This is a genomic window from Kitasatospora sp. Xyl93 (genome assembly GCF_055383135.1).
Map to the genome: position 1 here is coordinate 3,521,162 of NZ_AP029185.1, position 55,697 is coordinate 3,576,858.

Sequence of the window (55,697 nt, forward strand, 5' to 3'; positions counted from 1 at the left end):
ACCAACGGCGGTAAGCAGGCGATCTACGAGGCCTTCGCGGCGATCCTGGACCCGGGCGACGAGGTCATCATCCCGGCCCCGTACTGGACCACCTACCCGGAGTCGGTCCAGCTGGCCGGCGGCGTCCCGGTGGAGGTCGTCTCCGACGAGACCACCGGCTACAAGGTCTCGGTCGAGCAGCTGGAGGCCGCGCGCACCGAGAACACCAAGGTGGTGCTGTTCGTCTCGCCGTCCAACCCGACCGGCGCGGTGTACACCGAGGCCGAGGCCGAGGCGATCGGCCGCTGGGCGCTGGAGCACGGCCTGTGGGTGCTCACCGACGAGATCTACGAGCACCTGGTGTACGGCGACGCCACCTTCACCTCGCTGCCGGCCCTGCTGCCCGAGCTGGCCGACAAGTGCATCGTGGTCAACGGTGTCGCCAAGACCTACGCGATGACCGGCTGGCGGGTGGGCTGGGTGATCGGCCCCAAGGACGTGATCAAGGCCGCGACCAACCTCCAGTCGCACGCCACCTCGAACGTCTCCAACGTCGCCCAGCGCGCCGCCCTGGCCGCCGTGGCCGGCGACCTGGACGCGGTCGCCGAGATGCGCGAGGCCTTCGACCGCCGCCGCCGGACCATCGTGCGGATGCTCAACGAGATCGACGGCGTGTTCTGCCCCGAGCCCGAGGGCGCCTTCTACGCCTACCCGTCGGTCAAGGGCCTGCTGGGCAAGGAGATCCGCGGCAAGCGCCCGCAGACCTCCGGCGAGCTGGCCGCCCTGATCCTGGACGAGGCCGAGGTCGCGGTCGTCCCGGGCGAGGCCTTCGGCACCCCGGGCTACCTGCGGCTCTCCTACGCGCTCGGCGACGCCGACCTGATCGAGGGCGTCAGCCGGGTCCAGAAGCTGCTCGGCGAGGCCCGCGACTGACGCCGGTCCGGCACTGACGTCAATCCGACATACGGGATTCACCCGGCACACCGCCTCCTTTCACCCCTTCGGGGGATGCGAAGGAGGCGGTTCCCGTTCGGGGGCCTCATACGGCAGTATCGGTGAATGGAACGCCTGTTGAACCCGCGAGACGTCAGGGGCCTCCCGAAGGCCCACCTGCACCTGCACTTCACCGGCTCGATGCGGCCCGCCACCCTCCTGGAGCTGGCCGACAAGCACGGCGTCCGGCTGCCGGAGGCGCTCAGCTCCGGCGAGCCGCCCCGGCTGCGGGCCACCGACGAGCGGGGCTGGTTCCGCTTCCAGCGGCTGTACGACACCGCCCGCTCGGTGCTGCGGGACGAGGCGGACATCCGCCGGCTGGTCCTGGAGACCGCCGAGGACGAGAAGCGGGACGGCTCCCGCTGGCTGGAGATCCAGGTCGACCCGACCTCGTACGCGCCCCGGCTGGGCGGGCTGATCCCCGCGCTGGAGCTGATCCTGGACGCGGTGGAGCACGCCGCCGCGGCCACCGGGGTGGGCATCCGGGTCCTGGTCGCGGCCAACCGGATGAAGTCCCCGATGGACGCCCGGACGCTGGCCCGGCTGGCCGTCCGCTACGCGGACCACGGGGTGGTCGGCTTCGGCCTCTCCAACGACGAACGCCGGGGCTTGGCCCGGGACTTCGACCGGGCCTTCGCGATCGCCCGCAAGGGCGGGCTGCTGGCGGCCCCGCACGGCGGCGAGCTGTCCGGCCCGGAGTCCGTCCGGGACTGCCTGGACGACCTGGGCGCCGGCCGGATCGGCCACGGCGTGCGGGCCGCCGAGGACCCCCGGCTGATGGAGCGGCTGGCGGACCGCCAGGTCACCTGCGAGGTCTGCCCCTCCTCCAACGTCTCGCTCGGCGTCTACGAGCACCCCGAGGATGTCCCGCTGCGCCGGCTCTTCGACGCCGGGGTGCCGCTCGCGCTGGGTGCCGACGACCCGCTGCTGTTCGGCAGCCGGCTGGTCGCCCAGTACGAGCTGGTCCGGGACGTGCTGGGCTTCTCCGACACCGAACTCGCCGAGCTGGCGCGGCAGTCGGTGCGCGGCTCGGTCGCGCCGGAGGCCGTCCGCAAGGAGCTGCTGGCGGACATCGACGCCTGGCTGGCGGACGGCCGCGCCCCCGCGGACCGGGCGGCGGTGCCCGCCTAGCCGGCGGCCGTCCGGGGTCCGCCCCGGGCCCCGGCCCTGGTCAGAGCTTGACGCCCACCATCACCGGCTCGTTCACCAGCTCCACCCCGAAGGCCTCGCGGACCCCGTCCCGGATCTCCCGGGCCAGCGCCAGCAGGTCGTCGGCGGTGGCCGAGCCGCGGTTGGTGAGGGCCAGGGTGTGCTTGGTGGAGAGCGTCGCCGGGCCGCTGCCGTAGCCCTTGCCGAAGCCCGAGCGGTCGATCAGCCAGGCCGCCGAGGTCTTGGTGCAGCCCTCCGGGGCCGGGTAGGCGGGGGCGTCCTCGGCGCCGGGGCGGGTGCGGAAGGACTCGTACTGCGCGGCCGTGAGCACCGGGTTGGTGAAGAAGGAGCCGGCCGACCAGGTGTCGTGGTCCGCCGGGTCCAGCACCATGCCCTTGCCGGCGCGCAGCAGCAGCACCGCGTTCCACGCGGTGTCGACCGCCACCCGGTCGCCCTGCCCGACGCCCAGGTGCCGGGCGGTCTCGGCGTAGCGGACGGGGGTGGAGAGCCCGCCGTTGTCCTCCAGGCGGAACCGCACCCGCAGCACCACGTAGCGGTCCGGATCGGCCTTGAAGCGGCTGTGCCGGTAGGAGAAGGCGCACTCGGCGTTCGAGAGCACGACCACCTCGTCGGCGGCGCGGTCGTACGCGACCACCTCGGTGATCGCCTGCGCGACCTCCTGGCCGTACGCGCCCACGTTCTGCACCGGGGTGGCACCCGCCGAGCCGGGGATGCCGGCCAGGAACTCGATGCCCGCCAGGCGGTGGTCGAGCACGGTCCGGCGGACCACCTCGGACCAGGTCTCGCCGGCCGCGACCTCCAGGCCGGTGCCGTCCAGGGCGAAGCCCTCGGTGGCGATCCGCAGCACGGTGCCGGGGAAGCCGGCGTCGCCGATCACCAGGTTGGAGCCGCCGCCGAGGACCAGCAGCGGCTCGCCGGCCGCGTCGGCCTCGCGGACGGCGGCGATCACCTCGTCGTCGGTGTGGGCGGTCACCAGCCGGCGGGCCGGGCCGCCGAGCCGGAGCGTGGTCAGCGGGGCGAGGGGGGCGTCGTTTTCTACCAGCACGCCCACCAGCGTACGGGTGGCCGGGATGCCCCCCGGCACGCCTGCCACCCGTCGCCAGGCGTTCCGGCGCTCCGGCTCGGCCCGCGCTCCGGCGGCTCAGACCCGCGCCGGCGCGGCGCCGAACAAGGCCCGCGGCCGCGGCCGGAACTCCCGTGCGGTACGGGCTCCGGCCGCGGCCGCCGTCGGCGGGAGCGGCTCAGCCGAGCCGGACGACGGCCCGGGACATGCCGAGCACCTTCTGGCCGCCCGTGGTGGCCAGCAGGTCGACCTGCACCCTGCGGTCGTCCAGCTTCTTGGCGACCTTCGCAGAGACCTCGACCACCGCGCCGACGCCGTCGTTCGGCACCGGCACCGGGCGGGTGAAGCGCACGCCGTACTCGACCACCGCGGCCGGGTCGCCGACCCAGTCGGTGACCACCCGGATCGCCTCGGCCATGGTGAACATGCCGTGCGCGATGACGTCCGGCAGGCCGACCTCCAGGGCGAACCTCTCGTTCCAGTGGATCGGGTTGAAGTCGCCCGAGGCGCCCGCGTAGCGCACCAGTGTGTCGCGGGTCACCGGGAAGGACTGCGCTGGCAGCTCGGTGCCGACCTCGACCTCGTCGTAGCTGATCGCCATCGCGCTCACTCCCCCGCCTCGTCGGCGGCCCGGGCCACCAGGGTCATGACCGACGTCACAACGTGCTCGCCGGTCGCGTCCGTCACCTCGCCACGCACGGTGAGCACGTCGTTGCCCGCCAGTGACTTGATGTTGTCGATGGTCACCGCGACCGAGAGCCGGTCGCCGGCCCGCACCGGGCGGCTGTAGGCGAACTTCTGGTCGCCGTGCACCACCCGGGTGAAGTCCAGGCCCAGTTCCGGGTCCTCGACCACCTGGGCCGCCGCGCGGTAGGTGATCACGAACGGGAAGGTCGGCGGGGCGATCACGTCGGGGTGGCCCAGCGCCTTCGCCGCCTCCGGGTCGGTGTACGCGGGGTTGGCGTCGCCGATCGCGGTCGCGAACTCGCGGATCTTCTCCCGGCCGACCTCGTACGGCTCGGTGGGCGGGTAACTACGCCCGATGAAGGAGGGGTCGAGCGCCATGGCAGCTCCTCGGAACGCGGGTGGATACGAAAAAACTCCGGGCCGCACCCCCATGAGGGATGCGGCCCGGAGTAGCAGACCTGAATTCACACAGGCCCGGCGCCCTGCAACAGGGTCAGCGGGTCTCGCGGTGCGCGGTGTGCGAGTTGCAGCGGGGGCAGTGCTTCTTCATCTCAAGACGGTCCGGGTCGTTACGCCGGTTCTTCTTGGTGATGTAGTTCCGCTCCTTGCACTCCACGCAGGCCAGCGTGATCTTCGGGCGGACATCGGTGGCAGCCACGGGAGTGCCTTCCTTGGACAACGAATAAGAACACAACAAGAGTAGCCGACCGGGAGTGCGATCTCCCGACCGACTACGCGGGGTAGCGGTGACCGGACTTGAACCGGTGACACAGCGATTATGAGCCGCTTGCTCTACCAACTGAGCTACACCGCCACAGTGATCCGCAGCACAGCCGGAGCTGACTGCTTCTCACCCGAGCCCCCATGCGGAATCGAACCGCAGACCTTCTCCTTACCATGGAGACGCTCTACCGACTGAGCTATAGGGGCGAACGAGGAAGAGATTACACGTTTCGCGGCCGGAGGTGAAATCCGTATCCCGCGGCGAAGACCGCAGGTGGGCGAGGGGTACGGACGGACGATCCAAGGCCCGGCGTTCGATCGGCCTCCGAGCCGCACGGCCCGACCCGATACGACTATTGCCCGCCTCCCGGCGCCCCGCCCCCCGGGCCCATAGGCTCGACGCTCATTGATCGGGAGGGCTGGCCGGCTGGACGGGCCGGCCGTACGGGGCCGACCGCACGGGCCGGCCCGAGAAGGAGCCGGCGATGGACAGCGCAGCCGCCGACGGGCCGCACTCCGGGCCCGGCCCGGCGGCCAACCCGCTCGGGCACGGCCCGGTCCTCCTGCTCACCGGCGCCAGACTGGCCGACGGGCGGGTGGTGGACGTCCGGATCAGCGGCGACCGGATCCAGGCGGTCGGCACCGTCGGCAGCCTCGGCCCGCTGCCCGCCCTGCCCGGCGCGCCCACCGTCACCACCGGCGCCCGGATCGACCTGCGCGGCTACCTGCTGCTCCCGGCCCCCGCCGAGGCGCACGCCCACTACGACGCCGCCTTCTCCGCCGCCCTCTCCACCCCGCCGCCGGACACCCCGGCCGACCTCACCCGGCGGATCACCGAGGCCGCGCTGACCTCGCTCGGCTACGGCGCCACCGCCCAGCGCACCCACGTCCGGATCGGCGACGTGCACGGGCTGCGCCGGCTGGAGGCGGTGCTCACCGCCCGGCAGGCGCTGAGCGGGCTGGCCGAGCTCCAGGCGGTGGCGATGCCCCGGCTGCTCACCGGGCGGGCCGGGGCGGACAGCCGGGCGCAGCTGCGCGAGGCGCTCAAGCTGGGCGCCACGGCGGCCGGCGGCTGCCCGGAGCTGGACCCCGACCCGGCCGGGTACGTGCAGCTGCTGCTGGAGGCCGCCCGGGAGGCGGACTGCTCGGTGGACCTGCACACCAGCGCCGCCGACGCCGCCCAACTCGCCCGGATGGCCGGGGCGTTGGCGCCGCTTCGGCCGCGGGTGACGCTGGGCCCGTGCGGGGCGCTACCCCGGGGCGCGTCGACGGTGCTGGCGACCAGCGGGATCCGGGTGGTCTGCCTGCCGCAGAACGGCTGCTGCACCGGGCTGGAGGGCCGGGCGACGGGCCTGCGGCCGGGCCTGGTACGTGAGTTGGCGGCCGCCCGGGTGCCGCTGGCGGCGGGCAGCGGGGCGCTGCGCGATCCGTCCAACCCGGTCGGCCGGGCGGATCCGCTGGAGTCGGCCTATCTGCTGGCGGCCGGTGGGGAGTTGGGCCCGGAGGCGGCGTACGACGCGGTGGCGAACCAGGCCCGGGCGGCGCTCGGCCTGGCGCCGGTCCGGGTGGACGCCGGGTTCCCCGCGGAACTGCTGGCGGTGCGCGGGGACAGCCTGGCCGGGGCGCTCGCGGGCGGGCACAGCCGGCTGGTGGTGCACAGCGGCCGGGTGGTCAGCCGGACCAGCGCGGTCCGGGAGTTCGCGGACACCGTGGCGCTGGCGCTGCCCCGGCAGTGCGGGGGCGAGGACGGCTGAACCGGGGCGAAGACGGCTGGGGCCGGAGCCGGAAAGGCCTTGGGGGCGCGCGACGGGTGTCGCGCGCCCCTCCCCCACCTGCCGGCCGTCCGTGGACGGCGTCCGGAGCGGCCCCAGACCTCCCCCACACGGAGCGGGGCCCGCCCCCTCGGCACCGACACTACGTCCGCGGAGCGCCGCCGCCGGGCGGCCTTGACGCCCTCCTGTCGCCCACCGGGCCGCTCTTGACGGCACGTTGACGGGGCGCGGCGGCGGCCCGGGCAGCTCGGACGGTCACAGCGGTCACGGCACGTACCGGTACCCGATCCCCGGCTCGGTGATCAGGTGCCGCGGCCGGGCCGGGTCGCGTTCCAGCTTGCGGCGCAGCCCGGCGAAGTAGACCCGCAGGTAGTTGCCGCGCCCCTCCTGGGCCGGGCCCCACACCTCGCGCAGGATCTGCCGCCCGGGCACCAGCCGGCCGGGGTTGGCGAGCAGCAGGGTGAGGATGCGCCACTCGGTCGGGGTGAGCCGGACCGGGCCGTGCGGGCCGTTCACCGCGGTGGCCACGAGGTCCACGGTGTGGTCGCCGATCACCGGCCGGCCCGGCGGCACGCCGCCCGGCAGCACGTCACCCGGCGGTCGGCGCAGCACGGCGCGCAGCCGGGCCAGCAGCTCGTCCATCAGGAACGGCTTGGTGAGGTAGTCGTCGGCGCCCGCGTCCAGGGCGCCCACCTTGTCGGCGGCGTCCGTCCGGCCGGAGAGCACGATGACCGGCACCGCGCTGTGGGTGCGCAGGCCGCGCAGCACGTCCATCCCGTCGAGGTCGGGCAGGCCGAGGTCGAGCAGGACGGCGTCCGGGGAGGAGTGCGCGGCGCGGTCGAGCGCCTCTCCGCCGCTGGCGGCGGTGCGGACGGCGTACTGCCGGGCGCTGAGGTTGATCCGCAGGGTGCGCAGGAGGGCCGGCTCGTCGTCGACGACCAGGATCTCCCTCGCTTCGCGGGACACGGACCTCCCGGTGATCCGTTCACTCCGTTCACTCATGCGGCGGTTCCTCCCCAGGGGCGTCGGGCCCGGCGGCGGGCAGGGTGAGCAGCATGGTGGTGCCGCCGCCCGGGGTGTCCTCGACCTCCAGGCTGCCGCCCATCGCCTCGGCGAGGCCGCGGGAGAGGGCGAGTCCGAGGCCGACGCCGGTGGTGTTGTCGGTGTCGCCGAGGCGCTGGAAGGGCAGGAAGACCCGGTCGCGGTCCTCGGGGGCGATGCCGGGTCCGCGGTCGATCACCCGGATCTCGACCTGGGCGGCGTGGTGGCTGGCGGTGACCAGGACGGGCGCGCCGGGGGCGTTGTGGCGCAGCGCGTTGGTGATCACGTTGGCGAGCACCCGCTCCAGCAGCGGGGGGTCGGCGAGCACCGGCGGGGTGGTGTCGAGGTCCAGCGGCTGGATCGGCGCGTACGGGTCCGGGAGGCTGTCGAGCGCCCGGGGCAGGATCTCGTCCAGGTGGGTCTCGGTGAGGTGCAGGGTGAGCGCGCCGGCCTGGAGGCGGCTCATGTCGAGCAGGTTGTCGACCAGCCGGGTGAGCTTGACCAGCGACTCGTCGGCGGTGGCGAGGAGTTCGGCCTGGTCCTCGGAGGAGAACTCGACGTCGGGGCTGCGCAGCGAGCCGACCGAGGCGCGGGCGGCGGCCAGCGGGGTGCGCAGGTCGTGGCTGACGGCGGCGAGCAGGGCGGTGCGCATCCGGTCGGCGGCCTTGATCGGCTCGACCTCGGCGGCGACCACGGCCAACCGGTCGCGCTCCAGCGCGGCGGCGACGTGGGCGGCGAAGGCGGTCAGCACCCGCTGGTCGGCGGCGGGCAGCCGGCGGCCGGTGAGCACCAGCACGGCGTCCGGGCCGACCGGGACCTCGGTGGTCTCGTACGGTCCCTCGCCGTCGCCCTGGTGGTCCCCCTCGCAGTGCGCGAGCACCTCGCCGTCGACCCGGGAGAGCAGGGCGACGGCCCGCATGCCGAAGGCCGTCCGGGACTTCTCCAGCAGGGCGGGCAGCGCGTCGGCGCCGCGCAGCACGCTGCCGGCCAGGGTGGAGAGGGTCTCGGCCTCGGCGGTGGCGCGGGCGGCCCGGCTGGTGAGCCGGCCGGCGTGGTCGACCACGGTGGAGACGGTGAGCGCGATGGCGGCGAACACCACCAGGGCGACGATGTTGTTGGTCTCGCCGATGGTCAGGCTGTGGATCGGCGGGATGAAGTAGTAGTTGAGCAGCACCGAGGCGACGACCGAGGCCAGCAGGGCCGACACCGCGCCGCCGAGCAGGGCGACGACGACCACGCCCAACTGGAAGATCAGCGCGTCGGTGGTCAGGTTGATGCCGTGGTCCGCCCGCGGCAGCAGCACGGTGAGCAGCCAGGGCAGCACCAGGCCGGCCAGGTAGCCGGCGACGGTGCGGCGCCGGGAGTGGCGGCGGCCGAGCGAGGGCAGCCGGCCGCGGCCGGTGAACTCGTGGGTGACCATGTGGACGTCGATGTCCTCGGAGGCGTCCACGGTGGTCTGTCCGGTGCCGGGGCCGGTGAGGAAGCGGTTGATCCGGCCGCGGCGGCTGGTGCCGAGCACCAGCTGGGTGGCGTCGTGGGCGCGGGCGAAGCTGAGCAGCGCGGTGGGGACGTCGTCGCCGACCACCACGTGGTAGCTGCCGCCGAGGGTCTCCACCAGCCGCCGCTGCTGGGCGAGCGCGCCGGAGGAGGCGCCGGCCAGACCGTCGCTGCGGGAGACGTGGACGGCCAGCAGGTCGCCGCCGGCCGTGCGGTCGGCGATCCGGGCGGCGCGGCGGATCAGGGTCTCGCCCTCGGGGCCGCCGGTGAGGGCGACCACGACCCGTTCGCGGGTCTCCCAGACCCGGTCGATGTCGTGGCTGGCCCGGTAGTCGCGCAGGCCCTCGTCCACCCGCCCGGCCACCCAGAGCAGGGCGAGTTCGCGCAGGGCGGTGAGGTTGCCGACCCGGAAGTAGTTGGAGAGCGCGGCGTCCACCTTCTCCGCCCGGTAGACGTTGCCGTGGGCCATCCGGCGGCGCAGCGCCTGCGGGGCCATGTCGACGAGTTCGAGCTGGTCGGCCCGGCGGACCAGCTCGTCCGGGACGGTCTCGCGCTGCGGGATGCCGGTGATCTTCCGGACGACGTCGTTCAGCGACTCCAGGTGCTGGATGTTGACGGTGGTGATGACGTCGATCCCGGCGGCGAGCAGTTCCTCGACGTCCTGCCAGCGCTTGGCGTGCCGGCCGCCGGGGATGTTGGTGTGCGCCAGCTCGTCCACCAGCACGACGGACGGGCGGCGGGCGAGCAGGCCGTCGAGGTCCATCTCCTCGAACTCGGCGTCCCGGTAGGAGCGGTGGACCCGCGGCAGGACCTCCAGGCCGGCCAGCATGGCCTCGGTGTGGCGTCTGCCGTGGCACTCGACGTACCCGACCACGACGTCGGCCCCGCGCTGCTGTCTGCGCCGGGCCTCGTCCAGCATCCGGTAGGTCTTGCCGACGCCCGGCGCGGAGCCGAGGTACACCCTCAGCCGGCCACCGCGGTTGCCGGTGCCGGTGGTGAGGTCGCGGGCCATGGGCACTGCTCTTTCCATCGGGAGGTGGTGCACGTCTGCGGACGCGGGCCGGCCGGCCCGGGCGCGGGAGGCGTGCTCCCGCACCCGGGCCGGCCCGGTCACCCGACTGTCTGGGGCGGTGTCACTTCTGCTCGCCGAGCGCCTTGTTGAGCAGCAGGACGTTGACCCCCTCGTCGCCGAGGAAGCCGAGCGAGCGGCCCTCGGTGTACTTCTCGACCAGCTTGTCCACCGTCTCCACCGGCAGGTTGCGCGCCTTGGCGACCCGGTTGACCTGCTCCTCGGCGTACGCGACGGAGATGTGCGGGTCGAGGCCGGAGCCGGAGGCGGTCAGCGCGTCGGCCGGAACGCTCGCCGGGTCGACGCCGTCGAACGCGGCGACGGCGGCGCGGCGGTCGTCGACGGCCTTCAGCAGGTCCTCGCTGTTCGGGCCCTGGTTCGAGGCGGCGGACGAGGAGGCGTCGTAGCCGGTCCCGGCGGCCGAGGGGCGGGGCTGGAACCACTGCGGGTCCGGCTGGGCCTCCTCGTCCGGGTCGGCGGGGTTCTTCTTCGGGAGGTCGAAGCTCTGGCCGATCAGGCTGGAGCCGACCTCCCTGCCGTCGGACTTCACCGGCGAGCCGTTCGCCCGGTCGTCGAAGGCGACCTGCGAGATGCCGGTGACCAGCAGCGGGTAGACGATCCCGAGGACCACGGTGAGCACGAGGAGTGCCCGCAGGGCCGTGAAGTGGGTGCGGAGGATCGTCGGCAGGGGCTTGGACATGGTTTTCCTCTCCTTCCCCGCGTCAGCTGAGGCCGGGGATGAACTGGACGATCAGGTCGATCAGTTTGATGCCGACGAAGGGCACCACCAGGCCGCCGAAGCCGTAGAGCCCGATGTTGCGGCGCAGCAGCGAACTCGCGTCGGCGGGCCGGTACTTCACGCCGCGCAGGGCGAGCGGGATGAGGCCGATGATGACCAGGGCGTTGAAGACGATCGCCGAGGTGATCGCGGACTGCGGGCTGTGCAGGCCCATGATGTTGAGGTGGCTCAGGCCCGGGTAGACCCCGGCGAACATCGCGGGGATGATCGCGAAGTACTTGGCCACGTCGTTGGCGATCGAGAAGGTGGTCAGCGCACCGCGGGTGATCAGCAGCTGCTTGCCGATCTCCACGATCTCGATCAGCTTGGTCGGGTTGGAGTCCAGGTCGACCATGTTGCCGGCCTCCTTGGCCGCCATGGTCCCGGTGTTCATCGCGACGCCGACGTCGGCCTGGGCGAGCGCGGGGGCGTCGTTGGTGCCGTCGCCGGTCATCGCGACCAGCTTGCCGCCCTCCTGCTCCTTCTTGATCAGGGCCATCTTGTCCTCGGGCGTGGCCTCGGCGAGGAAGTCGTCCACGCCGGCCTCCTCCGCGATCGCCTTGGCGGTCAGCGGGTTGTCGCCCGTGATCATGATGGTCTTGATGCCCATCCGGCGCAGCTCGTCGAACCGCTCCCGCATGCCCTCCTTGACCACGTCCTTGAGGTGGACGACCCCCAGGACCCTGGCCGGGGCCGAGCCGACCTTGGTCGCCACCACCAGCGGGGTGCCGCCGGCCGCCGAGATGCCGTCGACCAGCGTCGACACCTCGTCGGTGACCCGGCCGCCGTTCTCGGCGACCCAGTTGGTGACCGCGCCGGCCGCGCCCTTGCGGACCTGGTGGACGCCGTCGGCCTCGTCCAGGTCCACGCCCGACATCCGGGTCTGGGCGGTGAACGGGACCCAGGTGGCGTGGGTCAGCTCGCCCTGGGCGCGGGCCCGCAGGCCGTACCCGGTCTTGGCGAGGACCACGATCGAGCGGCCCTCGGGGGTCTCGTCCGCGAGGGAGGACAGCTGCGCGGCACTGGCCAGTTCGTCCTGGCCGACGCCGGGTGCCGGGACGAACTCGGCGGCCTGGCGGTTGCCCAGGGTGATGGTGCCGGTCTTGTCGAGCAGCAGGGTGTTGACGTCGCCGGCGGCCTCGACGGCGCGGCCGGACATCGCCAGCACGTTGCGCTGCACCAGGCGGTCCATGCCGGCGATGCCGATCGCGGAGAGCAGCGCGCCGATGGTGGTCGGGATGAGCGCCACGATCAGGGCGACCAGCACGATCATCGACTGCGGGGCGCCCGCGTAGGTGGCCATCGGCTGGAGCGTGACCACGGCGACGAGGAAGACGATGGTCAGCGAGGCCAGCAGGATGTTGAGCGCGATCTCGTTCGGCGTCTTCTGCCGGGCGGCGCCCTCGACCAGGGCGATCATCCGGTCGATGAAGGACTTGCCGGGCTCCGAGGCGATCTTCACCACGATCCGGTCGGACAGCACCTTGGTGCCGCCGGTGACGGCGCTGCGGTCGCCGCCGGACTCGCGGATGACGGGCGCGGACTCGCCGGTGATCGCCGACTCGTCGACGCTCGCGACGCCCTCGACGACGTCGCCGTCCCCGGGGATGACCTGCCCGGCCTCGACCACCACGTGGTCGCCGAGCCTCAGCGCGGTGCCGGGCACCTCCTCCTCGTCCCGGGTGGCGGGCCAGTTCGTCAGCCGGCGGGCGACGCTCTCGGTCTTGGTCCTGCGCAGGGTGTCGGCCTGGGCCTTGCCGCGGCCCTCGGCGACGGCCTCGGCCAGGTTGGCGAAGACCGTGGTCAGCCAGAGCCAGACGGTGATGGCCCAGGCGAAGACGGACGGGTCCGCGATCGCGGCGACGGTGGTGACCACCGAGCCGACCTCGACCACGAACATCACCGGGTTCTTGACCATCACCCGGGGGTCGAGCTTCCTCACCGCGTCCGGCAGGGACGCGAGGATCAGCTTCGGGTCGAGCAGGCCGCCGGCCGCTCTGTGCGGGGCGGCGGGCTCGGCGTGGGTCTCGGCCGGTGCGGGGTTGAGCGTTGGGGTGGACATCAGGAGGACAGACCTTCCGCGATCGGCCCGAGAGCCAGGGCCGGGAAGTAGGTGAGGCCGACGACGATCAGGATCACGCCCGACAGCAAACCCACGAACAGCGGCTTGTGGGTGGGCAGGGTGCCCGGGGTGGCCGGGACCGGCTGCTGCTGGGCGAGCGAACCCGCCAGCGCCAGGACGAAGACGATCGGCAGCAGACGGCCGAAGATCATCGCCAGGCCGAGCGCGGTGTCGTACCAGTCGGTGTTGACGGTGATGCCGCCGAAGGCCGAGCCGTTGTTGTTGCTCGCGGAGGTGAAGGCGTACAGCACCTCGGAGAATCCGTGGGCACCCGAGTTGAGCATCCCGGCGCGCTCACCCGGCAGGGCCATCGCCACACCCGTGCCGACCAGCACGATCGTCGGCGTGGTGAGGATGTACAGCGAGGCGAACTTCATCTCCCGGCCACCGAGCTTCTTGCCCAGGTACTCGGGGGTGCGCCCGACCATCAGGCCGGCGACGAACACCGCCACGACGGCCAGCACCAGCATGCCGTACAGGCCGGAGCCCACACCGCCGGGCGCGATCTCGCCCAGCATCATGTCGAAGACCGCCAGCCCGCCGCCGAACGGCGTGTACGAGTCGTGGAAGGAGTTCACCGCACCGGTCGAGGTCAGCGTGGTCGAGGCGGCGAACAGCGAGCCGGCGGCGATGCCGAAGCGCTGCTCCTTGCCCTCCATCGCGGCGCCCGCGGCCTGCAGGGCCGTGCCGGAGTGCTGCGACTCGGCGAGGGTCATCAGGGCGGTGGAGGCGGCCCAGAACAGGCCCATCACCGCGACGATCGCGTAGCCCTGGCGGTCGTCCCCGACCATCCGGCCGAAGGCCCGCGGCAGCGCGAACGGGATCAGCAGGATCAGGAAGACCTCGACCAGGTTGGTGAAGCCGGTCGGGTTCTCGAACGGGTGCGCCGAGTTGGCGTTGAAGAAGCCGCCGCCGTTGGTGCCGAGCAGCTTGATGACCTCCTGGGACGCCACCGGGCCGCCGGGTATCTTCTGCACCCCGCCCGCGAGGGTGGTGACCTCGTGGAAGCCGTGGAAGTTCTGGATCACGCCGTTGGCGGCCAGGACCAGGGCGAAGACGATCGAGATCGGCAGCAGCAGGCGCAGGTTGATCCGGGTGAGGTCCACCCAGAAGTTGCCGACCCGGTCCGTCCGGTTGCGGGTGAAGCCCCGTACCAGCGCGGCGACGACGGCGATGCCGACGGCCGCGGAGACGAAGTTCTGCACCGCCAGGCCCGCCATCTGCACCAGGTGGCCCATCGCGGACTCGCCGCCGTAGGACTGCCAGTTGGTGTTGGCGACGAACGAGATGGCGGTGTTCCAGGCCTGGTGGCCCTCCATCTGCGGAACGCCCAGGCTCAGCAGCAGGTGGCCCTGGAGGCGGATCAGGGCGTAGAGGAAGAGCACGGACACCGCGGAGAAGGCCAGCACCGAGCGGAGGTAGACCGGCCAGCGCTGGTCGGCGTCGCCGTCGACGCCGATCAGCTTGTAGACGCCGCGCTCGGCTCTGAGGTGCTTGGCGGAGGTGAGGAGCTTGGCGATGTAGTCGCCGAGTGGGCGGTAGCACAGAGCCAGCGCGCCGACGAGGGCGAGGACCTGGAGCCAGCCCGCGAGAGTGGATCCCATGTCAGAACTTCTCCGGGAAGATCAGCGCCACGACGAGGTAGCCGACGAGTGCGACGGCCACGACCAGACCAGCGATGTTCTCCGCACTCACAGCCTCTCCACCCCCCGCGCGACCAGGGCGATGACGGCGAACACGGCGACCGTGACACCGACGTAGATGAGATCGGACATGGGCTCCACCAGAGTGGTTCGGGAGAGGCCGCGACCTGGCCGGAGGGGCTCGCGCGGCGCCGGTGGACGACCGGCAGATGCAGCAAACCAGCCGTCAGGGGCGCGTCATGAGGGCCCTGACGCCGTCCATACGGGTGATAGCGCGACGTTGACGCGGCTTTGACGGGCGCTTCACCGGACCGAGACCGTCGTGATCGGGCCGAGATCCTGGCGGCTGCTCCGGCGGCGGTCCGACAGCGGTCACGGAGGCTGATCCGCGGCCGGCCCGGCGGGTCCGGCAGCGGGTCCGACAGCGGTTACGGAGGCTGGTCCGGCGGCGGTTACGGAGGCTGGTCCGGCGGCAGTGGCGACCGTCCCGCGGGAACGGGGGACTGGACGGCCCCGGTCACATCCGCATGCGCAGCCTGCAGACCACCGCGTCGGCGTGCCGGCGCAGGGCGCGGTCGATCACCGCCCCGCGCCGGTTCTGCAGCGCCCGCTGCCACCAGCGGGCCGGCTCCACCTCGGGGATCAGGACCGTCAGCCGGTCGTAGGCGTGCTCCGCTCGCAGCTCGTTGACGAAGTCGGCGATCGGCCGGCCCAGCCGGCGGTGGACGTCCGGGAGCTCCACCAGCGGCACGCCCGGCCGCCACAGCTCCCAGTCCCGGCGCAGCGCCTCGGCGGCGGCCGGCTCGTGCACCACGGTCACCGCCATCACCTCGTCGCCGAGCGAGAGCGCCGCCGACAGGCCGTCCCTGGTCAGCCGGGTGATCGCGGTCACCGGGACGACGACCAGGCTGCGCTGCCGGGTCACCGGGCCGGGCACCCGGCCCAGTTCCAGCCGCTCGCCGATCCGCGCGTAGCTGCGGTGGACGGCCTCGAACAGCACCACCAGCAGCGGGAGCGCCACCACGATGCCCCAGGCGCCCTCGGTGAACTTCGTGCCGGTGACGACCAGCGCGGCGATGCCGGTGAGCAGCGCCCCGAGGCCGTTCAGCGCGGCCCTGGCCCGCCAGCCGGCGGGCCGGTGCAGCAGCCAGTGCCGGACCATCCCGACCTGGCAGACGGTGAAGCCGACGAAGACGCCGATGGAGAACAGCGGCACCAGGCTGTTGACGTCCCCGCCGGAGCCGGCCAGCAGCGCGGCCGACACGGCGGCCAGGAAGAGCACGCCGTACCGGTACACCTGGCGGTCGGCGCGCAGCGCGAACAGGTGCGGGAGGTGGTTGTCGCGGGCGAGCAGGTCGAGCAGCACCGGCAGGCCGCCGAAGGAGGTGTTGGCGGCCAGTCCGAGCAGCACCACGGTGGCGGACTGGACGACGTAGAAGCCGAAGCCGTGGCCGAGCGAGGCGTCGGCGAGCTGGGCGAGCACGGTGACGCCCTCGACCGGCTCGAGGTGGAAGCGGCCGATCAGCACGGCCAGCCCGATCAGCATCACGCCGAGCAGGGCGCCGAGCGCGACCTCGGTGTGCTGCGCGCGCCGGACCCGCGGGGTACGGAAGGAGGGGACGGCGTTGGCCACCGCCTCCACGCCGGTCAGCGCGGCGCAGCCGGCCGCGAAGGCCTTGAGCAGCAGCAGCGCGCCGACGGTGGTGGCGTTCCCGGCGAGGGTGGAGGCGTGGCCGGCGGCGGCCGCGGTGCTGGCCGGGCCGTCCCGGAGCAGTCCGGCCACGACGATCGCCAGGACGGAGAGCACGAAGACGGCCGTCGGCGCCAGGAACCAGCGGGCCGACTCGGCGATCCCGCGCAGGTTCACCGCGGTGACCAGCGCCAGCACGCCCAGGCAGAGCCAGACCCGGTCGCCGTACAGGCCCGGCACGGCCGAGGTGAGCGCGGCCACGCCGGCGGTGACGGAGACCGCGACGTTCAGCACGTAGTCGATCACCAGCGAGGCGGCCGCGGTGAGCGCGGTCCGGCGGCCCAGGTGCGCCTTGGCCACCGCGTAGGAGCCGCCGCCGTCCGGGAACGCCGCGATCACCTGCCGGTAGGAGGCGACCAGCACCGCCAGCAGCACCGCGATCGCCGCGGTGACCGGCAGCGTGAAGCCCAGCCCGAACGACCCGGCGGCGGCCAGCACAAGCACGATCGACTCCGGCCCGTACGCGACCGAGGCCATGGCGTCCAGGGAGAGCGCGGCCAGCCCGCCGAGCGCGCTGAGCCGGTGCCGCTCGTCGTCGGCACCGGCGCCGGTGTCCGGAGGCTGGGGGTCGGCCGCGACGGCCGGGGTGGTGGCGCTGGACATCGGACGGGACCTCCGCAGTCGGTAGTTGGTCCGATCCTGCGGTCCGCCCGCCCGTCGCCCGACGGGCCTCTACACCTTCCTGACGCCGCCACGAGCGGCCCTGACGCGCCCTTGACGCGGCGTCCTCGACACGGCCGCCATGCCGTGCGGGCCCTGTCCGGTGGCTGTTGGCGGGGGTGGGGCGAGCCGTTGTCCCGGCGGTCGCCGGCTGGGAAGACGATCAGCTCTGTCGAAGGACTCCCACCCCCGGCACCCCACTCTGCTGCCTGCAACACGTAATTGCAAGCAATGTGCAATAAGTCCGCCCGGAGCCCCGCCCCCGCGGAACGGCCCCGGACAGACGAAACAGCCCCCGATCTGCGTTTCCGCAGATCGGGGGCTGTTTCCATCCTGTGGCTGGTGCAGGGTTCGAACCTGCGTAGCTTGCGCGACAGATTTACAGTCTGCTCCCTTTGGCCGCTCGGGCAACCAGCCAGGATCTTCGTTTCCCGGGGCGTTCACCCCGTTCGACGTGGTAAACCATACCCGATGCCGGGGGGTGCTCCGCCACTCGATAGGTCACGCGACGATCAGGAAACCTCGGGCGACCGCTACGGGCGGGGCCGGTGTGGCGCTGGATAGGCTGGGACCGCGGACGCCCGGTGGGCGGGCCGCGCCAGTGAAGCCAGAGCATCAAGGAGACCAACACCCATGGCCGACTCCAGTTTCGACATCGTCTCGAAGGTCGAGTGGCAGGAGGTCGACAACGCGATCAACCAGACCTCCCGCGAGATCGCGACGCGCTTCGACTTCAAGAACGTGGGCGCCGAGATCAGCCGCACCGGCGAGAAGATCGAGATGAAGGCGAACGGCGAGGAGCGCGTGCGCGCCGTTCTGGACATCCTCCAGACCAAGTTCGTCAAGCGCGGCCTGTCGCTGAAGGCCCTGGACGCCAACGAGCCCCAGCTGTCCGGCAAGGAGTACAAGATCTTCGCCAACGTCAAGGAGGGCATCACCACGGAGGACGCGAAGAAGGTCGCGAAGATCATCCGTGACGAGGGCCCGAAGGGCGTCAAGGCGCAGGTCCAGGGCGACGAGCTGCGCGTCAGCTCGAAGAGCCGCGACGACCTCCAGGCCGTGCAGGCCCTGCTCAAGGGCAAGGACCTGGACTTCGCGATCCAGTACGTGAACTACCGCTAGGACCGGCCCCGGTCCGCGGGGACGCGAGCTGCGAGCGGCCACCGGGCGCGGCGGGGGCGCGGTGCCGAAGACGTCTTCGGCACCGCGCCCCTGTCGCGCCCGTCGCGTTCGGCCGCGGGGTGCGAACCCGGGGCGGGCTCAGCGCAGGAGCCAGTCGCGGGTCAGTTCCATCACCTCGGCGCGGCTGCGGCCCTCGTGGTCGACGGCGACGAGGTGGTGGCCGATCCGGAGCGAGAAGCTGACCAGGCTGCGGACCTCGACGTCGTCCGGGTCGGGGCAGAACGACGAGTAGAGCGAACGCAGGTACGCCATCCGGCGGTTGTCCACCCGGCGCAGGCGCTCGGCGACCGCCTCGTCGCGCCGCGCCCAGTCGCGGATCGCCAGGTCGACGGTGGTGCCGGTCACCGGTCCGTCGCCACTGGTGGCGGCGATCGCGAAGAGCCGCCCGAGCCGGGTGCGGGCGTCGCCGCCCTCGTCCTCGACCTGGGCGATCACGCCCTCGGTGACCTCCCGCTCCCAGGTGTCGAGCATCTCGTCGAGCAGCGCGCCGCGGTTGCGGAAGTACCCGTAGAAGCCGCCCTTGGTGACGCCGAGCGCCTGCGCCAACGGCTCCACCCGCACCGCGTCCGGGCCGCCGGCCGCGAGCGCCCGCAGGCCCTCCTCGATCCACCGGGCGCGCGGCGTCCGCGTCACACCCATGCCGGGCTCCTCGCCGCGTCTCGTTCCACTGTGTCGCTCCTCACGCTCGCACCCTTGCGTATACGCCACCGTACACACGGGTCTAGCCTGCTTCTATACGGCACCGTACAGACAGGGGCACCGCAGATGAGACTCCCCAGCACGGCCCACACCTCCCGCCCGTGGCGGATCCACGAGATCGCCCTCGACTTCCACCTGGAGGACGTCTGGGCCCTGCCGACCCCCGGCGGCCCCGACGACCTCGACCGGCTGGTCGACCAGTTCGCCAACGGTGCCGGTGCCCCGATGTCCGACTCCCCCGTCGTCCGCCTCCTCTTCGCGATCCGCTGGAAGCTCGGCGGCCTGCTCGGCTGGGACAAGCCCGACACCGGCCTCGGCGCCCGCGTCCCCACCCTCCGCGACCGCCTCCCCGCCGACCTCCGCGACGCCCCGCGCGGCCCCGACACCCGTTCGGCGCCGTTCCGCTCCGTCTACCGGCTCCACGACGAGTGGACCGCCGAGATGGCCAACCGCACCGTCCACGGGGTCCTCCACCTCGGCTGGGTCGAGACCTCCCCCGGCAGCGGCACCTACCACGCCCAGATGGCCGTCCTGGTCAAGCCCAACGGCCCCTTCGGCCGGCTCTACATGGCCGCCATCAAGCCGTTCCGCCACCTCGGCGTCTACCCCGCCCTCCTCCGCTCCATCGGTCAGCGCTGGCGCGCCGACACCCCCGGCTCGCGCTGAGCGCGGGCGGGGTACGGGCAAGGGCGCGGGAGCGGCACGGGTACGGGTGCGGGCCGGGGCCGGGGCCGGGGCCGCGAGGTCAGCCGGTCGGCTCCGCCCAGCCGCCGGTGCTGCGGTGCCGGCCCAGGCCGACCGACTCGAACTCGTCCACCCGGCCCTCCTCGGTGCGCGCGCCGATCCGCCGCAGGGCGCGGGAGATCGGGGTGCCCTCGGCCGGGGAGGGCTCGAACTCGCCGATGGTGAGCGGGCCGAGGGCGATCCCGCCGTCCGCCCAGACGGCGGCCCGCTGGGTGCCGCTGCCGCCGAAGTAGTCCGCCTCGACGCAGGCGATCGGGCCGGCCTTCGACCAGGCGGCCAGCCGGAGTTCGAAGCCGTCCGAGTGCCACCCGAACCCGGCCCCGCCGCCTGACCCGCGCACCCCGCCGTCTCCCTGGAGCGCGGCGAGGACGGCGGAGGTGACCGGAATCAGCGCCAGCCCCTGCGCCAGGGGCACCACCCGGGCCGCCGGAACCTCCGCCGCAGCCAGCGTCAGCAGCTCCCGAGTTCCTATCAGCGCCTGGAGTTCATAGGACATGGCCGCCATGGTGTCCCACCGCACCGACAGTCGGCCCGGAATTTATGATTCCGTGCCCGGTCGGAGACCGTAGAGCAGGGTGAAGACGGTCACGTCCAGCGCGTCCTCGGCCGAACTCGGCCCTTCCTCGTTCAGTTCGTCGAAGATTTCGGCCAGTTGGGAACGCAACCGGTCCAGCCGGTCGGGGCTGAGCCGCAGCGCGAAGTCCGCGAACAGCCCGGACGGCGGGCCCGGGTCACCCGGCGCCCGGCCGAAGTCCAGCCGGCCCTCGGCGATCCTGGCGCGGAAGTCGGACCGCACCCGATCCATCGCGGCCAGGACGGCGTCGTACGCCTCGGAGCGGGTCGGGGAGCCGGCGGTGAACATCCCCGGGGCCAGCCGGATCGCCCCCTGGGCGGCCCGGTAGCGGCTCTCCACGATGCCGGAGACCAGCCGGGTGCCGGCCACCAGGACCAGCCCGGCCTTCTCCAACTGCTTGATGTGCCGGTAGAGCTTGGTCTGCGGCTCGTCCAGCGCGGCGGCGAGCTCCTTGGCCGTCAGCGGGCGGTCCTCGGAGGACTGCAGGGCGCCGAGGATGGCCAGGCGCAGCGGGTCGGCCAGCGCCTTGAGCACCGCGACGTCGGACACCTGGCGTTCCTTGACCCAGGTGACGGGCTGCTGCTCGCCGCTGTCGGCGGCTTCCGGTGCGTGCTCGACCACGGGGCCACCCTTCCAGATCGGCCGCTCCGTCCGCAATCACGCCCCGGTGAGCGCTCACCATCGAGCTATCGATCACCCTTGCGCAAGCAATCACGATTCAGAGATCATTCACATGAACGTGAATGACTGCGGCGATCGCGAACGATGGAGGCAGGACATGACGGACCAGCCGACGACGACGGCACCGACGCGACTCCGACCGGACGACGCACCGCCAGCCGCACTCTCTCGCTCCGAGCCGACACCGTCCGAGCCGCCGCCGACCGAACCGACACCGTCCGTACCACCGCCGCCCGTACCGCTGCGGCGCAACCTGCGGTTCCAGGCCCTCTGGGCCGGCCAGGCCTCCGCGACCCTCGGCATGGTGATCGGCGACACCGCCTTCCCCCTGCTGGTCCTCGCGCTCACCGGCTCCTCCGCCGCCGCCGGGGCCTTCGGCGCCGTGCAGATGGCCACCACCCTGGTGCTGGGCGTCCACGGCGGCCTGGTCGCCGACCGGGTGGACCGCCGCCGGGTGCTGATCACCGCCGACGGCGCCCGGCTGCTCGCCCTCGCCAGCGTCCCGGCGGCCCTGGCGTTCGGCCCGCCGCACCTGGCCCACCTGCTGCTCGTCGCCGCCGTGATCGGCGCGACCGTCGCCTACAGCGGCCCGGTCCGGCTGCTCGCACTGCGCTCGGTGGTCCCGCCGGAGCAGCTGTCCCAGGCGCTGGCCCAGGACGAGGCCCGGATGAGCGGGGCGGCGCTGGCCGGACCGCCGCTGGCCGGGTTCCTGTTCGGGCTCGGCCGGGCGGTCCCCTTCCTCGGGGCCGCGCTCGCCTCACTGCTCGCGCTGGCGGCCGCCCTCGCGGTGCGCTTCCCCAGCCCGCACGAGTCCGGGGCTCCCGGCCGGCGTGCCGGGGGCGGCGCCCTGGACGGCTTCCGCGTCCTCGCCGCCTCCCCGCTGCTGCGGGCCGCCCTGGCCGTCCTGCTGGTGATCAACCTGACCGGGGCCGCGCTGCTGCTGCCCGTCATGGTGCTGCTGCGCGAGCACGGCACCGGCAGCGCCGGGATCGGCCTGGCCCTCGCCGGCGAGGCGGTCGGGGCGCTGGCCGGCGCCACCCTGGTCGCCCGGCTGCACCGGCTGGCCGGCCCCGGCATGCTGCTGCTGGCAATGGGCTGGATCACCGTCCTGGTCCCGCTGGCGCCGCTGCTGCCCGGCGGGACGCCGACCGTCTTCGCCGCCCTGTTCGTGTTCGGCGCGGGCGTGCCGGCCATGCGGGTGATGCTCGACCTGCTGGTCTTCCGCCAGGTGCCGGACGCGCTGCGCGGCCGGGTGATCGCCGCGACCATGACGCTGCTCACCGCCGGCATGCCCGCCGGGACCTTCCTCACCGGTCTGCTGCTGGACCGCTCCTCCCCCGCCGCCGTACTGGTCGCGATCAGCGCCCTGCTCGCCGCCGCCCTGCTGGTCGCGACCGCGAGCCGCACGCTGCGCCGCGCCGCCTGGCCCGCCGAGGGATCGGGCGCCCCGCAGGACTGACCCCGGGCGTGACCGGTGCCCGGGCAGGACTCTCGCCCGGGCAGGACCTTCACCGGGGCGGACCGTCGTCCGGCCAGGAACCAGCACCCGGGCCCGGCCGCCGGTCACCCGCACGGCCGCTCGCCGCATGCGGCGGGCCCGGCAGACGGGTGAACTGACCGCGTACCGCCCGCCCGGGGGCCTTCCCGGAGCGGCCGCGGCCCCGTCGCACCGGAGACCCCGCGCCACCCGTGCGATCCGTCCGGCCCGCCGGCCCGTTCAGCCGTGTCCGGCAACCGACGCGGGTCCGGCCCCGGCCGACCGGCCGAGCCACGGCGGCGCCGCACCGGAGGAGGACCGGATGAGTTCCACGGACGCGCCCCCGCCCGGCCGCACCGGACGCGCCCGTCCCGGCACGCCTGACGCCCCCGGCACCCCCGGCGGCGGACCCCGGCGGCCCGGCTGGGCGGCCGCCGCCCGTCGGCCGTCCTGGCCGGCGCTCGTCCTGCTGGCCACGGCCGCGCTGGCCGGCCTGCGCCTCGCCCCGGCCGCCGCGTCCCCCGGCCCGGTCCGCGCCCGCCCCCGCCCCGCCCCGGCACCGACGGGCCCGCCGGCGCGCTGCCGGCCCGACGGGGAGCCGCCGACCCGCCGCCCGGACCGCACCGGCGCCTCCCCGAGGGCTTCGCCAACTGGACCGGGAAGTGATGGAGTTGACCTGACGAAGGCTCAGCCGAGCCCGTCCGGCCCAGAGGAGGACCCGCCGTGCCCCGCCCCTTCACCGTCGAGGACCACACCGCCCGGATGGCCCGCGCCACCGCCGAGGCGACCGCCGCCGGGCTGGCCGGCCTGGTCGTCGCCCCCGGCCCCGACCTGGTCTACCTGTGCGGCTACTCGCCCACCGCGACCACCGAGCGGTTGACCGCCCTCGTCCTCACCGCCGGGCGCGAACCCGCCCTGGTGGTCCCCAGGTTGGAGCGTCCGGACGCCGAGAAGGCGGTCGGCGCCCCGGCCGTCCGGCTGCTCGACTGGTCCGACGGCGCGGACCCGTTCGCCACCGTCGGCCCGCTGCTCGACCCGGCCGGACGGTACGGCGTCTCCGACAACACCTGGGCGCTGCACCTGCTCGGCTTCCAGGCCGCGCTGCCCGGCGCCTCCTTCACCTCGTTCACCGACAGCCTGCCGATGCTGCGTGCCGTCAAGGACACCGAGGAGCTGGACCGCCTGGCCGCGGCCGGCGGCGCGGCGGACGCCGCCTACCGGCGCATCCTGGAGGTCCGCTTCGCCGGCCGCCGGGAGTCCGACGTGGCCGCCGACCTCGGCGCGCTGCTCATCCAGTACGGGCACAGCCAGGTCGACTTCACCGTGGTCGGCTCCGGCCCGAACGGCGCCGATCCGCACCATGAGGCCGGTGACCGGGTCATCCGTACGGGTGACACCGTGGTGCTGGACTTCGGCGGTCTGAAGGACGGGTACGGCTCCGACACCACCCGTACGGTGCACGTCGGCCCGGACGTCCCGGACGAGGTGCGGAAGGTGCACGGCCTGGTCCGGCTGGCCCAGCAGACCGCGTTCGAGGCGGTCCGCCCCGGGATCGCGTGCCAGGAGATCGACCGGATCGCCCGCCGGGTGATCACCGAGGGCGGGTACGGCGAGTACTTCGTCCACCGCACCGGCCACGGCATCGGCACCACCACGCACGAACCTCCGTACCTGGTCGAGGGCGAGGAGCGGCCGCTGGTGCCGGGCATGTGCTTCTCGATCGAGCCCGGGATCTACCTGCCCGGCCGGTTCGGTGTCCGGATCGAGGACATCGTCACCGTCACCGAGGCCGGTGGCCGCCGCTTCAACAACACCCCGCACGAGTTGGGCATCGTGGCCTGACCGTCCCTGACCGACCGTCCAACCGGGTGCCGACCGAATCGGATGTTCTTACGATCCGGTCATATTTCACCCAGAGTCCTCCAAGTTTGGATTGCTAGTTTCGGTGCGCATGACCAAGACCCTCCCCCCGGCCCCGCACGACGTGCGGGCCGGGCAGCCGCGCCCGGTGCCTCCGCCCCGCCCACGCGTGACGGGCTGGTCGAGACTCCGCTGGCTGGCCTGGCCGCTCTACCTGACGTGCCTCCTCTGGTTCCTCCGGACCGAGGGCATCCCCGCGGCCAACGACGTGCTGTTCCTCTGGCTGATCACCGCCCTGCTGACCGCCGCCGTGCACAGCGGACACGGCCCCCGCGGCTTCCTCCTGGTCCTGCGCGACTGGGTGCCGGTGATGGCCGTGGTGTGGACGTACTCGCTGCTGCGCGGCTACGGCGCACACACCCCGTGGGCCCCGCACTGGCTGCCGCAGCTGCGCTTCGACGAGGTGCTCGGCTTCGGCGAGACCTGGACCGTCCGGCTCCAGCACGCCCTCTACGACTCCGGCTCGCCGCACTGGTACGACTACGCCGCGGTGGCCGTCTACCTCTCGCACTTCTTCGTCGTCTACCTGCTGCTCGCGGTGCTCTGGCGGCGTGCCCACCACCGGTTCCGGCAGCTGCTCGCCGCCTACCTGGCGCTCACCTTCGCGGGCTTCGCCACCTACATCCTCTATCCGGCCGACCCGCCGTGGCTGGTCTCCCAGGAGGGCAACCTGCCGCACCTGTCCCGGGTGGTCTGGGAGGTGATCTCGGTGAGCGGGCTGCCGCAGGCCGACTCCCTGCTGGAGAACGGCAGTCAGTTCGCCAACGACGTCGCCGCGATGCCCTCGCTGCACTCCGCCTACCCGGCGATGCTGCTGTTCTTCTTCTGGCCCACCGCCGGGCGCCGGCTGCGGGCGGTCCTGGTCGCCTACCCGCTCGCGATGACCTTCACCCTGGTCTACGGCGCGGAGCACTTCATCATCGACGTCTTCGTCGGCTGGGCCTACGCGGCCGCGGTGGTGTTCGGCCTGCGCCGGCTGCGCAACCGCCGGGCGGCGGCCGCGACTTCGGCTTCGGCTGCGACGGCTTCGGGCGTGACGACTTCGACGACCCCGACGGCCCCGACGGAGAGCACGGCCAAGGGCGCGGCGAAGGACACCGCGAAGGGCACGGCAGACTTGGCCGGGTGAATCCGAGCCCACCGATGAAGCCCACCGCCGAGCAACTGCTGGCCGCCAAGGACACCACCATCCCGGACGTCTCCGGCCCCGGGCTGCGGGTGCTGTTCTGCGGCATCAACCCGGGCCTGTGGTCCGGCGCCACCGGGCACCACTTCGCCCGCCCGGGCAACCGCTTCTGGCCCGCCCTGTACCGCTCCGGCTTCACCGAGCGCCAGTACCGCCCGGACGAGCAGCGGGAGTTGCTCGCGCTCGGCCTGGGCATCACCAACGTCGCCCCGCGCACCACCGCCAAGGCGGACGAGCTGACCGCCGAGGAGCTGCGCGAGGGCGGCGCCGCGCTGCGCGAACGGGTGCTGCGGCTGCGTCCGCGCGTCCTGGCGGTGCTCGGGATCGGCGCCTACCGGACGGCGTTCGGGCAGCGCCGGGCCGCGCTCGGCCGGCAGCCGGAGCGCATCGGCGACACCGAGGTGTGGGTGCTGCCGAACCCCAGCGGCCTCAACGCCCACTACACCCTGAACGGACTGGCCGAGGAGTTCCGCAGGCTCCGGGAGGCCGTCGACGGCCGCACCGACGAAGACCGGTCCGAGGAGGACCGATCCGAGGAGGACCGATCCGTCGAGGACGAGACGGCCGAGGACCGGCCGGCCGGGGACTGAACCGTCGCGGTCAGACCCCCGAGGCCTGACCGGCCGAGGGCCGGGCCGCCGACAGCCCGGCCGGGAGCGGCAGTTCGCGCAGTTCGCGGATCAGCGCCCGGACGGCGGCCGCCCCGGCCAGCTCGGGCGTGGTGACGTACCCGACGGAACGGCTGGGCGGCTGGGGCCCGAGGTCGGTGACGGCGAGGCCGGACGGGGCGCCGAGCAGCGCAGTCCGGGGCATGATCGCCATGCCGAGGCCCTGGGCGACCAGCGAGAGCGCCACCGTGTCGTCCTCCACGTCCACGGTCGCGGGCGGGATCCAGTCCTGCCGCTGCCACCAGTCCCGGGTGTACGAGCCGCAGTTCTCGTCCCAGTCGACCAGCGGGAGTTCGCGCGGCGCCGGGTGGCCCTGCGGGTGCGCCAGCGCGTACGACTCCTCGTACAGCGGCACCGCGACCAGGCCCGGTACCGGCGGCGGACCGCCCGCGTCGAGCGTCGCCAGCCCGAGGTCGGCGCGCCCGTCGGCGACCTCCCCGGCGGTGCCGCGGCCGATCTCCCGGACGATCCGGACCCGGGTGCCGAGCCCGGGGTGGCGCTCGGCGAGCCGGGCCAGGACGGGCGGGAGCAACTGGGCGGCGGCGCTGCGGAAGGCGGCGATCCGCAGCGTGCCGGTCAGCGGCCCGTCCGCGGCCCCCGCGCCGCGCACCTCGGGGCCCATCGCGTCCAGCAGCCGCAGGATCCGACGGGCGTACGCCACCGCCCGCGCGCCGCCCTCGGTGGGGCGTGCGCCGTGGCGCCCGCGGTCGAAGAGCACCGTGCCGAGCTTCCGCTCGCAGGCGCGCACGGCGTGCGAGACGGCGGACTGGGTGGTGCCCAGGCGTGCGGCGGCCGCCGTGAAGCTCTGCTCCTCCTCGACCGTGACCAGGATCCGCAGCTCGTGCGGGGCGAGGTGCCGGCCGGAGTCCGGGCCGGGAAGCGCGGCGGAATCCGGGGCGGAATCCGGGCCGGGACGCGGGCCGGGACGCGGGGCGGGAGCGATCATGCGCCCGAATCTAACCCGCGATCCATCGACTCCGCTCATGGATGCCGCCGTTCCATCGACCGGCACCCCTGCCCGGCCGCTCCCGCGCTTCCTACGGTGATCACGTCCCGCCGGCCACCGCCCACCTGGAGCAGCACCCGATGTCCCGTCCCACCGCCCGCGCCGTCCACCTGATCTCCCGCCCCGACGGCGCGCCTACCGCCGCGAACTTCGCCTTCGTCGAGGAGACCGTCCCGGCCCTCGCGGCGGGCGAGGTCCTGGTCGAGAACCTCTACCAGTCCGTCGACCCGTACATGCGCGAGGAGATGGACGAGGGCGGCTGGGCGCTGCACGCCCCGCTGGAGGGCCGCACCCTCGGCCGGGTGGTGGAGTCCCGGGCCGACGCCCTGCCGGTCGGCGCGCTGGTCCAGCACCGCCGGGCCTGGCGCACCCACTCGGTGGTCACCGCCGAAGGAGCGAGCCCGCTGCCCGACTTCGCCGGCGTCCCGCTCAGCGCCCACCTGTCGGTGCTCGGCGGCACCGGCCTGTCCGCCTGGGTCGCCCTGACCAGGATCGCCCGGCTCCAGCCCGGCGAGACGCTCTTCGTCTCGGCGGCCGCCGGCGGCGTCGGCACCGCCGCCGGGCAGCTCGCCCGCCTGCTCGGCGCCGGACGGATCGTCGGCAGCACCGGCTCCGCCGCCAAGGCCGCCCGCCTCGTCGAGCGGCTCGGCTTCGACGCCGCCTTCGACTACCACGACGGCCCGATCGCGGACCGCCTGCGCGAGGCCGCCCCCGAGGGGCTGCACGCCTACCTGGACAACGTCGGCGGCGACCACCTGGAGGCGGCGATCGGCGCCCTGCGCGAGCACGGCCGGATCGCCTGGTGCGGCGCGGTCGCCCAGTACGACCGGCTCGGCGACCCGCCGGCCGCGCCGCGCAACCTGTACGACGTGGTCGGCAAGAGCCTGCGGCTGGAGGGCTTCCTGGTCCGCAACCACCTCGACGCCCGGCCGGAGCTGTACGACTTCCTGGTCCCGCACCTGCGCTCGGGCGCCGTCGTCCCGGACGAGACCGTCGTGGACGGCTTCGACCGGGTGGTGGACGCCTTCCTCGGCATGCTGCGCGGTGCCAACACGGGCAAGATGCTGGTCCGGATCGCCGACTGACCGGCCCCGGCCCCACCGCGCGCGCCCGCCCGACCGCAAGCCCCACACCGCGCGCCCGCACGGCTCGCCGTGCTCACCCCGCCAGGACGGGCAGGACAGGCAGGACGGCCAGGTCGAGCGCGGCGAGCCGGGCCGGGTCCGCCACCACCTCGTAACCGGCCACCCGGCCGTCCGCGACCGCCATCCTCAGCACCAGCCGCAGCCGCCCGTCCGGGGCGATCAGGATGCCGGGAAGCCCGTCCACCAGGGCCACCGCGCCGTAGCGGGCCCGGCGGCCGAAGACCGTGGTCTCCCGGGCGACGGCCCGCGCGCCCCGGGCCACCGGCGCGAGGCCGGGCCCCAGCGCCGCCGGATCGGCCCGGCGCACCACGTCCGGGGCCAGCACGGCCAGCAGGTCGGCCAGGTCCCCGCCCCGGGCGGCGGCCACGAAGGCCTCCACCACCCGCCGGTGCCCGGCCAGCGGCTCCGGGGGCAGCGCGGCCGTCCCGCGGACCCGCTGCCGGGCCCGGCTGGCCAGCTTCTTGGCGGCCACCGGGGTCCGCCCGACGATCGGCGCGATCTGCTCGAAGGGCACCGCGAAGCCGTCGTGCAGCACGAAGGCGACCCGCTCGGCCGGGCCCAGCCGGTCCAGCACCACGAGCAGCGCCCGGCCCACCGACTCGATCAGCAGCGCCTCCCGCTCCGGCTCCGGGCCGCCGGCCGCCGGGTCCGGCAGCGCCTCGCCGGTCGACTCCTCGCGACGCGCCGCGCGGGCCCGCAGCAGGTCCAGGCAGATCCGGGAGACCACCGTGGTCAGCCAGCCGGGCAGGTTGCCGATCTCCGCCGGATCGGTGCGGGCCAGCCGCAGCCAGGCCTCCTGCACGGCGTCCTCGGCCTCGCCGGTCGAACCGAGCATCCGCTGGGCGATCGCCCGCAGCCGGCCACGCTCGGCCTCGAACCGCTCGCCCGTCGCCCCGGCGTCCCGTACCGGGGCCGCCGGCGCTCCAGCCGCCGATGCTCCAGCCGCAGGTGCTCCGGCCCCCGGTGCTCCGGCCGCCGTTCCCGGCATCGCGTCGCGGTCCATCGGTCACCTTTCCTCGGCGGGGCTCGTCACCGCTATGACGATCCGTCCCCCTCCGAGGTGACCAGGAGACCCCCATGACCTCCGCCACGCTGCTCCACCTGGACTCCAGCATCAGCCCGTCCGGCTCGGTCAGCCGCGCCCTGACCGCCCGCTTCGCCGACGCCTGGCGCGCCCGGCACGGCGCCGCCGCCCGGCACCGGCACCGCGACCTCGCCGCCGACCCGGTGCCCGCGGTGGGCGCCCCCTTCGACGCCCTCGGCCGCCGCACCGAGCGTAGGGGGACACTCCCGCTGGACGACATCGGCCGCCTCGCCGAGGGGCCGGACGAAGCGCGCGAGTGGGCGCTCAGCCGCCCGTTGATCGAGGAACTGCGGGCCGCCGACGTCCTGCTGATCGGCAGCCCGATGTACAACTACACCGTCTCGACCGGCCTCAAGGCCTGGATCGACCGGGTCACCCTCCCCGGTGTCCACCACGACCCGGAGAGCGGCGAGCCGCTGCTGCGCGAGAGCCGCGTGGTGGTCGTCGCGGTCCGCGGCGGCGGCTACGCGCCGGACACCCCGCGCGCCCACTGCGACTTCCAGGTCCCGTACCTGCGGGCGTACTTCGACCGGATCGGGATCGCGGCGGAGCACCTGCACGTGGTCACCGCGGAACTCACCAGGGCCGCGGACGTCCCGGCGCTGAACGCCCTCCAGCCGCTCGCCGTCGAGTCGCTGGCGGCGGCCGGGGCCGCCCTCGACGACCTGGCCGCGGCGCTCTGAGCCCGCCCGGCCCACCGCTCCGAGCCCGGCACGGCGCTCCGAGCCCGCCCCGCCCACGGGGCGACAGGCCCTACAGCGGGGTGACGGCCTTGAGCACCACCAGCAGGGCCACGGCGGCGTTGAGCGCGCACAGCGCCGACGCCGCCGTACCGATCGCCGCGACCATCGCCGCCAGGCCCGCCGGGGTCTTGGCCGGCGGCCAGTTGCGGGAGGTCGGCACCGGGCCGAGCAGTGCGGCGACCCGGCGCGGCACCGGCCCGGCCGCCGCGGCCGGGGAGGCGAAGGCCGCGAAGCCGGGGACCGGGGCGGCGTGCGAGACCAGCGCCGCCCGGGCCACCGCCCGCGCGGTGATCCGGCGGTCCCCGACAGCCTGCGCCGAGTCCTCGTCCGCCCACCGCTCCGCGCTGTACGCCACCGCGTGCTGCAGCGGCCGCAGGAACGGGTTGACGCAGGCGGCGAGCTGGGTGGCCAGCAGGTACCGGTGGTGCCGGTGGCGCAGGTGCGCCCGCTCGTGGGCGAGCAGCGCCTCGCGCTCGTCGGCGGCCAACCCGGCCAGCATCCCGGTGGAGACCACCACCCGGCCGGGCGAGCCGGGCAGGGCGTAGGCGTACGGGCTGCGGTCCGGCAGCACCGCGAGGTCGCCGGACTCCCCCGGCCCGGCGGGCAGCCCGCTCAGCGCCCGGCGGGCCCGGGTCCGCACCCGCAGGTGCCGGACGACCGTCCGGGCGCAGGCGAAGCCCACCAGGGCCAGCAGCCACATCACCACGGTGCCGACCGTCTCGTGGTACGGCAGCGCGGCCCGCACCTCCGGGTCGGACCAGCTGTCCGGCAGCGGGTTGCCGGGGATCTGTGCGGTGCCCACCACGCCGATCAGCCCGAGGCAGAGCACGCTGCACAGCGCCAGCACCGCGCTGATCACGGTCATCAGCCGGGCCGCCCCGCGCGGGTGCAGGTGCTGCTCGGTCAGCCGCGCGATCGGGACCGCGGTGAGCGGCAGGACGAGCGGGAGGAAGACGAAGACGCCCACGGCTCAGCTCTCACGGTCGGTCGCCGCCGGATCGGCGGACGCGGCGTCCAGCAGCGTCCGGAGCAGTTCCTCGTCGTGCGGCAGCAGCGCGGTGACGAAGCTGGCCAGGACGGCGTCCCGGTCCGCCTCGCCGTCGAGCATCCGGCGCATCCGCAGCGCGGCCAGCCCGGCGGCGTCCGAGGAGGCCTGCCACAGGTAGGAACGGCCGGAGCGGGTCCGGGTCACGGCGTTCTTGGCGTGCAGCCGGGACAGGATGGTCATCACCGTGGTGTACGCCAGGTCGCCCTCCAGGCGTTCCTGGACCCATCCCGCGGCGGCCGGGCCGGGCGCCTGCTGGAGCACCGCGAGCACCTGGGCCTCCAGCTCGCCCTGACCGCGGCGGCGGGCCGGCGCGTCCCCGGCCGCCGGGGCGTTCCTCTCGTCTGCCATGGCGGCCCACTCCCTCCGGATGCCGCGCCCGGACCATCGGGCGCGGGATCATCCTAACGAGCGAGGGGCCGCCCGGGCCGGTCGGAGCCGGGTCGCCGGGCGTACGGCGGGCGTCCGCACGGCACCGCGTTCCGCGCGCGCACGGTGCCGGGGACGATCTTGGGTCTTGTCTCACGTGTGCGACCCCGCGCTCCGCGCCCACGGTGCCGGGATCGACGGTGGCCCGGCAGTGCCCGGCCACGCCGCCGCGGCGCCCGCGGGTCAGGTCCGGGCCCGCTGGGTGACGGCGATGCAGACCAGCACCACCACCGCGGTGACCGGCGCCGCCGCCGGCAGCCGCTCGCCGAGCAGCAGCACCGACCAGACCAGGGTCAGCAGCGGCTGCGCGAGCTGGAGCTGACTGGCCCTCGGCACCCCGATCCCGGCCATCCCCCGGTACCAGAGCACGAACCCGCCGAGCTGCGAGACCGCCGCCGTGTACGCCAGCCCGACCAGCGCCTCCGCCCCGAGCCGGACCGGCTCGGCGCCCAGCCCGAGCGCGGTGGTCAGCAGCGTCGCGGGCAGCGCGGCCACCACCGCCCAGGCGATCACCTGGGCGCCCGGCAGCTCCCGGGAGAGCCGCCCGCCCTCGGCGTACCCGGCGGCGCAGAGCAGCAGCGCCACGAACAGGTAGAGGTCTGCGGTGGTCGGCCGGCCGTGGCTCTGCACCAGGGTGAACGCGAGGACGGCGGCGGCCCCGGCGAGCGCCGCCGCCCAGAACGCCCCGGACGGCCGGCGGCCGGTGCGCAGCGCCGCGACCGCCGCCGTGGCCAGCGGCAGCACGCCGATGACGACCGCCGAGTGGGCGGTCGAGGAGGTGCGCAGGGCGAGCGTGGTCAGCAGCGGGAAGCCGAGGACGCAGCCGCCGGAGACCACCAGCAGTGCGGGCCAGTGCCGGCGCCGCGGCAGCGGGGCGCGGACGGCCGCCAGGTAGAGCACGGCCAGCAGGCCGGCCAGGGCGCCGCGCAGACCGGTCGCGGACCACGGGCCGAAGCCGGTCAGGGACCACGCGGTGGCGGGGAAGCTGAGCGAGAAGGAGGCCACCCCGAGGGCCGCGAGGGCGGTGCCGGAGGCGGGGGCCGTTCGAGGTGCTACCGCCGGGGGGCGGGTAGCGCTATCTTGTGCCGTCATGAACGAGCGTAGCAGTGTGGCCGAACTCGCCGACACCCTGCGGCGGGAGGTCGAGCGCTATCCGGAGGGACGGAAGCTGCCCTCCAGCCGGGCGCTGGTGGAGCGCCACCAGGTCAGCCCGGTGACGGTCTCCCGGGCCATCGCGGTGCTCGTGGCCGAGGGGCTGGTGGTCTCCCGGCCGGGCTCCGGGGTGTTCCGGGCGGCGGCCTTCGCCGCGGCCCCGGCCGTCCCCGCCGCACCGGCCGGCCGGACCGGCGACCTCTCCTGGCAGCAGATCGCGCTCAGCGCCGACTCCGGCCCGCGCGACCTGCTCGCCGCCCCGGTGTTCGCCACCCTGCGGGTGCCCCCGCCGGACGTCATCGACCTCAACAGCGGCTACCCGCACGCCTCGCTGCTGCCCGAGCGGCTGCTCGCCGCCGCCCTCGCCCGGGCCGGCCGGAGGCCGGGCGCCTGGAACCGCCCGCCCACCGACGGCCTCACCGAGCTGCGCGGCTGGTTCGCCCGCGACATCGGCGGCCACGGCGGACCGGTCGGCGCCGGGGACGTCCTGGTCACCTCCGGCGGGCAGAGCGGGCTGACCGTCGCCATGCGGGCGCTCGCCGCGCCCGGCGCGCCGGTGCTGGTGGAGTCGCCGACGTACTCGGGCATCCTGGCGGTCGTCCGGGCGGCCGGGCTGCGGCCCGTCCCCGTCCCGGTGGACTCCGACGGCGTGCGCACCGACCTGCTGGCGGACGCCTTCGAGGCCACCCGGGCACGGGTCTTCGTCTGCCAGCCGCTGTTCCAGAACCCCACCGGCGCGGTGCTGTCGCCCGGGCGGCGGGCGGAGGTGCTGCGGATCGCCCGGGCGGCCGGGGCCTTCGTGGTCGAGGACGACTTCGCCCGGCTGCTGGTCCACGCGGACGCCCCCGCGCTGCCGCGCCCGCTCGCCGCCGAAGACCGCGACGGGGTCGTGGTCCACCTGCGCTCGCTGACCAAGGCGGCCTCCCCCAACCTGCGGGTCGGCGCCCTCACCGCGCGCGGCCCGGCGCTGGCCCGGCTGCGGGCCACCCAGGTGGTGGACAGCTTCTTCGTGCCCCGGCCGCTCCAGGAGGCCACCCTGGAACTGGTCGCCGACCCCGCCTGGGCCCGCCACCTGCGTGCCCTCGGCGCCGAACTGCGCGACCGCCGCACCGCCGCCGTCGCCGCCCTGCACCGCGAACTGCCCGGCGTCCTCGGCGCCCACCGCCCCGGCGGCTACCACCTGTGGCTGCGGCTCCCGGACGGCGTCGACGACACCGCCCTCGCCGCGGCCGCCCTGCGCGCCGGCGTCCAGCTCTCCCCCGGCCGCCCCTACCACCCCGCCGAGCCCCCGGCCCCCCACCTGCGCCTCAGCTACGCGGCGGCCGAGAGCGCCGCCCAAGTCGTCGAGGGCGTCCACCGCCTGCGCCTGGCGTTCGAGGAGGCGGCGGGCTGACGCCCTGGGGGTGCCCGGCTCCGGCCGTGCGGACGCCTAGACGAGTAGTTCCGAAGTGGGCTGGGTTTGCCGGTTCTGCTCCGGGCATGCAGGAAGGGTGTCCAGCATCGGGTTGTGACGACCGAAGAGCTGGACACCCTCCTGACGGCACTCTACGTGCAGATCGATGATCACCTGCCCCGAACGCGGTGGTTGGGCCGCCCGCCGTTGCTGACGGACTCCGAACTGGTCTGCCTGGCCGTGGCCCAGGTGCTGCTCGGCTTCCACTCAGAGGCCCGCTGGATCCGCTTCGCCCAGGCCCATCTGCGCGGCATGTTCCCGAACCTGCCCGGCAGGCCCGGCTACAACAAGCGCCTGCGCGCGGCACGGCCGCTGCTCCAGCAGGCCGTGCGCGACCTGGCCCGGGCGACCGACCTGTGGGGCGACCCGGTGTGGATCACCGACTCGACGCCCGTGGAGTGCGGCCGCTCCCGCGACACCGTCCGCCGCTCGGCGCTGGCCGGCTGGGCCGGCTACGGCTACAGCCGCTCCCACTCGCGCTGGTTCTGGGGCCTGAAGCTGCACCTGGTGTGCACCCCGGCCGGCCTGCCCGTCACCTGGGCCCTCGCCAACCCCAAGGTCGACGAGCGCGAGGTCCTGGCCGCGCTCGTCGAGACCGAGCCCGGTCTCGTGCGCGAGCGGCCCGGCCTGCTGATCCTCGCCGACAAGGGCTACGTCTCCGCCGAACTCGACCGCTTCCTCGACCAGTACGGCATCCAGCTGCTGCGACCGTCGTACCGCAACCTCGCCCCTCGCCCGGGCGAGGGACTGCTGAAGTCGGTCCGCCAGCTCATCGAGTCCGTCAACGACACGCTCAAAGGCCAACTCGGACTCGAACAACACGGCGGCCGCACCATCGAAGGCGTCGGCGCCCGGGTCGGCCAGCGGCTGCTGGCGATGACCTGCGCGATCTGGCACAACCGGACCACCGGCCAACCCGTCACCCGCTCACTGATCGCCTACGACCACTGACCGACTTCGGAACTACTCGTCTAGCCCCGGCCGCCGGCCATCCGCTCCAGGCGGGCGATGCGTTCGGCCATCGGCGGGTGGGTGGAGAAGAGCCTGGCACCGGCCTCGCCGGGCCGGAACGGGCTGGCGATCATCATGTGGCTCGCCGTCTGGAGCTGCGGCTCGGGCGGGAGGGGCAGCTGACGGGTGCCGGCGTCGAGCTTCCGCAGGGCGCCGGCGAGGGCCAGCGGGTCGCCGGTGATCCGGGCGCCGTCGGCGTCGGCCTGGTACTCGCGGGAGCGGCTGACCGCCAGCTGAATCAGCCCGGCCGCCAGCGGGCCGAGGATCATGATCGCGAGCATTCCGAACAGCCCCGGGCCGTCGTCGTCCTCGTCGCGCCCGAACGGGATCAGCCAGGCGAAGTTCACCAGGAACATCACCACCGAGGCGAGCGCCCCGGCCACCGAGGAGATCAGGATGTCCCGGTTGTAGACGTGGCTCAGCTCGTGCCCGAGCACGCCCCGCAGCTCGCGCTCGTCCAGGATCCGCAGGATGCCCTCGGTGCAGCAGACCGCCGCGTTGCGCGGGTTGCGGCCGGTGGCGAAGGCGTTGGGGGCCGGGGTCGGGGAGATGTAGAGGCGGGGCATCGGCTGGCGGGCCGAGGTGGAGAGCTCGCGGACGATCCGGTACAGCCCGGGTGCCTCGAACTCGCTGACCGGCCGGGCCCGCATGGCCCGCAGCGCGATCCTGTCGCTGTTCCAGTAGGCGTAGGCGTTGGTTCCGAGGGCGACCAGCAGGGCGATCACGAAGCCGGTGCGTCCGAAGAGTCCGCCGATCACCAGGATCAGCGCCGAGAGGCCCCCGAGCAGGACGGCGGTCCTCAGTCCGTTGTGCCGGCTGTGCACGTCAGGCCCTCCAGTGGTGCGGTGGGGAAGCCCTTTCTGCCTCGTCCCTCTTGCCCGGTCAACGGGTGGGGCCGGGGACCTTGTTCCCTTGTGACCGACGCGACACCGACGCGACACCGCCGTGGAACCGCCGGGGAACCGGCAGCGGGACCGACGGGGAACCGCCGGGCCGGTACCCCCCGGCCCAGCCCGCCCCGGCCACGGCACACCCCGGCCCGGGCCCGGCGTGCCCGGGCTCAGAACAGCGAGCCGCCCGCGACCTGGAGGACCAGCTGCGGCGCCACCGAGAGGACCACGGCCGCCGAGGCGGTGAGCCCCAGCGTCGCGGTGAGGCTTGCCGGCAGGCGGTGCCCGGTGGCGGCCTCCCCGAGGGGCTCCTCGCCCGCCGGGGCGAACAGCCGGGCCGTCCACAGCAGGTAGTAGTACAGGGCGACGACCACGTTGACGGCCATCACCACGGCCAGCCAGCCGAGCCCGGCGTCGACCGCCGCGCGGAACACCACGACCTTGCCGAACAGGCCGACCACGCCCGGCGGCAGCCCGGCCAGGCAGAGCAGGAAGAAGGCGAGCGCCAGCGCCGTCCAGCGGTTGCGGGCGAACAGGCCGCGGAACTCGTCCACGCTGGTCCCGGCCCGGCGGCCGACGGCGGCGACCACCCCGAAGGCGCCGAGGTTCACCACGCCGTAGATCAGCGCGTACGCGGCGGTGGCGCCGAGCGGGTCCACGCCGTCGGGCGCGTAGCCGGCCGCGGCGAGCGGCACCAGCAGGTACCCGGCCTGGCCGACCGAGGACCAGGCGAGCAGCCGCACCGCGCTGTACCGGGTGTCGAAGCGCTGCCGCAGCGCGCCGACGTTGCCGACGGTCATGGTGACGGCGGCCAGCACCGCGAGCACCAGGCCCCAGGTGTGGGCGTACGGGCGGAAGGCGACGGTGGTGGCGAGCGCGAGCCCGGACAGGCCGGCCGCCTTGCCGACCACCGAGAGGTAGCCGGCCACCGGCAGCGGCGCGCCGGTGTAGGTGTCGGGCACCCAGAAGTGGAACGGCACGGCGGCGACCTTGAAGGCGAAGCCGACCAGGGTCAGCACCGCGCCCGCCTCGGCCAGCGGCCTGAGCCGGCCGGGGGCGTGCTCCAGGCCCTGGGCGACGGCGTCGAGGTGCAGGCTGCCGCTCGCCGCGTAGACGAAGCCGACGCCGAGCAGCATCACGGCGGTCGCGGTCACCGAGGAGACGAAGAACTTGAACGCGGCCTCCGCGCCCCGGCCGTCCCGGCGCAGCGCGACCAGGGCGAAGGCGGGCAGCGAGGCGACCTCCAGGGCGATCACCATGGTGGCGAGGTCGCGGGAGGCCGGCAGCAGGGCGGCGCCGGTGGCGCTGGAGAGCAGCAGGAACCAGTACTCGCCGCGCGGCAGCTTCTCGCTCTCCACGGTGTGCGCCGACAGCAGCGCCGCGATCAGCGCGCCGCCGAGGGCGAGCAGCTGGAACACCAGGGCGAAGTGGTCGGCGACGTACGAGCAGCCGCCCGCGGCGGGGCCGCTGATGGATGGAGTGTCAGACCCCCCTGCTACGTTCTGCGCACAGAATGTCGCTCGGGGTGATCCACCGGTGAGGGGAAGGAGCGCGATGAGGGCGAGGGCGAGTCCGGCCGCGGTGAGGCGGCCGAGCCACTTCCTGTGCCGCTCGGGCAGGAAGAGGTCCGTGAGCAGCACGACGAGGGCGGCCACGGCGGCGATCAGCGGGGGCGCGATCGCCACCCAGTCCACGGACTGGATCAGGCTGCCCGGGTTGGCTACGGCGAGGGAGGTCACAGTGTGCTGCCCCGTGGAGTGAGGTCCGAGTGCGGCGGTCTGGGCTGCGAGCACGGTCAGCCACCCCCGAGGAGGTGCTTGACGGCGGGGTCGGAGAGGCCGAGCAGCAGCGCGGGCCAGAGGCCGGCGAGCAGGGTGAGCGCGGCCAGCGGCGTCCAGCTGACGGCCTCGTACGGGCGCAGGTCGGTGAGCTCGGCCACCGGTGCGGGCTGCGTGGGGTCCCCCATGCAGACGCGCCTGACCACGATCAGGAGGTACGCGGCGGTGAGGAGGGTGCCGAGGCCGGCCAGGACCATGTAGGTGACGAACGCGGGGCGCGACAGGCCGTCGGCCGGGTCGAACGCGCCGAACATGGCGAGCAGCTCGCCCCAGAAGCCGGCCAGGCCGGGCAGGCCGAGGCTGGCGACGGCGGCGAAGGCGAGCAGCACGCCGAGCCGCGGGGCCCGGCCGTACAGGGCGGCGCCGGTGGCGCCGGAGAGGGTGTCGAGGTCGGCCGTGCCGTAGCGGTCCTTGAGCGCGCCGACGACGAAGAACAGCAGACCGGTGATCAGACCGTGGGCGATGTTGGCGAACAGCGCGCCGTTGACGCCCACCGGGGTGAGGGAGGCGATGCCGAGCAGCACGAAGCCCATGTGGCCGACGGACGAGTAGGCGATCAGGCGCTTGAGGTCGCCCTTGGCGCCGGGGCGGGCCAGCGCCAGGCAGGCCAGTGAGCCGTAGACGATGCCGACGGCCGCGAAGGCGCCCAGGTAGGGCGCCAGGGTGGCGGCGCCGTCCGGCACGACCGGGAGGAGGACGCGGACCAGGCCGTAGGTGCCCATCTTCAGCAGCACGCCGGCGAGCAGCACCGAGCCCACCGTCGGGGCGGCGGTGTGGGCGTCGGGGAGCCAGCTGTGCAGCGGCCAGGCGGGGGCCTTGACCGCGAGCCCGACCAGGATCGCCAGCGCGGCGACCACCTGGGTGGTGTGGCTCAGGCCGCCGCCGTGCGCGGTGGCCAGGGCCTGCATGTCGAAGGTGCCGGCCTTGCCGCCGATCAGCAGGAAACCGAGCAGCATCACCGCCGAGCCGAGCAGCGTGTAGAGGATGAACCGGTTGGCGGCCGGCACCTTGGCGCCGCTGCCCCAGCGGGCGATCAGGAAGTACATCGGGATCAGAACGATCTCGAAGGCCACGAAGAAGAGCAGGAGGTCCAGCACCGCGAAGGTGGCGAGCATGCCGACTTCGAGCAGGAGGAACAGCCCGACGAAGGCCTGCGCGGAGGGCACGTCCGCCCCGTCCGGCAGCCGCTTCTCCGAGTACAGCGCGCAGAGGAAGGTGAGCAGCGCGGTCAGCACGACCAGCGGCAGCGAGACGCCGTCCACCCCGAGGTGGAGGCGCACGTCCAGGGCCGGGATCCAGGACACGTCGGTGGTGGCCTGCATCCGGGCGGGCTCGTCGTGGTCGAAGCCGGCCGCGAGGGCGACGGCGAGCAGGAACACCGCACCGGTGACGACGGTGTTCAGCCGCAGTGCCCGCCGGCCGGCCACGGCCCGGTCCGGCCCGAACACCGGCGCCAGGGTGAGCGCGGCGCCGAGCAGCGGAAGCACCAGGAGGGCGATGAGGACTGCGTTCATCGGGGGCTCCCAGCAGCGGTCGAGGGGACGGAGGTGGAGGACAGCAGCACCGGCTACACCGCCACCAGGACGGCCAGCAGGACGACGACGGCCAGCAGGGCGCTGAGGTACGTCTGCGCGTTTCCGGTCTGCGCCAGCCGGACGGCCCGGCCGAGCAGGTTGGCGCCCGCTCCGCTGCCGCGCACGTAGGTCTCGACGACCTCGCGGTCGAGGAAGCGGACCAGCTTGGCGGCGGCGGCCACCGGGCGGACGAACAGCGCGTGGTACAGCCGGTCGACGCCGAAGCCGTGCCGGGCCGGGCCGAACAGCGGGCCGAGCAGGGTGCGCCCGGGGTCGGCGACGATCACCTCGGCGGCCGGGCTCCCGGCCTGCCCGGGCACCCGGCCCGTGCCGGCCGGGTCCGGACGGCCGGTGCCCAGCCGGGCGGTCGCCGAGCGCCAGGCGCCGTACGCGGCGAGCACGCCGACCACGGCGAGCCCGGTCCCGGTGACGGCGGTGACCGCGGAGGGCCGCAGCGAGCCGCCGTCCAGCAGCGCGGGCAGCCAGTCCGAGCGCAGGCCGGCGACGCCGAAGCCCATGGTCGGCACGGCCAGCACCCACAGCGGCCAGCGCATCGCGGGCGGCTCGGCGGCGGCCGGGTCGGCCTCGTCGAGCTCGGGCGAGTACGGCGCCCCGGCCTCGTGGTCGGCCACGACGGTGCCCCGGTCGGCGGCGGGCAGCACCTTGGGTGCGGCCGCGGCGGCACCGGCCGGGCTGTGGAAGGCCAGCAGGAAGAGCCGGGTCGCGTACGCGGCGGTGAGCAGCGCGGTCAGCCCGGCGGAGATCAGCACGATCCACCCGGCCGCCTGCGGCACCGCCGAGGCCGGGCCGAGGCCGTTGGTCAGCGCCTCGCCGTTGGCGGCGTGCTCGGCGGCGGTCAGCACCGCCTCCTTGCTGAAGAAGCCGGCGAACGGCGGCAGCCCGACCAGGGCGACCAGTGCGATGCCCATCGTCCAGTAGGCGTCCGGCACCCGCCGGCGCAGCCCCGGGATGCGGGACATCGCGGAGATCGAGTTGGTGTGGGCGGCGTGGATCACCACACCGGCGGCCAGGAACAGCAGCGCCTTGAACGCGCCGTGGCTGACCAGGTGGAAGACCGAGGCCTCGCGGTCCCCGCTCGCCAGCGCTCCGGCCATGTAGCCGAGCTGGCCGACGGTGGAGTAGGCGAGCACCCGCTTGAGGTCGTCCTGGGCGAGCGCGCAGAGCGCCGAGCCGATCATCGTCACGGCGGCCATCACCGCGAGCACGACCAGCGCCGCGCCCGACAGCAGGAACACCGGCAGCAGCCGGGCGACCAGGTAGATGCCGGCCGCGACCATGGTGGCGGCGTGGATCAGCGCGGAGACCGGGGTCGGGCCGGCCATCGCGTCGGGGAGCCAGGTGTGCAGCGGGAACTGCGCGCTCTTGCCGGCCACGCCGGCGAGCAGCAGCAGCGCGGTCAGCGTCGGGTGCCCGAGCCGGCCGTCGGCCGCGGCCGCCAGCACGTCCGGGACGCGGAAGCTGCCGGCGTCCGCGCCGAGCAGGAAGATCCCGAACAGGAACGGCACGTCACCGAGCTTGGTGACCAGGAAGGCCTTCAGCGAGGCCGAACGGGCGTCCGCGGTCTCCCAGTGGTGGCCGATCAGGAAGTACGAGCACAGGCCCATCACCTCCCAGCCGACCAGCAGCACGATCAGGTCGCCCGAGTAGACCACCAGGAACATCGCCGCGGTGAACAGCGAGACCAGCGCCGCGTACGAGGGGTAGCGCGGGTCCTCCTTGAGGTACGCCGTCGAGTAGACCTGGACGCAGGTGGCGACCAGGCCGACCAGCACCGAGATCAGCGAGCTGAAGCCGTCCAGGTGGAGGGCGAGCGCGATGTCCGGTCCGCCGGTCGGGGTGAGCCGGGTGGCGGCGTCCAGGGTCTGGCCGGTGCCCAGCTGGAGGGCGACCACCAGGGCGAGCACCGCCGAGACGGCCACCGGGACGATCGCCAGCGGTCGGGCCAGCCCGGGCGCCTTCCTGCCGACGGCCAGGGTCGCGGCGGCGCCGAGCGCGGGCAGCGTCGGGACGAGTACGGGCAGGGCGAGGTTCATGCGGTGGCCCGGCCCTTCAGTGCCCCGGCTCCGGCCGGTGCCTCGGCGTCGACCGGCGGCTCCTCCACGGCGAGCGCCTCGGCCGGGTCGCCGAGCGCGGTGGCCCGGTCGATGTCCGCGGTCCCCCGGGCCCGGAACAGCAGCAGGACGATGGCGAGCCCCAGGCCGATCTCGGCGGCGGCGACGGTGATGGTGAACAGGGTGAGCGCCTGCCCGGCGTGCAGCGAGTCCCGCAGCCAGGCGTCGAAGGCGACCAGGTTGAGGTTGACGGCGTTGAGCATCAGCTCGACGGACATCAGCACCAGGACGGCGTTGCGCCGGGCGAGCACGCCGTACACGCCGACGCTGAACAGCAGCGCGGCGAGGACGGCGGGGTAGGCGAGGTGCATCAGCTCTCCTCCGTCACGGGCGTGGACGGCGCGGTCGGCTCGGACGCGGTCGTGGACGACGCGGGCGCGGACGGCTCGGGCGCAGGCGTGGACGGCTTGGGCGCGGACGCGGCGACCGTCCCGTTGGAGCCGACCGGCCGCCCGGCGCGCAGCCTGCCCGCCCGGGGCGCCGGCACCCGCCGCTTGGAGCCGCGCGACAGCACGATCGCGCCGACCAGCGCCGCCAGCAGCAGCACCGACAGCGCCTCGAAGGGCAGCACCCAGTGCCGGAACAGGCTGGCCCCGGTGACGGCGGCCGAGCCGCCGCCCTGCCCGAGGTCGATCCAGGAGGTCCGGAAGGCGTCGACCACCAGCGTGACCAGCGTCCCGGCCGAGGCCAGCGCCACGACCAGGGCCACCCAGCGGTTCTTGGAGTCGGCGTCCGGCGAGCGCCCGATCGGCGCCTTGGTGAGCATCAGCCCGAACAGCACCAGGACGACCACCGAGCCGAGGTAGATCAGCACCTGCACCCAGGCGATGAACTCGGCCGTGAGCAGCAGGAACTCCACCGCCAGCCCGCCGAGCGCGACCACCAGCCAGAGCGCCGCGTGCACCAGCTGCCGGGTGGTCACGGAGACCACGGCCGAGCCGAGCACGGCGATGCCGACCAGCAGGAAGACGATCTCCTGCCCGGTCGGGGAGAGGAACGAACGGGCGGCCGGCTCCAACGAACCGGTCGCCGCGAGGAGCGTGGCTGCGGAACTCATGCGTCGTCGCCCTTCTCCTCGACGGCAGCGGCCTCGGCAGCGGCGGTCTCAGCGGCGGCAGTCTCAGCGGCAGCGGCCTCGGCAGCGGCCGCCGCGGCGGCCACCAGCTTGTCCGCCGCCTTGCGCGCGGTGGCGATCTCCTTGGGCTCCTCGGCCGCCGGGTCCAGCGCCGGCGGCGCCGGGACGGTCCACATCCACTCGCGGAGCTTCTCCCGCTCGTGGGTCAGCTCGTGGATGTCGGTCTCCGCGTACTCGAACTCCGGCGACCAGAACAGCGCGTCGAAGGGGCAGACCTCGATGCAGATCCCGCAGTACATGCAGAGCGAGAAGTCGATGGCGAACCGGTCCAGCACGTTGCGGGTGCGGGCCCGGGCGTTCGGCTCGGCGGCCGGCAGCGTCTCCTTGTGGGAGTCGATGTAGATGCACCAGTCCGGGCACTCGCGCGCGCAGAGCATGCACACCGTGCAGTTCTCCTCCAGCAGCGCGATGACGCCGCGCGAACGCGGCGGCAGCACCGGCTGCACGTCGGGGTACTGCGCGGTGACGCTCTTCCTCGTCATCGTCCGCAGCGTCACCGCCAGGCCCTTGGCCAGGCCGGCACCGGGGAAACTCATGCGCCCACCTCGCTGTGCTCGGCGGGGGCGTTCGCCCGTACCCGCCTGACGATGATCCGCTCGCTTCGCCCGCTCATGAGATCGCCACCTTGATGATGCCGGTGAGGGCCAGCTGGACCAGCGCGAGCGGGATCAGCACCGTCCACGCGAAGCGCATCAGCTGGTCCTCGCGCAGCCGCGGGTAGGTGACCCGCAGCCAGATGACCACGAAGGCCAGCGCGAAGGTCTTGAGGATCATCCAGAGCCAGCCGAGCTGGTCCGGCAGCGGTCCGTGCCAGCCGCCCAGGAAGAGCACCGCGGTCAGCGCGGACACCACCAGGATGCCCACGTACTCGGACAGCAGGAACAGGGCGAACCGCAGACCGGTGTACTCGGTGTACGCGCCGAAGATGATCTCCGAGTCGGCGATCGGCATGTCGAAGGGCGGGCGCTGGAGCTCCGCCAGACCGGCCGTGAAGAAGACGAACGCGCCGATGATCTGCCAGGGCAGCCAGTACCACTCCCAGGCGTCCACGATCCCGGGCAGCGACAGGGTGCCGGCGGCCATCGCCACCGAGGCCGCCGCCAGCACCATCGGCAGCTCGTACGACATCAGCTGCGCGGCCGTGCGCAGGCCGCCGAGCAGCGAGAACTTGTTCGCGGAGGCCCAGCCGGCCATCAGCTTGCCGATCACGCCGACGCCCATCACGGCCAGCACGAAGAACAGGCCGGCGTCGACCGCCTGGCCGACGAAGCCGTTCGGCCCGACCGGGATCGCCAGCAGCACGAAGAGGTACGGCAGCAGCGAGACGGCGGGCGCCAGCTGGAAGATCCGGCGGTCCGCCCCGGCCGGGACGATGTCCTCCTTCTGCGCGAACTTCACGCCGTCCGCGACGAGCTGCGCCCAGCCGTGGAAGCCGCCCGCGTACATCGGGCCGAGCCGGCCCTGCATGTGCGCCATGACCTTGTGCTCGGTCTGGCCGATGACCAGCGGGAAGACCAGGAAGACGACGAGGGTGGCGACGCAGCGCAGCACCGTGTCGAGCAGGTTCACGCGCCCTCTCCGTCCTGGTCGGCCGGTCCGGCCGGGGTCTCGTCCTTCTGCTCGCCCGGCTTCGGCTCGCCCGGGCGGCCGTCCGACGGCTCCTCGTCGTGGGCGGGCACCGGGTTGTGCCAGGGCGCGTCGGAGGAGCGGGGCGCGTCGGCGGGCCGGGGCCGTACGGGGGCCGCGGGCTCGGCCGACGGCTCTCCGGCCGCATGGCCGGCCGTCTGGCTGGCCGAGCCCTCGGACACCGACCGGGTCCGCCGCGGCCGGTCCGCCCGCACCGGCGGGGCACCCTCGGCCGCGGGAGCGGCCGGAGCGGCGGGCGCCTCGGCACCCGCCTGGCTCGCCGATCCCTCCGACACCGACCGGGTCCGCCGCGGCCGGTCCGCCCGCACCGGGGCACCGCCCTCGCCGGCGGCAGCCGCACCGGCGGCCGCTGCCGCCCGGGGCGTCCGCGCCGCCGCACCCGCCGCCCGCGCACCGCGCGCGGGCCGCTCGGCGACCGGCGGCAGGGTGCCCTTGAGCGGCCCCCACTCGTTCGGGTCCGGCACACCGGCCGGCTGCATCTTGCGCCGGGCCGGCCCGCCGCCGTGGTCGGACTCGCCCGGCTCCTTGGCGCCCGGCCAGTCCTTGGCGACCCGGGCCGCGAGCACGAACTCCTTGCGCAGCGGGTGCCCCTCGAAGCCGTCCGGCAGCAGCAGGGTGGCCAGGTAGGGGTGCCCGGGGAAGTCGATGCCGAACATCTCGTGGGTCTCGCGCTCGTGCCAGGCGGCCCCCGCGTACACCGGGACGGCGGTCGGCAGCGCGGCCCCGTCGCGCGGCACCCGGGTGCGCAGCGCGAGGTGCCGCACGCCCGGCGCCTCGACGGCGGCCAGGTGGGCGACCACGGAGAAGCCCTCGGCGAGTTCGTCGACGGCGCTCAGCCAGTCGAAGAAGCCCAGGCCCAGGACGTCCCGGGCGTTGGTGAGCGCCTCGGTCCAGTGCTCGGCCGGGACGTCGACGGTGATCAGCCCGTACGCCTCGGCGCCGGTCGCCCACTCCCCGACCGACGCCGCGTACTGCTCGGCGGACGTCACGAGGCCCCTCCCTCGGTCCGGGCGCCGTTCGACGGCCCGGCCACCAGCGGGCGGCGCAGGGCAGCCGCGGGCGCGGTGTAGCGGTCCGGCAGGGACTCGGCGGCGATCTTCTCCTGGAGCTTGAGGATGCCCTGGAGCAGCGCCTCCGGCCGCGGCGGGCAGCCGGGCACGTAGACGTCCACCGGGATGATCTGGTCCACGCCCTTGGTGACCGAGTACGAGTCCCAGTACGGGCCGCCCGAGTTGGAGCAGGCGCCGAAGGAGATGACGTACTTCGGCTCGGGCATCTGCTCGTAGAGGCGCTTCACGGCGGGCGCCATCTTGTCGGTGACCGTCCCGGAGACGATCATCAGATCAGCCTGACGGGGTCCGGGGGCGAACGGGATCACACCCATCCGGATGAAGTCGTGCTTGGCCATGGACGCGGCGATGAACTCGATCGCGCAGCAGGCCAGGCCGAAGTTGAAGCACCAGAGGCTGTAGCGGCGGCCCCAGTTGAGCACCACCTTGACCGGGTCCGGCGCGAGCCGGGCCAGCGGGCCGATGCCGCGGCGCTCGACGGCGCCGGGGCGCGCCGGGTCCGGCAGGCCGAGCGGGACGGGGCCGCCCTGAGCACCGTCGTGCGAGTGGGAGTGCGTCACGTCCATTCCAGAACGCCCTTCTTCCAGGCGTAGAGCAACCCGACCGCGAGGAAGCCGATGAACAGGAACATCTCGATCAGCGTTCCGGCGCCGTACCCGGCGGAGGCGAAGACGGTCGCCCAGGGGAACAGGTAGATCGCGTCGACCGCGAAGATCACGTACAGGAAGGCGTACACGTAGTAGCGGATCTGGGTGTGCGCCCAGTCCTCGCCCACCGGGTCCACCCCGCACTCGTAGGCGAGGAGTTTCTCGGGCGAGTACACCACGGGCCGCAGCAGCCGGTTGGCGGTGAACGCCACGGCGACGAAGAGCACCCCGACGACGGCCAGCAGGCCCATCGCGGCGTACGCGTCGAAGTAGCCGCTGCCGACCGCCGGGTCGGCCGCGGCCACCGCCGCGTGCTTCCCCTCCATGCCTTCGCCTCCACCTCGGCCGTGAACCCACCCTCAGGACAGTTCTACGACGTTTACTCTCACAGGCCTAACGCCGGCCAAAGCGTGAGTCTAAGGGGACCGCTCCGCTCCGCCCGAACCCTGCCCGATCCGCAAGACGACCGGTGGACACCCTGTCGGACGTCCGGCGGCCGGGCCCGGGGGTGGGGTTAACCCCCGGCCGGGAAGATGTATCACCCCCATGGCATCCACCGCCCCCGGTTCGGGAAGCTTGGTCCAGCCGCACGACGAAGTAGGGACGGTAGATCCGGATGAAGCCGCTGCACCGCGCCGTGGACGCCATCAAGGAGCAGGACGCTCGGATGGAGCGCCCGCCGCTGTACGGCACGAGGATGTGGCACCAGGCCGGCCGACTGCTGTTCAACCTGCCGCTCGGCATGTTCGGCTTCCTGGTGGCCGTCAGCACGCTGTCGGTCGGCCTGGGCCTGTCGATCACCGTGATCGGCCTGCCGCTGCTGGCCGGCGGGCTGGCCGCCTCGCGCTCCCTGGGCGCGCTGGGCCGGCAGCGGGCGCGGGCGGCGTACGGCTCCGAGATCGACGAGCCGGAGCCGGTGAAGCCGCGCCGCCCGGGCGTGGTCGGCTACACCATCGCCCAGCTCACCGACCTGCTGAACTGGCGTTCGGCGCTCTACAACGTGCTGATGCTGCCCTGGGGCGTGCTCAGCTTCGCGCTGACCCTGGTCTCGGTGATCGCGCTCTGGCCGGTGCTGCCGTGGGTGGTCCGCGGGCTCGCCGCGGTCGACCGCATCCTGATCGAGTCGCTGCTCTTCCCGGGCGCCCTGGCCGAGCGGGTGCGCGAGCTGGAGGACGACCGCGGCATGGTGGTCGACACCGCCGCCGCCGACCTGCGCCGGATCGAGCGCGACCTGCACGACGGGGCCCAGGCCCGGCTGGTCGCGCTGGCGATGGACCTCGGCATGGCCAAGGAGCGCCTGCGCGAGGTGGAGAGCGAGGACGACATGGCGGCCGCCACCCGGATGGTCGACAACGCCCACGGCGAGGTGAAGCTGGCCCTCCAGGAGCTGCGCGACCTGGCCCGCGGCATCCACCCGGCGGTGCTCACCGACCGCGGCCTGGACGCCGCGCTGTCCTCGGTCGCCGCCCGCTGCACCGTGCCCGGCGGGGTCCGGGTGAACGTCGACCTGGCCGGCCCGGACGGGCAGCCCGAGCGCCCGGACTCGGCGGTCGAGGGCATCGCCTACTTCACCGTCAGCGAGCTGCTGACCAACGTCTCCAAGCACGCCGGCGCCCGCTCCGCCTCGGTCGAGGTCTGGCGCTCGGAGGACCAGCTGATGGTGCTGGTCCAGGACGACGGCAAGGGCGGCGCGGCCCCCTACCCGGGCAGCGGGCTGGGCGGACTGGCCGAGCGGATCCGCGCGGTGGACGGGGTCTTCCTGGTGGACAGCCCCGAGGGCGGGCCGACCACCGTCACCGTCGAGCTGCCCTGGCGCACCCGCACCGCCCGCCGCTGACCCCGCCCGCGCAGGGCACCGCACCGGACGGCACCGCACCGGACGACCGGTGACGGACGGCAGGGCGCCGGGACCTCGTCGGGACTGGGACGAGGTCCCGGCGCCGTTCCGGTACGACACCCGACCCGCTGAACCCTTGCGCGGCGTGCGGCCCGGCGTCCCCGTACCGGGGTCGGAGTGGTGCCGGCTAGGGGGCCCGCAGTTCGCCGAGGGTGACCTCGGCGGTCTTGGTGGCGCCGTCCCGGGTGTAGGTGACGGTGACCTTGCTGCCCGGGGTGAGCGAGGCGAGCGCGGTGGTGAGCGCGTTCAGCGAGTCCACCTGGGTGTCGTCGATCCTGGTGATCACGTCACCGGCCTGGAGCCCCGCCGAGGCGGCCGCGCCGCCCGCGGTGACCGCCACGATGACCGCGCCGGCCGGCTGGAACTGCTGGTTGAAGCTGGTCCGGGCGGTGACGCCGAGCGCGGCCCGGCCGGAGTTGGTGACCTTGCCCTGCTTGATCAGCTGGTCGGCGATGTTGGTGATGGTGCTGGCCGGGATGGCGAAGCCGATGCCGGGGGCGGCCGAGCCGTTGGTCTGCGGCTCGGTCGCGGCGAGCGTGTTGATGCCGATCACCTTGCTGTCCAGGTCCACCAGCGCGCCGCCGCTGTTGCCCGGGTTGATCGCCGCCGAGGTCTGCACCATGTTGCCGATGGTGGCGCCCGGCGAGCCGGGGCCCTGGGGCTCGGTGACGGTCCGCCCGGTGGCCGAGACGATGCCCTGGGTGACGCTGCTGGAGAGCCCCAGCGGGCTGCCCATGGCGAGGGTGATCTGGCCGAGCTGGACCTTGCCCGAGTCGCCGAAGCTGGCCGGCCGCAGCCCGCTCGGCGGCTTGCTCAGCCGGATCACCGCGAGGTCGGAGTCGGGGTAGCTGCCGACCAGCTCGGCGTCCAGCGTGGTGGTGCTGTTGGCGAGGGTCACCGTGAAGGTCTTCGCGGAGCCGATCACGTGGGCGTTGGTGACGATGTCGCCCTTGTCGTCGTAGACGATCCCGGAGCCGAGGCTGTCGCCGGTGGTGATCTGCACCACGGAGGGCAGCACGTCGGCGATCACCCTCTGGTAGGCCTCCTGCAGCTGCGTCGCGCCGTTCGACTGGCCGGGCGCGGCCTGGGTGGCGCCGGGGGCCGAGGACGAGGTGGTGGCGGCGACGGCGGCCGGGGAGGAGGAGCCGCTGCTGCAGCCGGCCAGCGCCAGCGCGGCCGCCGCCGCGACCGCGACCGCCCCCGGCAGCCGCCCGTACGACGCCCTCGGCCGGGGCCGCCGCGGGCCGGCGGGCAGGGTGCGGGTGTGTTCCTTGCGACGGCTCACCTGGCTGCCTCCGGTTCGTCACCACGCCGGGCGGGCGCGGGCATGAGTACACGGAAATCGTTGTCAGCTTTCCACCGTTTTGTCCGCTTCGCGGCCCCGACTCGCCCGAACGTGACGATCGAATCCGACCGCCTAGGATCTGCCACATGACTTGGTTGATCACCGGCGGTGCCGGATACATCGGCGGACATGTCGTCCGACAGCTGCTCGACGCCGGGGAGCGCGTCGCCGTCCTGGACGACCTCAGCACCGGCGACGCCTCCCGGCTGCCGGCCGGCGTCCCCCTGATCGAGGGCTCCACCCTGGACCGCGCCGTCCTGGACGCCGCGATCCGCGAGCACGGCGTCGAGGGCGTCCTGCACTTCGCCGCCAAGAAGCAGGTCGGCGAGTCCGTCGAGCAGCCCTTCCTGTACTACCGCGAGAACGTGATCGGCCTCCAGACCGTCCTGGAGGCCGCCGCCGAGGGCGGGGTGAAGCGCTTCCTCTTCTCCTCCTCCGCCGCGGTCTACGGCATGCCGGACGTCGACCTGGTCACCGAGTCCACGCCCTGCGACCCGATGAGCCCGTACGGCGAGACCAAGCTGGCCGGCGAGTGGCTGGTCGCCGCGGCCGGCAAGGCCTACGGCATGTCCACCGTGGCCCTGCGCTACTTCAACGTGGCCGGCGCCGCCTCCCCCGAGCTCTCCGACGCCGGGGTGTTCAACCTGATCCCGATGGTCTTCGAGCGGCTCACCGCCGGCCAGGCGCCGCGGATCTTCGGCGACGACTACCCGACCCCGGACGGCACCTGCGTCCGTGACTTCATCCACGTCTCCGACATCGCCTCGGCGCACGTGGCGGCCGCCAAGCGGATGGCCGCCGATCCGGCCGGCGCGACCTCCCTGGTGCTGAACATCGGCCGCGGCGAGGGCGTCAGCGTCAAGGAGATGCTGGAGGTGATCGGCAAGGTCACCGGCTACGACACCACCGCCGAGGTGACCCCGCGCCGGGCCGGCGACCCGGCCCGGGTGGTGGCCTCCGCCGACCTGATCCACCGCGAGCTGGGCTGGACCGCCCGGCACGACGTGACGGAGATGGTCTCCTCCGCGTGGGACGGCTGGTGCAGCCGCCACCCCGGGGCCCGCAGGGCCTGATCCGACGGCGCCGGTCCGGCGGTGTCCGCCCCGCGGTTCAGCGGGCGGGCACCGCCGTGCCGTAGAAGGCGTCCAGCGCGTACACGCAGCGGTCCTTGGAGCCGACGAAGACCCGGCCGCCGACCGCCACCGGGGAGCCGGTGAGCTCGCCCTTGGTGCCGAGCTCCCAGCGCAGCTGACCGCTCGCCAGGTCCAGGGTGTGCAGCGAGTGGTCCCGGCTGCCCAGGTGGACCAGGCCGTCGGCGACCGCCGGGGAGCCGACGATCTCGCCGCGGGCGGTGTAGCGCCAGCGCTCCCGGCCGGTGGCCGCCTCGAAGGCGTACAGCACCTCGCCGTTGCCGACCAGCACCATGCCGTCCGAGACCACCACCGGGTCGGCGCCCTGGCGGCGGCCGGTGACCCCGCGCCAGCGGTCCAGTCCGGTGGCCGCGTCCAGCGCGTAGACCGTGCCCAGGTAGTCCGCCACGTAGACCGCGTCGGCGTCCAGGGCGGGCGGGGTGAACAGCACGACCGGGGCCTCGAAGCGCCAGCGCTCGGCCCCGCTGGCCGCGTCCAGCGCGTACACCCGGGTGCCGGCCGACACGTACAGCACGCCGCCGCGCTCGACCGGGTGCGAGGGCACGTCCTCGCCGACCGGGAAGGACCAGCGCAGGCCCGCGCCGCGCGGGTCGACGCAGCGCAGCCGCCCGCCGCCGTAGTAGTAGGCGGCGCCGCCCACCAGGACCGGGCCGGACTGCGGGTTCTCGTAGTCCTGCTGGGCGTCGTCGGCGCGCCACAGCTCGGCGCCGTTGGCGGCCGAGCGGAGCTGGACGCCGCCGCCCCTGATGCCGCAGCAGAGCACGCCGTCGGCGGCGGAGAGCGAGTAGACCCAGCCGTCCAGCGAGGTGCGCCAGCGCTCGGTGCCGTCAGCGGAGTCGACGGTGTACAGGTGCGGGCCGTCCGCGGCGTGCACCCGGCCGGAGTCCACCGCGAGCGCCCAGGCGACGTCCCGGGTCTTGTAGCGGCGCTCGCCGGAGCCGATGTCCAGCGCGTGCACCTCGAAGCTGGAGACGAAGAGCGTGCCGTCGGCGACCACCGGGGTGCCCCAGACGTCGTTGGACATCCGGAACCGCCAGGGGCGCCAGCGGGCGGCCGGGACCGGCGGGGGCGGCGGGGTGGGGGCCGCCCGGCGGACCCAGTCGGTCGCGGCCGGGGCGGTGCTCGGACCGGGCTGCTCGTGCTCGGCCCGCGGCCCCGGGCCTATCCGCACCGAGGCACCGGACAGCTGCACCTCGACGGCGCCGCCGCCGGTCGGCGCGCGGTGCCTGTTCGGGGCGGCGAGCTTCGCGGTCGGGATCTCGGTGTCGGAGCCGTGGCCCGGCAGCGGCGCGGCGTGCACCGGACCGGCCGGCGGCTGCGCGTGCCGCCCGCCCGGGTTGGTGCGCGGGTCGGCCGGTCCGAGGTGCTGCGACGGGACGTGCGAGGGCGGCGCCTGCGGGTGCGCGGGCGGCTGCGGCGGCTGGGCCGGGCCGGCCGGCGGGCGCGACGGCGGGGCGGCCGGCCGGCGGCCCCGCTTGCGCTCGATCAGCTCCAGCGCGTTGGCCGGCAGCCAGTCCCCGGCCTCGCCGGAGGCGTCGTCCCGGGAGAAGAGGTGCGGGGCCAGCTCGGTCTGGATCTGCGCCGGGGTGGGCCGGCGCTCGGGGGCCTGCTGCATGCAGGCGCGCACCAGGTCCATCAGCTCGGGCGCCATGCCGGTCAGGTCCGGCTCCTCGCGCAGCAGCTGGAACACCGTCTCGACCGGGTTGGAGCCCCGGTAGGGCGGGTGCCCGGTGGCGCAGAAGACCATCAGCGAGCCGAGCGAGAAGACGTCGCTGGCGCCGCGGACGGTCCGGCTGTCCCTGGCCTGCTCGGGGGACATGTAGGCGGGAGTGCCGACCGCGACGTTGGTCATGGTGAGCCGGGTGCTGGACACCCCGGCCGCGATGCCGAAGTCGATCACCTTCGGGCCGTCCTCGACCACCAGGACGTTGGAGGGCTTGAGGTCGCGGTGGATCAGCCCGGCCGCGTGGATGGACTGGAGGGCCTCCGCGATGCCGGCGACCAGCCAGCGGGTGGCCTCCACCGGCAGCGGGCCGCACTCCTCGACCAGGTCCTCCAGCGAGGGCGCCGGGATGTACGCGGTGGCCAGCCAGGGCACCCGGGCGTCCGCGTCCGCGTCCACCACGGCCGCCGTGTAGAAGCCGCCGACCGTCTTGGCCGCCGCGATCTCCCGGGCGAAGCGGACCCGGAACAGCTCGTCCTCGGCCAGCTCACCCCGCACGGTCTTGATGGCCACCCGTCGCCCCGACGCGGAACGCGCCAGGTAGACCAGCCCCATCCCACCCGCGCCGAGCCGCCCCAGCACCTCGAAGGGCCCGATCCGCCTCGGATCGTGCGCCGTCAGCTGGTCCACTCCGCTGCCACCTCCCCGTTGTCCGCACCCGCCGCGTGGTGCCGGACCCGATTCTCCAATGCCGCCCCGCGCATATCCAACCTCCCCCACCCGCCGGAGCCCGCCGTCCGGGCCCGGACGGCACCCCGGACGGCCCTCTGACCAGCGCGGACGGAACGGCTGGATCCTGACGCCCGCTCCGCAGGCGGCTTGCGCGCGGAGCCCCGGACCGTCCACCGCCGAACCGTCACGCTCTGTCACCCGATCACCCCTCAGCGGACTCGCCGTCACGCTGTGAGGTCAAAGGCACACGGGGGGGCTTCAACAGGGGCGTCGAAGCCCGGTGAATATCCGTCCGAAGTGGTTCATGCCGCTATACCAACCCCCGTGCGGAGTAATAGTCGCATCACCGAATCGCGCCAAGATCGTGCCACGGTAAGCTGACGGCATGACAGGACAAGTTCGCACCGTCGACGGTCGCGTCGCCGGGCGACGCGGACAGGAGACGCGGCAGAAGCTGCTCGATTGCCTCCGCGAGATGCTCAGCACGTCGCCCTATCGGGACGTCAAGGTCATCGACGTCGCCCGTATGGCGGGTACCTCCCCCGCGACCTTCTACCAGTACTTCCCGGATGTCGAGGGCGCTGTCCTCGAAATCGCCGAGGAAATGGCCAAGGACGCCGACCAGCTCAAAGAGCTGGTGGCCGGAAAGTCCTGGGCAGGGAAGTCCGGACCGACCACTTCGGAAGAACTGGTCGACGGATTCCTCGCCTTCTGGCGCAAGAACGACGCCATTCTCCGAGTGGTCACGCTCGGTGCCGCCGAAGGGGACAAGCGGTTCTTCAAGATCCGCATGACGGTCCTCAACGCGGTCGCCAAGCCGCTCGCGGAGGCCGTCAAGGAACTCCAGTCGAAGGGTCAGGCCGACAAGGCGCTCGACGCGAACGCCGTGGCCGGGGCCCTGGTCTCGCTGCTCGCCTCGGCGGCCGAGCACCAGAAGGCCTTCACCTCCTGGGGCGTCAAGGTCAAGGACCTCAAACCCAACCTCGCTCCCCTGGTGTACCTGGGCGTCACCGGCAAGAAGGCGCCCAAGTAGGACCGTCCTCCGACCCACCATCCGCTCCGCGCGCAGCCCCGGCCTCCTGTCCGGGGACCGACGGACGGCGGCCGTGTCCTCGGGGGAGGTCCGCCGACGTACCGCTCGCGCGCCAGACATGCCGGTGGGCGGGCACCCGCGACAGGGTGCCCGCCCACCGGCATGTTCGCGTCCGCACGGCGTGCGGTGCCCTCGGGCGGCCCCGCGGCGCCGTCAGGCGGCCCCGGGGCGCCGTCGGGTCAGGGGCAGCGCACGACCTGGCCGGCGTAGGCCAGACCGCCGCCGAAGCCGAAGAGCAGGACCGGATCGCCGGGCGAGAGCTCGCCGCGCTCGACCAGCTTGGAGAAGGCCAGCGGGATGGAGGCGGCCGAGGTGTTGCCGGAGTGCACCACGTCCCGGGCCACCACCGCGTCCTCGCCGAGGCCCAGCTTCCGGGCGATCGCGTCGATGATCCGCAGGTTGGCCTGGTGCGGGACGAAGCCCTTCAGCTCGGCCGGATCGATCCCGGCCCGTTCGCAGGCCTGACGGGCCAGCGGGGCGAGCTGGGTGGTGGCCCAGCGGAAGACCGACTGGCCCTGCTGGCTGATCACCGGGTCCCAGCCGGTGATCACCACGGCGTCGCCCTTCTCCGGCTCGGAGCCCCAGACCACCGGCCCGATGCCGGGCTCGGCGCCGTCCTCCTGGGCCTCGACCACCGCGGCGCCGGCGCCGTCGCCGAAGATCACGCAGGTGGAGCGGTCGGTCCAGTCGAGCGTGTCGGACATCCGCTCGGCGCCGATCACCAGGGCGCGGCGGGCCGAGCCGGCCCGGATCGCGTGGTCAGCGGTCGCCAGCGCGTACGAGAAGCCCGAGCAGACCGTGTTGATGTCGTACGCGGCGGGCGAGCGCACGCCCAGCCGGGCGGCCACGGCGGCGGCGGTGTTGGGGCTGCGCTCGATCGCGGTGCAGGTGGCGACCACGACGAGGTCGATCTCCGCGGCGTCCCGGCCGCTGTTGGCGAGCGCCTTCTGCGCGGCCTCGGTGGCGAGGTCGACCAGGCTCTCGTCCTCGGCGATGTGCCGGGTGCGGATGCCCACGCGGGAGCGGATCCATTCGTCGTCGGTGTCGACGAGTGCCGCCAGGTCGTCGTTGGTGAGGACCTTGGGGGGCTGGTAGTGGCCGAGTGCCACAATGCGCGAACCGCTCATACTGCCATGGAACCGGGTTACCCGCTGGTCAGCATGGTATGACCGGTGACAGGATCCGCCCCCTCGTTCTGTAGGAGGTGGACAAGGCCCCTTGCGGGGCCCGGGTCCGCGTACGCCGAGGTCAGGCGGCCAGTGCGGCCGCGTCGCCCATCACGATGACCGGGTGGGCGGCCGGGTCCAGGGTGCGGATCAGCTGGGCCATCTTGTCCTCGGGGATCGACACGCAGCCGTGCGTCGGGCCGTCGTGGTCCACGTGGAGCCAGATGCCGCCGCCCTTCTTGGCGCCCATCGGGCGGCGCGGGTCGAGCGGGGAGTTGCCGGCGACGCGGTTGTAGTTGATCGCGACCACGTAGTCGAAGGAGCCGGCCAGCTGGTCGCCGAAGAAGCCCGTGCCGGAGACCACGAAGCTCGGGTCCTTGTCGTACGGGAGCCTGCTGCCCGGGTCCGCCTTGCGGCCGCCCGCGTCGGTGAGCTCGAACACGCCGATCGGGCTGCGCAGGTCGCCCTCGTTGTGGTCGGTGGTCCAGCCGTTCTTGCCGTTGTGGCCCTGCCAGGTCTCGCCGGCCAGCCAGCGGCCCTCGGGGGTGCGGGTCCAGAGGGTGACGCTGTT

50 protein-coding genes and 3 tRNA genes (2 of these 53 running past the window's edge) are annotated in these 55,697 nt (G+C 74.1%); 16 read left to right on the top strand and 37 right to left on the bottom strand.

Features of this window, described 5'->3' with window-relative positions; genetic code table 11:
• Both ACZ5GH_RS15610 and ACZ5GH_RS15615 read left to right on the top strand, forming a co-directional pair.
• A protein-coding gene (locus ACZ5GH_RS15610) for a pyridoxal phosphate-dependent aminotransferase (protein WP_387760759.1) crosses the window boundary here: on the top strand, positions 1-912 show its 3' portion. 336 nt of this gene lie to the left of the window's left edge; the window shows 912 of its 1,248 coding nt (coding positions 337-1,248); the start codon falls outside the window, past its left edge; it ends in the stop codon at positions 910-912.
• 126 nt (positions 913-1,038) lie between these two features.
• Positions 1,039-2,103 carry an adenosine deaminase gene (locus ACZ5GH_RS15615; RefSeq protein ID WP_387760760.1) on the top strand — a complete coding sequence of 355 codons (1,065 nt, stop codon included), beginning with the start codon at positions 1,039-1,041 and terminating at the stop codon, positions 2,101-2,103.
• A gap of 40 nt (positions 2,104-2,143) precedes the next feature.
• On the opposite strand, the gene ACZ5GH_RS15620 is transcribed toward ACZ5GH_RS15615, so the two are convergent.
• The 6 genes from ACZ5GH_RS15620 to ACZ5GH_RS15645 all read right to left on the bottom strand — a co-directional run bounded on the left by ACZ5GH_RS15620 (position 2,144) and on the right by ACZ5GH_RS15645 (position 4,822).
• A complete protein-coding gene (locus tag ACZ5GH_RS15620; RefSeq protein ID WP_387760761.1) occupies positions 2,144-3,187 on the bottom strand; it encodes a UDP-N-acetylmuramate dehydrogenase in 1,044 nt (347 codons plus the stop codon).
• Positions 3,188-3,383: 196 nt separating this feature from the next.
• Positions 3,384-3,806: a MaoC family dehydratase gene (locus ACZ5GH_RS15625; protein WP_387760762.1), complete on the bottom strand. Its 423-nt coding sequence runs from the start codon at positions 3,804-3,806 to the stop codon at positions 3,384-3,386.
• Positions 3,807-3,811: 5 nt separating this feature from the next.
• Positions 3,812-4,270, bottom strand: a complete 459-nt coding sequence (locus ACZ5GH_RS15630) for an FAS1-like dehydratase domain-containing protein (RefSeq protein ID WP_387760763.1) — start codon at positions 4,268-4,270, stop codon at positions 3,812-3,814.
• A gap of 115 nt (positions 4,271-4,385) precedes the next feature.
• Entirely contained in the window at positions 4,386-4,550 is a 165-nt protein-coding gene (gene rpmG, locus ACZ5GH_RS15635) for a 50S ribosomal protein L33 (RefSeq protein WP_006604855.1), read from the bottom strand.
• 83 nt (positions 4,551-4,633) lie between these two features.
• Positions 4,634-4,706: transfer RNA gene (locus ACZ5GH_RS15640), tRNA-Met, on the bottom strand.
• 43 nt (positions 4,707-4,749) lie between these two features.
• Positions 4,750-4,822, bottom strand: a tRNA-Thr gene (locus ACZ5GH_RS15645).
• A gap of 278 nt (positions 4,823-5,100) precedes the next feature.
• On the opposite strand from ACZ5GH_RS15645, the gene ACZ5GH_RS15650 reads away from it, so the two are divergent.
• On the top strand, positions 5,101-6,369 hold the full coding sequence (locus ACZ5GH_RS15650) for an amidohydrolase family protein (RefSeq protein ID WP_387760764.1): 1,269 nt from the start codon (positions 5,101-5,103) through the stop codon (positions 6,367-6,369).
• Positions 6,370-6,651: 282 nt separating this feature from the next.
• Here ACZ5GH_RS15650 and ACZ5GH_RS15655 read toward each other — a convergent pair whose 3' ends face one another.
• The 8 genes from ACZ5GH_RS15655 to ACZ5GH_RS15690 form a co-directional block, all read right to left on the bottom strand.
• Positions 6,652-7,389, bottom strand: a complete 738-nt coding sequence (locus ACZ5GH_RS15655) for a response regulator (RefSeq protein WP_387760765.1) — start codon at positions 7,387-7,389, stop codon at positions 6,652-6,654.
• Positions 7,382-9,937 carry an ATP-binding protein gene (locus tag ACZ5GH_RS15660; protein WP_387760766.1) on the bottom strand — a complete coding sequence of 852 codons (2,556 nt, stop codon included), beginning with the start codon at positions 9,935-9,937 and terminating at the stop codon, positions 7,382-7,384. Before ACZ5GH_RS15660 ends, ACZ5GH_RS15655 begins: the two co-directional genes overlap by 8 nt.
• A gap of 121 nt (positions 9,938-10,058) precedes the next feature.
• Positions 10,059-10,694, bottom strand: a complete 636-nt coding sequence (kdpC, locus tag ACZ5GH_RS15665; RefSeq protein WP_387760767.1) for a potassium-transporting ATPase subunit KdpC — start codon at positions 10,692-10,694, stop codon at positions 10,059-10,061.
• Between the two features lie 22 nt (positions 10,695-10,716).
• Entirely contained in the window at positions 10,717-12,834 is a 2,118-nt protein-coding gene (gene kdpB, locus ACZ5GH_RS15670; protein ID WP_464334514.1) for a potassium-transporting ATPase subunit KdpB, read from the bottom strand.
• Entirely contained in the window at positions 12,834-14,498 is a 1,665-nt protein-coding gene (gene kdpA / locus ACZ5GH_RS15675) for a potassium-transporting ATPase subunit KdpA (protein WP_464334515.1), read from the bottom strand. Before kdpA ends, kdpB begins: the two co-directional genes overlap by 1 nt.
• A gap of 1 nt (position 14,499) precedes the next feature.
• Positions 14,500-14,589 carry a K(+)-transporting ATPase subunit F gene (kdpF, locus tag ACZ5GH_RS15680; protein WP_045693083.1) on the bottom strand — a complete coding sequence of 30 codons (90 nt, stop codon included), beginning with the start codon at positions 14,587-14,589 and terminating at the stop codon, positions 14,500-14,502.
• Between the two features lie 465 nt (positions 14,590-15,054).
• Complete coding sequence (locus ACZ5GH_RS15685) at positions 15,055-16,890, bottom strand: APC family permease (RefSeq protein ID WP_464334516.1); 1,836 nt, start codon at positions 16,888-16,890, stop codon at positions 15,055-15,057.
• Positions 16,891-17,283: 393 nt separating this feature from the next.
• A tRNA-Tyr gene (locus tag ACZ5GH_RS15690) sits at positions 17,284-17,364 on the bottom strand.
• Between the two features lie 216 nt (positions 17,365-17,580).
• On the opposite strand from ACZ5GH_RS15690, the gene ACZ5GH_RS15695 reads away from it, so the two are divergent.
• The gene (locus ACZ5GH_RS15695) at positions 17,581-18,069 is read left to right on the top strand and encodes a YajQ family cyclic di-GMP-binding protein (protein ID WP_464334517.1); all 489 of its coding nucleotides are present in this window, start codon (positions 17,581-17,583) and stop codon (positions 18,067-18,069) included.
• 138 nt (positions 18,070-18,207) lie between these two features.
• Here ACZ5GH_RS15695 and ACZ5GH_RS15700 read toward each other — a convergent pair whose 3' ends face one another.
• A complete protein-coding gene (locus ACZ5GH_RS15700) occupies positions 18,208-18,768 on the bottom strand; it encodes a TetR/AcrR family transcriptional regulator (protein WP_387753153.1) in 561 nt (186 codons plus the stop codon).
• A gap of 126 nt (positions 18,769-18,894) precedes the next feature.
• On the opposite strand from ACZ5GH_RS15700, the gene ACZ5GH_RS15705 reads away from it, so the two are divergent.
• Complete coding sequence (locus tag ACZ5GH_RS15705) at positions 18,895-19,494, top strand: DUF2867 domain-containing protein (RefSeq protein WP_464334518.1); 600 nt, start codon at positions 18,895-18,897, stop codon at positions 19,492-19,494.
• Positions 19,495-19,573: 79 nt separating this feature from the next.
• Here ACZ5GH_RS15705 and ACZ5GH_RS15710 read toward each other — a convergent pair whose 3' ends face one another.
• Positions 19,574-20,068, bottom strand: coding sequence for a hypothetical protein (locus tag ACZ5GH_RS15710; RefSeq protein ID WP_464334519.1), 495 nt, complete (start codon positions 20,066-20,068; stop codon positions 19,574-19,576).
• Between the two features lie 42 nt (positions 20,069-20,110).
• A complete protein-coding gene (locus tag ACZ5GH_RS15715; protein ID WP_464334520.1) occupies positions 20,111-20,767 on the bottom strand; it encodes an ArsR/SmtB family transcription factor in 657 nt (218 codons plus the stop codon).
• 157 nt (positions 20,768-20,924) lie between these two features.
• On the opposite strand from ACZ5GH_RS15715, the gene ACZ5GH_RS15720 reads away from it, so the two are divergent.
• From ACZ5GH_RS15720 to mug, 4 genes are all read left to right on the top strand, one after another.
• Complete coding sequence (locus ACZ5GH_RS15720; RefSeq protein WP_464334521.1) at positions 20,925-22,286, top strand: MFS transporter; 1,362 nt, start codon at positions 20,925-20,927, stop codon at positions 22,284-22,286.
• 780 nt (positions 22,287-23,066) lie between these two features.
• Positions 23,067-24,146, top strand: a complete 1,080-nt coding sequence (locus tag ACZ5GH_RS15725; protein ID WP_387753225.1) for an aminopeptidase P family protein — start codon at positions 23,067-23,069, stop codon at positions 24,144-24,146.
• A 109-nt stretch (positions 24,147-24,255) separates the two neighbouring features.
• Positions 24,256-25,353, top strand: a complete 1,098-nt coding sequence (locus ACZ5GH_RS15730; protein ID WP_464334522.1) for a phosphatase PAP2 family protein — start codon at positions 24,256-24,258, stop codon at positions 25,351-25,353.
• Between the two features lie 14 nt (positions 25,354-25,367).
• Positions 25,368-26,000, top strand: a complete 633-nt coding sequence (gene mug, locus ACZ5GH_RS15735) for a G/U mismatch-specific DNA glycosylase (RefSeq protein ID WP_464336833.1) — start codon at positions 25,368-25,370, stop codon at positions 25,998-26,000.
• A gap of 10 nt (positions 26,001-26,010) precedes the next feature.
• Here the strand turns inward: mug and ACZ5GH_RS15740 are convergent, their stop codons facing one another.
• Entirely contained in the window at positions 26,011-27,024 is a 1,014-nt protein-coding gene (locus tag ACZ5GH_RS15740; RefSeq protein ID WP_464334523.1) for a LysR family transcriptional regulator, read from the bottom strand.
• 140 nt (positions 27,025-27,164) lie between these two features.
• On the opposite strand from ACZ5GH_RS15740, the gene ACZ5GH_RS15745 reads away from it, so the two are divergent.
• Positions 27,165-28,169, top strand: a complete 1,005-nt coding sequence (locus tag ACZ5GH_RS15745) for an NADP-dependent oxidoreductase (RefSeq protein WP_464334524.1) — start codon at positions 27,165-27,167, stop codon at positions 28,167-28,169.
• Positions 28,170-28,242: 73 nt separating this feature from the next.
• On the opposite strand, the gene ACZ5GH_RS15750 is transcribed toward ACZ5GH_RS15745, so the two are convergent.
• Positions 28,243-29,232, bottom strand: coding sequence for a sigma-70 family RNA polymerase sigma factor (locus tag ACZ5GH_RS15750; protein WP_464334525.1), 990 nt, complete (start codon positions 29,230-29,232; stop codon positions 28,243-28,245).
• A 74-nt stretch (positions 29,233-29,306) separates the two neighbouring features.
• On the opposite strand from ACZ5GH_RS15750, the gene ACZ5GH_RS15755 reads away from it, so the two are divergent.
• Positions 29,307-29,996 (top strand): NAD(P)H-dependent oxidoreductase, encoded by a 690-nt coding sequence (locus tag ACZ5GH_RS15755; RefSeq protein WP_464334526.1) that lies wholly within the window; start codon positions 29,307-29,309, stop codon positions 29,994-29,996.
• A 70-nt stretch (positions 29,997-30,066) separates the two neighbouring features.
• Here the strand turns inward: ACZ5GH_RS15755 and ACZ5GH_RS15760 are convergent, their stop codons facing one another.
• From ACZ5GH_RS15760 to ACZ5GH_RS15770, 3 genes are all read right to left on the bottom strand, one after another.
• Positions 30,067-31,023, bottom strand: coding sequence for a M48 family metalloprotease (locus tag ACZ5GH_RS15760; protein ID WP_387753125.1), 957 nt, complete (start codon positions 31,021-31,023; stop codon positions 30,067-30,069).
• A gap of 3 nt (positions 31,024-31,026) precedes the next feature.
• Entirely contained in the window at positions 31,027-31,452 is a 426-nt protein-coding gene (locus ACZ5GH_RS15765) for a BlaI/MecI/CopY family transcriptional regulator (RefSeq protein ID WP_387753122.1), read from the bottom strand.
• Between the two features lie 261 nt (positions 31,453-31,713).
• The gene (locus ACZ5GH_RS15770) at positions 31,714-32,622 is read right to left on the bottom strand and encodes a DMT family transporter (RefSeq protein WP_464334527.1); all 909 of its coding nucleotides are present in this window, start codon (positions 32,620-32,622) and stop codon (positions 31,714-31,716) included.
• Here ACZ5GH_RS15770 and ACZ5GH_RS15775 point away from each other — a divergent pair.
• Positions 32,621-34,075, top strand: a complete 1,455-nt coding sequence (locus tag ACZ5GH_RS15775) for an aminotransferase-like domain-containing protein (RefSeq protein WP_464334528.1) — start codon at positions 32,621-32,623, stop codon at positions 34,073-34,075. The genes ACZ5GH_RS15770 and ACZ5GH_RS15775 overlap by 2 nt on opposite strands.
• Positions 34,076-34,189: 114 nt before the next feature.
• Positions 34,190-35,086, top strand: coding sequence for an IS982 family transposase (locus ACZ5GH_RS15780; RefSeq protein WP_464333288.1), 897 nt, complete (start codon positions 34,190-34,192; stop codon positions 35,084-35,086).
• Positions 35,087-35,106: 20 nt separating this feature from the next.
• On the opposite strand, the gene htpX is transcribed toward ACZ5GH_RS15780, so the two are convergent.
• The 11 genes from htpX to ACZ5GH_RS15835 all read right to left on the bottom strand — a co-directional run bounded on the left by htpX (position 35,107) and on the right by ACZ5GH_RS15835 (position 46,405).
• On the bottom strand, positions 35,107-35,970 hold the full coding sequence (gene htpX, locus ACZ5GH_RS15785; RefSeq protein ID WP_387753113.1) for a zinc metalloprotease HtpX: 864 nt from the start codon (positions 35,968-35,970) through the stop codon (positions 35,107-35,109).
• A 236-nt stretch (positions 35,971-36,206) separates the two neighbouring features.
• Positions 36,207-37,775, bottom strand: a complete 1,569-nt coding sequence (locus ACZ5GH_RS15790; RefSeq protein ID WP_387753111.1) for an NADH-quinone oxidoreductase subunit N — start codon at positions 37,773-37,775, stop codon at positions 36,207-36,209.
• Between the two features lie 56 nt (positions 37,776-37,831).
• Positions 37,832-39,388: a complex I subunit 4 family protein gene (locus ACZ5GH_RS15795; RefSeq protein ID WP_387753109.1), complete on the bottom strand. Its 1,557-nt coding sequence runs from the start codon at positions 39,386-39,388 to the stop codon at positions 37,832-37,834.
• 53 nt (positions 39,389-39,441) lie between these two features.
• Entirely contained in the window at positions 39,442-41,502 is a 2,061-nt protein-coding gene (locus ACZ5GH_RS15800; RefSeq protein ID WP_464334529.1) for an NADH-quinone oxidoreductase subunit 5 family protein, read from the bottom strand.
• Positions 41,499-41,891 (bottom strand): NADH-quinone oxidoreductase subunit NuoK, encoded by a 393-nt coding sequence (gene nuoK, locus ACZ5GH_RS15805; protein WP_387753103.1) that lies wholly within the window; start codon positions 41,889-41,891, stop codon positions 41,499-41,501. The genes ACZ5GH_RS15800 and nuoK overlap by 4 nt, the downstream gene beginning before the upstream one ends.
• Entirely contained in the window at positions 41,891-42,637 is a 747-nt protein-coding gene (locus ACZ5GH_RS15810) for an NADH-quinone oxidoreductase subunit J family protein (protein WP_387753101.1), read from the bottom strand. The genes nuoK and ACZ5GH_RS15810 overlap by 1 nt, the downstream gene beginning before the upstream one ends.
• A complete protein-coding gene (locus ACZ5GH_RS15815; RefSeq protein WP_387753098.1) occupies positions 42,634-43,251 on the bottom strand; it encodes a NuoI/complex I 23 kDa subunit family protein in 618 nt (205 codons plus the stop codon). Before ACZ5GH_RS15815 ends, ACZ5GH_RS15810 begins: the two co-directional genes overlap by 4 nt.
• A 73-nt stretch (positions 43,252-43,324) precedes the next feature.
• Entirely contained in the window at positions 43,325-44,284 is a 960-nt protein-coding gene (gene nuoH / locus ACZ5GH_RS15820; RefSeq protein ID WP_464334530.1) for an NADH-quinone oxidoreductase subunit NuoH, read from the bottom strand.
• Positions 44,281-45,351, bottom strand: coding sequence for an NADH-quinone oxidoreductase subunit C (locus tag ACZ5GH_RS15825; RefSeq protein WP_464334531.1), 1,071 nt, complete (start codon positions 45,349-45,351; stop codon positions 44,281-44,283). Before ACZ5GH_RS15825 ends, nuoH begins: the two co-directional genes overlap by 4 nt.
• The gene (locus tag ACZ5GH_RS15830; protein ID WP_387753090.1) at positions 45,348-45,998 is read right to left on the bottom strand and encodes an NADH-quinone oxidoreductase subunit B; all 651 of its coding nucleotides are present in this window, start codon (positions 45,996-45,998) and stop codon (positions 45,348-45,350) included. Before ACZ5GH_RS15830 ends, ACZ5GH_RS15825 begins: the two co-directional genes overlap by 4 nt.
• Positions 45,989-46,405 carry an NADH-quinone oxidoreductase subunit A gene (locus tag ACZ5GH_RS15835; RefSeq protein ID WP_387753087.1) on the bottom strand — a complete coding sequence of 139 codons (417 nt, stop codon included), beginning with the start codon at positions 46,403-46,405 and terminating at the stop codon, positions 45,989-45,991. Before ACZ5GH_RS15835 ends, ACZ5GH_RS15830 begins: the two co-directional genes overlap by 10 nt.
• Positions 46,406-46,746: 341 nt before the next feature.
• Between ACZ5GH_RS15835 and ACZ5GH_RS15840 the strand changes: the two genes are divergently transcribed.
• Entirely contained in the window at positions 46,747-47,916 is a 1,170-nt protein-coding gene (locus ACZ5GH_RS15840; protein WP_387753219.1) for a sensor histidine kinase, read from the top strand.
• Positions 47,917-48,103: 187 nt separating this feature from the next.
• Here ACZ5GH_RS15840 and ACZ5GH_RS15845 read toward each other — a convergent pair whose 3' ends face one another.
• Positions 48,104-49,231 carry a S1C family serine protease gene (locus tag ACZ5GH_RS15845; RefSeq protein WP_387753216.1) on the bottom strand — a complete coding sequence of 376 codons (1,128 nt, stop codon included), beginning with the start codon at positions 49,229-49,231 and terminating at the stop codon, positions 48,104-48,106.
• A 176-nt stretch (positions 49,232-49,407) separates the two neighbouring features.
• Between ACZ5GH_RS15845 and galE the strand changes: the two genes are divergently transcribed.
• A complete protein-coding gene (galE, locus tag ACZ5GH_RS15850; protein WP_387753084.1) occupies positions 49,408-50,394 on the top strand; it encodes a UDP-glucose 4-epimerase GalE in 987 nt (328 codons plus the stop codon).
• Between the two features lie 37 nt (positions 50,395-50,431).
• On the opposite strand, the gene ACZ5GH_RS15855 is transcribed toward galE, so the two are convergent.
• Positions 50,432-52,825, bottom strand: coding sequence for an outer membrane protein assembly factor BamB family protein (locus ACZ5GH_RS15855; protein WP_387753081.1), 2,394 nt, complete (start codon positions 52,823-52,825; stop codon positions 50,432-50,434).
• Between the two features lie 427 nt (positions 52,826-53,252).
• Here ACZ5GH_RS15855 and ACZ5GH_RS15860 point away from each other — a divergent pair, with 427 nt between their 5' ends.
• Positions 53,253-53,900, top strand: a complete 648-nt coding sequence (locus ACZ5GH_RS15860; RefSeq protein WP_387753078.1) for a TetR family transcriptional regulator — start codon at positions 53,253-53,255, stop codon at positions 53,898-53,900.
• Positions 53,901-54,139: 239 nt separating this feature from the next.
• On the opposite strand, the gene ACZ5GH_RS15865 is transcribed toward ACZ5GH_RS15860, so the two are convergent.
• Together ACZ5GH_RS15865 and ACZ5GH_RS15870 are read right to left on the bottom strand one after the other, a co-directional pair.
• Positions 54,140-55,087: a beta-ketoacyl-ACP synthase III gene (locus ACZ5GH_RS15865; protein WP_387753075.1), complete on the bottom strand. Its 948-nt coding sequence runs from the start codon at positions 55,085-55,087 to the stop codon at positions 54,140-54,142.
• A gap of 121 nt (positions 55,088-55,208) precedes the next feature.
• Positions 55,209-55,697 carry the end of a L,D-transpeptidase family protein gene (locus ACZ5GH_RS15870; RefSeq protein ID WP_464334532.1) on the bottom strand. The gene runs 810 nt beyond the window's last position, so the window shows 489 of its 1,299 coding nt (coding positions 811-1,299); its start codon lies beyond the right edge, outside the window; the stop codon is at positions 55,209-55,211.

Coding starts and splice junctions, on each gene's coding strand:
- nuoK (WP_387753103.1), bottom strand. CDS start 41,891: ATGCACCTCGCCTACCCCGCCGTCCTCGCCGCGCTGCTGTTCAGCGTC.
- ACZ5GH_RS15650 (WP_387760764.1), top strand. CDS start 5,101: ATGGACAGCGCAGCCGCCGACGGGCCGCACTCCGGGCCCGGCCCGGCG.
- ACZ5GH_RS15720 (WP_464334521.1), top strand. CDS start 20,925: ATGACGGACCAGCCGACGACGACGGCACCGACGCGACTCCGACCGGAC.
- ACZ5GH_RS15770 (WP_464334527.1), bottom strand. CDS start 32,622: ATGACGGCACAAGATAGCGCTACCCGCCCCCCGGCGGTAGCACCTCGA.
- ACZ5GH_RS15810 (WP_387753101.1), bottom strand. CDS start 42,637: ATGAGTTCCGCAGCCACGCTCCTCGCGGCGACCGGTTCGTTGGAGCCG.
- ACZ5GH_RS15655 (WP_387760765.1), bottom strand. CDS start 7,389: ATGAGTGAACGGAGTGAACGGATCACCGGGAGGTCCGTGTCCCGCGAA.
- mug (WP_464336833.1), top strand. CDS start 25,368: ATGAAGCCCACCGCCGAGCAACTGCTGGCCGCCAAGGACACCACCATC.
- ACZ5GH_RS15865 (WP_387753075.1), bottom strand. CDS start 55,087: ATGAGCGGTTCGCGCATTGTGGCACTCGGCCACTACCAGCCCCCCAAG.
- ACZ5GH_RS15815 (WP_387753098.1), bottom strand. CDS start 43,251: ATGAGTTTCCCCGGTGCCGGCCTGGCCAAGGGCCTGGCGGTGACGCTG.
- ACZ5GH_RS15800 (WP_464334529.1), bottom strand. CDS start 41,502: ATGAACCTCGCCCTGCCCGTACTCGTCCCGACGCTGCCCGCGCTCGGC.
- ACZ5GH_RS15630 (WP_387760763.1), bottom strand. CDS start 4,270: ATGGCGCTCGACCCCTCCTTCATCGGGCGTAGTTACCCGCCCACCGAG.
- ACZ5GH_RS15710 (WP_464334519.1), bottom strand. CDS start 20,068: ATGTCCTATGAACTCCAGGCGCTGATAGGAACTCGGGAGCTGCTGACG.
- ACZ5GH_RS15700 (WP_387753153.1), bottom strand. CDS start 18,768: ATGGGTGTGACGCGGACGCCGCGCGCCCGGTGGATCGAGGAGGGCCTG.
- ACZ5GH_RS15840 (WP_387753219.1), top strand. CDS start 46,747: ATGGAGCGCCCGCCGCTGTACGGCACGAGGATGTGGCACCAGGCCGGC.
- ACZ5GH_RS15730 (WP_464334522.1), top strand. CDS start 24,256: ATGACCAAGACCCTCCCCCCGGCCCCGCACGACGTGCGGGCCGGGCAG.
- ACZ5GH_RS15835 (WP_387753087.1), bottom strand. CDS start 46,405: ATGGAGGGGAAGCACGCGGCGGTGGCCGCGGCCGACCCGGCGGTCGGC.
- ACZ5GH_RS15660 (WP_387760766.1), bottom strand. CDS start 9,937: ATGGCCCGCGACCTCACCACCGGCACCGGCAACCGCGGTGGCCGGCTG.
- ACZ5GH_RS15745 (WP_464334524.1), top strand. CDS start 27,165: ATGTCCCGTCCCACCGCCCGCGCCGTCCACCTGATCTCCCGCCCCGAC.
- ACZ5GH_RS15725 (WP_387753225.1), top strand. CDS start 23,067: ATGGCCCGCGCCACCGCCGAGGCGACCGCCGCCGGGCTGGCCGGCCTG.
- kdpB (WP_464334514.1), bottom strand. CDS start 12,834: ATGTCCACCCCAACGCTCAACCCCGCACCGGCCGAGACCCACGCCGAG.
- ACZ5GH_RS15625 (WP_387760762.1), bottom strand. CDS start 3,806: ATGGCGATCAGCTACGACGAGGTCGAGGTCGGCACCGAGCTGCCAGCG.
- ACZ5GH_RS15615 (WP_387760760.1), top strand. CDS start 1,039: ATGGAACGCCTGTTGAACCCGCGAGACGTCAGGGGCCTCCCGAAGGCC.
- ACZ5GH_RS15695 (WP_464334517.1), top strand. CDS start 17,581: ATGGCCGACTCCAGTTTCGACATCGTCTCGAAGGTCGAGTGGCAGGAG.
- ACZ5GH_RS15750 (WP_464334525.1), bottom strand. CDS start 29,232: ATGGACCGCGACGCGATGCCGGGAACGGCGGCCGGAGCACCGGGGGCC.
- ACZ5GH_RS15705 (WP_464334518.1), top strand. CDS start 18,895: ATGAGACTCCCCAGCACGGCCCACACCTCCCGCCCGTGGCGGATCCAC.
- galE (WP_387753084.1), top strand. CDS start 49,408: ATGACTTGGTTGATCACCGGCGGTGCCGGATACATCGGCGGACATGTC.
- ACZ5GH_RS15860 (WP_387753078.1), top strand. CDS start 53,253: ATGACAGGACAAGTTCGCACCGTCGACGGTCGCGTCGCCGGGCGACGC.
- ACZ5GH_RS15795 (WP_387753109.1), bottom strand. CDS start 39,388: ATGAACGCAGTCCTCATCGCCCTCCTGGTGCTTCCGCTGCTCGGCGCC.
- kdpC (WP_387760767.1), bottom strand. CDS start 10,694: ATGTCCAAGCCCCTGCCGACGATCCTCCGCACCCACTTCACGGCCCTG.
- ACZ5GH_RS15830 (WP_387753090.1), bottom strand. CDS start 45,998: ATGGACGTGACGCACTCCCACTCGCACGACGGTGCTCAGGGCGGCCCC.
- kdpA (WP_464334515.1), bottom strand. CDS start 14,498: ATGGGATCCACTCTCGCGGGCTGGCTCCAGGTCCTCGCCCTCGTCGGC.
- ACZ5GH_RS15740 (WP_464334523.1), bottom strand. CDS start 27,024: ATGATCGCTCCCGCCCCGCGTCCCGGCCCGCGTCCCGGCCCGGATTCC.
- ACZ5GH_RS15775 (WP_464334528.1), top strand. CDS start 32,621: ATGAACGAGCGTAGCAGTGTGGCCGAACTCGCCGACACCCTGCGGCGG.
- ACZ5GH_RS15685 (WP_464334516.1), bottom strand. CDS start 16,890: ATGTCCAGCGCCACCACCCCGGCCGTCGCGGCCGACCCCCAGCCTCCG.
- ACZ5GH_RS15755 (WP_464334526.1), top strand. CDS start 29,307: ATGACCTCCGCCACGCTGCTCCACCTGGACTCCAGCATCAGCCCGTCC.
- ACZ5GH_RS15765 (WP_387753122.1), bottom strand. CDS start 31,452: ATGGCAGACGAGAGGAACGCCCCGGCGGCCGGGGACGCGCCGGCCCGC.